This is a genomic window from Mucilaginibacter sp. (assembly GCF_965201005.1).
Lineage (GTDB): Bacteria > Bacteroidota > Bacteroidia > Sphingobacteriales > Sphingobacteriaceae > Mucilaginibacter_A.
In genome coordinates, this window is sequence record NZ_OZ241747.1 from 3,515,503 (window position 1) to 3,573,173 (window position 57,671).

A 57,671-nucleotide genomic window follows, 5' to 3' on the forward strand; every position below is an offset into this window, starting at 1 on the left:
GTTGAAATCATTTGCCGCAAAAATGAACATTAGCTTGTTATAAGCACTCTGATTACGGAAAGCAAAAAGCACCATCGTGGCATATTCTTTTTTAAGCTGATCCAACTGTGATTGTAAACTACGTACGTTGTTGCTGTTGGCAGAGATTTGATGATCCAGCAACTTAATTTCAGAATTCGCCGTTTTGATTTTATCTTCCCGCAAATCAATTTGCGCCTTCAGCAAACTCAACTGCTTCAGCGAAGTTCTTTTATCATGCGAAATTTTGGAATATTCATCGTTCAGCTTGTCCAGTTCTTCGGTAATCCGATCACGTCTGCGCTTCAGCTCGGCACTGCTTTGGGCAAATGCGTGTATTGAAAACCCTACAAAAAACAAAAACAGAAAAGCTTTTTTTACCATCATTTTTTTAGGCTGATTTTAATTTATCAGTGTATAACCTTTTGGTTCATTAAACGGCACGTCCAGTTGCTGATCAAATTCGGTTTTGATATAATGTAAATCCGCTTTGATACCGTTTTGCCCCGAAACCGAATTGATCCCGATTACCGAAGGCAAAATACGGCCTTCAGCCTGAATAAAACTACTGTTGTTTACATCCAGTTTTTGCGCAGCTTTTTGGTTGTAAAGTTTAAGGTTGATCACTTTTAAACCCGGACTCAGTGTGGTTTGATAATTCAACTCGTTCAAAATGCCTGATAAAATGGTATTTGTTCCGTTAAAAGTGAGGTTAGCTTCCGCAGAAATAAACTCCGGCACGGCATTTCCAACCACAATAGATTCTACCGTTTTATAATTTATCTGCCGGCCGGTATATTGGTAAACGTAGCTGAACGGTTTTTTCAGATAAACACTTTGCAGCTTGTTGATGATTTTGATGCTGTCCGGCGTAATCACCGCACGTGCCACTTCGATACCGGCAATTGCAGTGATGGAAACCCAAATTTGTTTGTTTTTCTGGATGCGGATGTTCATCATTACATCATATCCTTTGCCGTCAATTTCCAAATGTGTACGCGCTTTGCCAAAAAAGGTGTTGAAATTAATTTGCTGGGCTTGTATCAACTTAATCTTCTCCGTTTTACTATTGTCCGTTTTTGCAAATGAAGAATCTGCCGCAGCAGCAAGCGGTTTATTAACCGAAACCAACTGCTTTTTAGCCCTGCAGCCAACTATCAAAAGTAAGATCGAAACAGCAATTATTTTATTCTGAATACTTCTTTTCATTGATCTTTTTATCTAAAACAGCCGAATTACTGCCAAGCTTTTTAGCTGTTTTCCAGTATTTTACGGCGTTTTCAATATCGTTTAAAAAATATAAAACATCGCCGTAATGCTCATTCAGGCCCGCACTTTTTGCATTATGTTTGATGGCTTTTTCCATCCAGGTTTTGGCTTCGGCATATTTTTTTTGCCTGAACAAAACCCAGGCAAAAGTATCTTCAAAAGAAGCATTGTCTGGCTGAAGTTCATTGCTCCGGCGGGACATTTGCGCGGCCTGATCCAGTTTTTCTTCTCTTAACGACAAATAATACGCATAATTATTCAGCGTGTAAGCATTGTCGGGATTATTACTTAATGATTTATCGTAAGCCGCATCCGATTGCGCATTGTCTTTCTGCTGATGATAATTATCGCCCAGCGAAGCATAAATCTGGCTCAGCAATCCCTTATCTGATGACCCCAGCGAAGCAGCGTTTTTTAAATACGGCAATGCTTCTTTTATCATACTTTTTTGCGAATACGCCACACCAACCAGATAATTGGCCATGGCCTGATTTGGGAAAAGCGACAAAGCTTCCTGTCCGTCTTTTATAGCCTGATCAAACTGGTTCTGGCCCATTTCCAGCCGGACAATCTGCTCCCAAACCGCATAAGTCTGATCGTTCAAAGCCAAAGATTTTCGATAAACCGGAATTGCCTGCTGATAAGATTCGTTCTGCACCAGCATATCGCCATATAAATTTAAAGCGCGGGCATCATCTGTATGCGTTTCTGCAATAATTTTACTCAATTCCAAAGCACTTTTTTTTGCTTCCGGATCAGGGAATTTTGGAAAATAACCCGCAACAATCCGCAGCTTTTCATCAATTTTTAATGATGGATAAGCGAATGCTGTTTTTAGCTGGTCAAAACAGGCGGCATAATTTTTCTGATCGCGGTAAACATCGGCCAAAGCCAAATGGACCAGCGCATTGTCCGGAACATTTTTTTGTGCCGATTCCAGCGTTTTTAAAGCTTTGTCATTTTGATTGCTGGAAGTATACAACTCGCTCAGTTGCAGATATGAACGGATTTCCTGCGGGTTTTCCTGTATCAAATCCTGCAAATTTTTCACGGCCAAATCCGGTTTGCCTTGTTTCAGGTAGATTTTTTGCCGGTTAAAAGCAGTTGCTTCGTTTTTCCCGATCTTATCTTCCAGCTGATCGTAAACCGCCAAAGCCTCGTCATATTTTTTTTCGAGCACCAAAGCACGCGCCTGATCGGTGTAATAATCAGGTTTTTCGGGGTTAATGCGGATCAGTTCTTTAAACACATTTTCCAGCTTTGGGAGGTCATTGATCTTCTCATAATTTGCTGCCAAAGCACTCCAATACCACTCATTGTCCGGGTTTACGGTCACTGCTTTTTCCAGCAAAACCCGTGCATCGTCATCCTTTTTTTCACTGGTGCGTATTCTGGCCAGCTCATACATTCCCGCATCATTTGCCGGGTCAATTTCCAAAACCTGCGCAAAAAGTGTGGCCGCTGCAGCTGCGTTTTCCATCGTTTTTTCGCGAAGTGCCTGATAGAAAAGCTGGTTCATCACCACACTGTCGCGGCGGGAAAGCGGTTTGCCAACCACCATCACAATGCTGTTTTTATCGGTGTTTTTTTTGCTTTGTGCCGAAGAAATTATCGGCAGCAAAACAATCAACCCAAAAATGAAATGACTTCTTTTCATGCTGATTTATTGTACGCCGGTATGGCCGTAGCCGCCTGCACCCCGCAAAGTTTCACCCAAAACCTGCACTTGTTCCCAGTCAATTTTTTCGTGTTTGGCAATCACCATCTGCGCAATCCGGTCGCCGTGATTGATGTTAAAATCCACCTCCGAAAAATTAATCAGCAATACTTTGATTTCGCCCCGATAATCCGCATCAATTGTTCCCGGCGAATTGACAATGCCAATACCATGTTTAAAAGCTAAACCGCTTCTCGGCCTGACCTGTGCTTCAAAACCGACCGGCAACTCTATGTGAATACCCGTTGGGACGAGCAAACGCTGCATGGGTTTCAACACCAAAGCTTCCTCCAGATTGGCTTTCAAATCCATACCGGCAGCGTGTGCCGTTTCATAAGCAGGCAACGTGTTTTTTGAATGATTGATGATTTGAATGGTCATTTTTTAAGTAATAAACGAAGCTCTTTACGTTCGGTGTATAAAGCTACCGCCGTAAATAAAATTAAGAACAAGTTACCGATTATCAAATTGCGGTGGAAAACGGTGAACGATAAATAAACAATTACCACTGCTGCAACTAAATAAGCCACATTTTTTTTAAGCTGATACGGGATCGGATAATTTTTTTGTCCGAGGATATACGATAAAATCATCATCGTGGCATAAGCCAGCAGTGAAATCCAAGCGGAAGCCATATAACTGTATTTCGGGATAAAAAGCAGGTTCAAAATGATAGTTAAAATTGCGCCAACGCCGGAAATATATAAGCCGTATTTGGTTTGATCGGAAAGTTTGTACCAGATCGAAAGGTTCATATAGATGCCCAAACTTACGTATCCAAACAAAAGTATCGGCACAACTTGCAAACCCGACCAGTACAGTTTTTGTAATCCGGGTGTGCCGCCGCGGACGAAATATTTTAGCAATTCTACATTTGCAGTCAACGCAACGGCGATCAGCGATACTACAATTATAAAATAAGTCATGATCCTGGCGTAAGTTTCGCCTGCGTTTTTGTTTTTGGAATGACTGAAAAAAAAAGGTTCTGCACCGAGCCGGAAAGCCTGGACAAACAAACTTAAAAACAGTGCAATTTTGGCACAAGCACCATAAATCCCAACTTCTGTGGTGCTGATATTAGCGGGCAGAAGCTTGTCCAGCATAATCTTATCTAGGTTTTCATTAATGATGAATGATATATTAGCGATCAATATCGGCCAGCTGTACAGCAGCATTTCACCAAAAACGGTAAAATCAAACTTCAATTTCAGTTTTGATATTTCCGGCATCAATAAAAGCAACGTAAGCAAGCTGGCCATCAGATTTGCCAAAAAAACGTATCCGACCCAAAGATGCCTGTACCAGCCGGAAATCCATCCTGCACCAAAAAGATGATGCGCAATAATAAACGGGGCACCAAAAAGAAAGAAAATATTGAGACCAAAAACAAAAATGATGTTGATAAATTTTATGAGCGAGTAGCGCATCGGTTTCCCGTCTGCACGCACTTTTGCAAACGGAATAACGCAAAGCGCGTCCGTAACTAAGATAAAAATAAAGCATCGGACATAAAAAATATAATCGCCAGTATCTGTAGCGGCACTGCCTTTTAGCCAAACGGCAATGTCTTCAACAAAAAAAATAGTGGACAAAACAAACAGAAGAGCTATAAAAGCTACTGCAATAAAGGCGTTGTTGTAAATTTTTTCTTTATCGTTTTCGTGTTTGCTGAGGTAGCGGAAAAAAGTGGTCTCCATGCCAAAAGACAAGATCGCGCCGAGTAAAGAGGCCCAACTGTACAGCGTTGTAAAAATCCCGTAAACTTTTACCGATAATGCGTGGACTAATATTGGGGTGAGCAAAAAATACAGCGATCGGGAAAAGATCGTACTTAACCCGTAAACAGCCGTTTGGCCAGCAAATTTTTTTATCGTCGACAAGTTTTGAAGGTTGATTTACGCTGAACAGATTGTTACGAACCCGTTACAGCAAATTCTTTTTTACGGCTTCAAAATTACGATAGTTTTTCATTTGGCCTTCGCTGCTTTGCACGTGCTCTACGCGGGCGCGGTCTGGCCCTTCGCGGCACCAGTCCAAAAATTCGTTCAGTGCAAAATCATCGCCTTCTGCTTCTGCATAAACAGAACCGTCGTTTTCATTGCGGATAAAACCTTTAATACCCAACTGATCGGCCACGGCTTTGGTACTTTGGCGGTAAAAAACGCCCTGCACTTTGCCCGTAACTTTGATGTTGAAATGCTTTCTGACCATGCTTCTTTTATCGGTAAAAAATCAGTGCCTGTTTAAATTTTATCACAATTATTTCCCATGCTTCTTTTATCACCTAAAAACAGGGATTTTCATGATATTTTTTTCGATATGAATTTAAACATGCCCTCAGCCGCAAAGAAAAAATTTTTTGTTTAGATGAGCTTGCGGACTTTTGTTTCCGGAGTGATTTTTAATCTGTTTAAACCGGTAAGCAGGTTCAAACCCGGTGTTTTGCCAACTTCGATTGAACCTTTTTCATCTTCGATACCTAAAAACCTGGCCCCGTTTAGTGTTGCCCATTCCACCAAACATTCCAGCGAAATATCCGGAAAATGTTGTTGTAAAACCTGCATTTCTTTCAGGATAGATAGGCCTGTGTTAGAAGCCAGACTGTCCGTCCCTAACGTAATATTGAAGCCGTGATTTGTAAAAATATTCACTTTTGGCAATGCATTTTCGATGTACAGATTGGCTTCCGGGCAAAAACACCAGTTTATTTTTTTATCAAAACGACGCGTAAAATACACATCTTTCATGCTTGTAAATGTATTATGCACCATCAGCACGTTTTGGCGGTTGCTTAAAAGCGGAACGATGGACTGTAACGAATTGCGCGCCTGTGGTTTAAAAAAACCAATATCCAAACCCAATCCGTTGTAAAATTCCGGGAAATCGCCTTGTTTGTAACGGTATAACTTGTTTTCCTCGTCGGATTCCTGGTTGTGGATGGATAAAATTGAATTGTTTTTCTCGGCTTCTTTTATAATCAGCTTAAATAATTCTTTAGAAACCGAATACGGCGCGTGTGGCGTAATACTGGCGGCCATCGGTATAAACTGGTCCCGCACCAAAATTGCCTGGCTAAAAACAGCATCGGCATTTTTTGGGTCGAAGCCAAAAACCTCCACAAAATTGTGGTAATACAGTTTGCTTTTGATTTTAACGGAAGCCGTGACGGCACTGTTGGCAATATCGCCAACGGCCACAATGCCGTTTTGCCACATTTCCTCGTCGGCTTGTGCGGCTGCCTCCAGCACTTCGCCATCGTCTGCTTTGCGGTGTTGCTGCACGTTTTTGATAAAGGCAATCAAACCTTCGCCGACCGGGATTTTCCCCTTTAAATGAGAAAGTTCCAGATGACAGTGTGTGTTGATAAAGCCCGGACAAATAACGCCGCTCAGCTTTTCGGAAGCAAGATCATTAAAAGCATTTGCTTCTTTTAAAGGGGTTTTTTCCGGATCGATCACTTTTAGGATTTTCCCGTTGTTATCAACAACAATGCTCCCGTTTTTAATCGGTTCGGCCTGGGAAGTAAAGATGTAATCGGCTGTGAATTTTTTCATTTGGCAATTTTCGGCATGATAATCAATTGAAAGCCTGTTGCTTCGTTCCTTATTATTACGTAAAAAAACCAAAAAGCGAACAGTACTTCTTTTATAGTCGTATTTTTGTAAAGTGATAGCTACAGATGAAAAAATCGATATCCGGGGTTTAACGCTTGTGGGGCTTGAAAAATATTTTTCGGAAATAGGCGAAAAAAGTTTTCGTGCCAAACAGGTTTATTCCTGGCTGTGGGTGAAATCAGCAACCGATTTCGACCAAATGAGCAATCTTTCCAAAGATCTCCGTATCAAATTAAACGGGCTTTTCACTATAAATGCAGTAAAAGTACATACTTCGCAGTTTAGTAACGACAGAACGATAAAAAATTCTTTTAAGCTGTACGACAATCACTTAATTGAAGGCGTTTTGATCCCGGCCCCAGAACGGATGACGGCCTGCGTTTCTTCACAAGTTGGCTGCAGTTTGACCTGTAAATTTTGCGCCACAGGTTATATGGAGCGCAAAAGAAACCTTAATCCTGATGAAATTTATGACCAGGTAGTGCTGCTTGATCAGCAATCCAGACTCAATTACAATCACCCGCTCACCAACATTGTGTATATGGGCATGGGCGAACCGCTGCTGAATTACGCCAATGTAATGAAATCAATCGAGCGGATTACAGCCGAAGACGGTCTAAATATGGCAGCCAAACGGATTACGGTTTCTACCGCCGGCATCGCCAAAATGATCAAAAAACTGGGCGATGACAACGTAAAATTCAACTTGGCACTTTCGCTGCACGCTGCAAATGATGTGAAACGGAACGAAATTATGCCGATCAATGAGCAAAATTCCTTAAAAGCTTTGGCTGAGGCTTTGAAATATTATTATTCTAAAACCAAAAACCCGGTTACCTACGAATACATTTTGTTTGATAATTTTAATGATGAACTGGAAGATGCCGCCGAACTGGCCGCTTTTTGCAAACTTTTGCCTTGTAAAGTAAATATCATTGAATATAACCCGATTTCTTTTGCGGATTTTGTAAACACCAAAGAAGCGAAAACGGATGCTTTTGCATCATACTTAAAACGTCAGGGAATCAACGTAAATATCCGCAGAAGCAGAGGAAAAGATATTGATGCGGCTTGTGGCCAGCTGGCCGTTAAACAGCAATAATTTTTCTATTTTAGGGCGATAAAAACAGTATCGGGATGAATTTACGCCACACCTATTTTGCTGATTTTGTTGCGCTGGTTTTCCCGGAATTGTGCCAGGCCTGCACCAAAAGTTTGTACCGCAACGAAGAAGTTATTTGTACCGATTGCCTGTACAAGCTGCCTTTTACCAATTTTCACTTACAGGCTGATAACGTTGCGGCGCAAAGTTTTTGGGGGCGCGTGCCTTTGGAAGCTGTTTCGGCAATGTTGTATTTTAGCAAAGGCAGCCGTGTGCAAAACTTACTGCATCAGCTTAAATATAAAAACCGACCGGAAGTTGGCATTTATTTAGGTAAAATGGCCGCAAAAAGGTTGCTTGAAAATCCGGTTTTTGCTTCCGCGAACATGATTATTCCCGTTCCGCTGCATCCTCAAAAACAATTGAAAAGAGGTTATAATCAGAGTTTGTGTTTTGCAGAAGGATTAGCGCAAAAAATGCTGGTTCCGATAGAAAACCAAAACCTGCTTAAAATAACGAGTACCGAAAGCCAGACGAAAAAATCCAGGATTTCCCGTTATGAAAACATGAAAGAAGTTTTCTGGCTGAAAAATCCGGACCCACTCACCGGGAAACACATTTTGCTGGTGGATGATATCCTGACAACCGGCGCAACTTTGGAGGCTTGCTGTAATGTTTTACGGCAAGTTCCGGGCGTAAAAATCAGTATTGCAACCATTGCTGTAGCAGACTGATGCTGTTTTTATCGACCTAAATTTAGGTCGATAAAAACAGCATCAGTCAAACCAAATTACTAAGCTTCAGATTATTTATACAAAGGAAATTTCTTGGTAAGATGATGCACTTGATCGCGAACTTTATCAATATGCGCTTCATCATCAATATTAGTTAACACAGAATCAATCAGTTCCACAATTTTTTTCATCTGTTTTTCCTTCATGCCACGCGTAGTAACGGCAGCAGTTCCAACCCGGATTCCGGAAGTTACAAACGGCGATTTATCATCAAAAGGGACCATGTTTTTATTGGCGGTGATGCCTGCACGGTCCAGCGCGTTTTCGGCAGCTTTACCGGTTACGTTTTTGTTGCGTAAATCAATCAGCATCATGTGGTTATCGGTTCCGCCGGAAATGATGTTATAATCCAAATCCATTAAAGCTTCGGCCATTGCGGCTGCATTTTGCTTCACCTGAACGATGTATTTCATGTATTTATCGCTCAAAGCTTCACCAAAAGCGATGGCTTTGGCTGCTATAATGTGCTCCAGCGGGCCCCCTTGCGTTCCGGGGAAAACGGCCATATCTAAAACGGATGACATCATCCGGGTTTCACCTTTTGGCGTTTTCAGGCCGAACGGGTTTTCGAAATCTTTCCCCAGCAAAATCAAACCACCACGCGGGCCGCGCAAAGTTTTGTGCGTAGTAGTGGTTACAATATGGCAATGCGGAAGCGGATCCGTCAATAAACCCCTTGCGATCAGACCCGAAGGATGCGAAATATCGGCCAGCACCAGCGCCCCGATTTCATCAGCCACGCTACGGATAAAAGCATAATCCCAATCCCGCGAATAGGCCGATGCACCGCAGATAATCAGTTTGGGTTTTTCGCGGAGGGCAACTTCTTTCAGCAAATCATAATCAATCAGACCGGTTTCTTTTTTCACCCCGTAAAAAAACGGTTTATATAATTTGCCCGAAAAATTGACCGGCGAACCGTGCGTTAAATGTCCGCCATGAGAAAGATCAAAACCCAAGATTTTATCACCGGCCTGCAAACAAGCCAGCAAAACGGCTGCGTTGGCCTGCGCACCGGAATGCGGCTGCACGTTTGCCCATTCGGCATTAAACAATTGTTTAGCGCGTTCTATGGCGATCGTTTCAATCTCGTCAACTACCTCACAACCACCATAATAGCGTTTTCCGGGCAAGCCTTCTGCGTATTTATTGGTTGCTGCGGAGCCTGCCGCTTCCATCACCTGTTTGCTCACAAAGTTTTCGGAAGCAATCAGTTCGATGCCTTTTTCCTGCCGTTCCTGCTCTTCGTCTAATAATCTGAATATTAATTTATCTCTTTTCATGGTCTGCTTAATGGACGGCCGAATTTAGCCATATTTTTATCCGCAGCCTGATTTTTTTGCAAGAAGTGCGTTGCAGTTGATGCTTCTTTTATCGGCCTAAAATTGGCATGGTCAAAAAAATATAGTTTTATATTCTTTATCTTCCGAAGAAAATATAAACCAGTGCCAAACATAAAGCAGCCCTGCGCGTAGAATTTGATAATGGTTATTTAAGCAAATAATCTAATTTTGTATAGATAAAAACAGTACAGCGGCTACATGGACGTACAGGCGGGCAACCTTTTACAGCAAATTCATTCCCCTTCTGATTTAAAGAAATTTAATGAAGATGATCTTCCGGAAATTTCCCAGGAACTTAGGCAGTATATTATTGATATTGTTTCGGTTAATGGCGGCCATTTTGGGGCGAGTTTGGGCGTGGTGGAGCTAACGGTTGCACTGCATTATGTGCTAAACACGCCTTACGATCAGCTGGTTTGGGATGTTGGCCACCAAGCTTACGGACATAAAATACTGACTGGCCGCCGGGGCGTTTTTCATACCAACCGGTTGTACAAAGGCATTAGCGGTTTCCCAAAACGCACAGAAAGTGCTTATGATACATTTGGTGTGGGGCATTCTTCCACTTCCATTTCTGCGGCTTTGGGCATGGCCGTGGCTTCCAACCGGAAAGGAGAACATGATCGGCAGCATGTGGCCGTGATTGGTGATGGCGCGATGACCGGCGGAATGGCTTTTGAAGCGTTGAACCATGCCGGGATCGAGAACTCAAATTTGCTGGTTATTTTGAACGATAACTGCATGTCTATCGACCCAAATGTAGGTGCGCTGAAAGAGTATCTGACTAATATTTCTACTTCTAAATCTTACAATCGCTTTCGGGACGAGGTAAGCCATGTTTTGGCCAAAATTTCTGCTTTAGGGCCAGATGCTTTTCAAATCGCCAAAAAACTGGAAAAAAGCATTAAAGGGACGATCCTTAAAAACAGTAACCTTTTTGAGTCGCTGCAGTTCCGGTATTTTGGCCCTGTTGATGGACATGATGTAAAACGCTTAGTTAAAATTTTAAAAGATCTGCGTGATATTCCGGGCCCAAAATTGCTGCATTGCATCACCGTAAAAGGTAAAGGTTATGCTTTGGCCGAGAAAGACCAAACGGTATGGCATGCCCCGGGTTTGTTCGATAAAATTACAGGTGAAATAAAAAAACCTGTTTACGATAAGCCCAAACCGCCAAAATATCAGGATGTTTTTGGCCATACGATTATCGAACTGGCCGAAATCAACCCCCAAATTATGGGCATAACGCCAGCAATGCCTTCCGGTTCATCTTTAAATATGATGATGAAAGCCATGCCGGAACGCGCTTTTGATGTAGGCATTGCAGAACAACATGCGGTTACTTTTTCGGCCGGATTGGCTACGCAGGGCATGGTCCCGTTCTGTAATATTTATTCCAGTTTTATGCAGCGCGCTTATGACCAAGTGATCCATGATGTGGCGATACAGAAACTGAACGTCGTTTTTTGCCTGGATAGAGCCGGTTTGGCCGGGGCAGACGGACCAACGCATCACGGAGCTTATGATCTGGCTTATATGCGCTGCATTCCAAATATGGTGGTTTCTGCACCGATGAACGAGGAAGAACTGCGCAACCTGATGTTTACCGCTCAGCAGGATAATATGGGCCCGTTTTCTATCCGTTACCCGCGCGGAAACGGTGAAATGGTGAATTGGCAAAAACCGATGAAAGCCTTGCCGGTTGGCAAAGGCCGGATGATTTGCGACGGTGAAGAAGTAGCGATTTTAACCATCGGCACTATTGGAAACGAGGCGGTAAAAGCAGTAGAAAGTTTAAATTTGGAAGGAATTTATCCGGCACATTATGATTTACGTTTTGTAAAACCGCTGGACGAAGAAATGCTGCACCAGGTTTTCCAGAAATTTGATCGGGTAATTACAGTAGAAGACGGTTGTTTGCAAGGCGGAATGGGCAGTGCCGTAATTGAGTTTATGGCGGATCATGGCTATGCGGCAAAAGTAATCCGCTTGGGCATTCCGGACCGTTTTATAGAACACGGAGAGCAGCCGGAACTTTGGGCAGAATGCGGTTATAATGCAGCCTCAATTTCAACCCAAGTCAAAAAATTAGCGGTAAAAAGAGCAGCACAAACTATTGCTTCCTGATGCTTCTTTTATCGGTATAAAAACAGTGAAGCACTTTCTTCAACCTCAAAAATCATAATATAAATTGCGGAAACTGCTGCGCAGGCCAAAAGTGAACAGGGTAGTGTTATTGGTAAACAAATCGTTTGTTTCTTTGCGCAACACCGCACCTGCTTCAATCCGTAAATTATATTTTGGATTTAACATATAGGAAACCCTGCCTTCTCCATAATACAAATTGGTAGTCAGGCCCTGGCCGGTAAAAGTGCCTAAAGTTCTGGAGGCATCAGGATAGAGTTTAAAAATATCTTTTCCATAATTGGTGTTTATAAACGGATCTAAGCCATAATGCCCAAAATCTGCCTGCCCATAAAAGTTAAACCGCCCGATCGCGTAATTTAAAATGCCAACTACTTCACGAAAATTTGCACCAAACGGATGTGCAAGTGGTTCTGTATTATGCGCATAATTTATCAATGAATTTACTTCCGTGTAAGTATATGGTTTGGCGTTATTAATTTCCAGCAGATAATTAAGGTTTTTTATGTTGAACACATCGGCACCACGAACACCCAACTGCCAGGCATATTTATTACGATAGCTTCCGTTACTCGAAAAAAAATCTTTTGCCTGAAACTCGTCTAAAGCAAACTGACCATAAAATGCAGCTTTATCAACAAACTTATATTTTCCGGTAAAACCGATCAGGGCGTTATCACCGGAACCATTATTAGCTTCGAGCGGGCGCAGGAAAACAAACGGATTGATGTAATTATAATCAAAACCGCGCTTATTCCCCAGATCATCTTTATCACCCCAAATTACCGAATCAAAAAAACCGAGCGATACTTTATTGCTCACGCTCCAATCCAGGTAATGAAAAACAGCCCATTTGCGGCGGTAATCATCCTGGTAAGAAAACTTTGTGGCCAAAGGATCCTGCATGTAAGCCCACATTGCCATATACCGTACATTGCCCAAAGTAGCGGTTAGTTTGAAAAAGGGATAATTGGAAGCATAGTCAGACAGCAAAACCGACCGGTAGCCATCCCCGATGAAAGTTTTATCCTGACCTAAAGCAATATTAAGATATTTGTTCGGCGTATAAGAAAGTAACGCTGTGGAGTATGAATAATCGCTGGTTCGTTTGCCATAACTCCTGTCATAAGCCTGGCCGGGCACAAAAAATATTTGGCTGATAGCATTTTTATCAATATACCTGTTGATATAATCTGCAAATACAGCCTGGTTTTCATATCCGCTGGTGTAAAAATAAAACTTGCTGCCAATGGTGCCGCCAACCTGGTAGCCGCGTGTGTTTAACCAGGTTGTTTTATGGTTGCTGAAATCACGGCCAATGTTAAAATCCGGTAAAAAATCAACAAAAGCAGTAAAATCTTTCTCTTTAATATCAACCAAATGTTCCTGAAATAATTTGCGGTGCAGCCAGCTTCTTTTACCGATAGAATCTACACCGGCATTCATCAGGGTTTGATATTGCTGACTGATGAGCGGATCGTCCACCAAAAACGGCTTCATCGAACTGTGAAAACGGGATTGATTGGAATATACGCTCGAATCCAGCTTTTGGTAAAACTGATATGCGTAAGGCAGATAAACAGATTGTGCCCGTGCGGCTGAACCGATATAAAATATAGTTAGTAAAAGAAGTATTTTTTTATTCATGCCGATGGCGTTGTGATTATACTGAGCGGTTTTCAGACTGAATTTTATACGATAAAAACAGCATACTGTTTACCTGCCTTTATACGTTGCAAATATTAAAATTATAACAGTAAAGAAAATTATTTTTCGGATTGATTAAGGGCGGCAATCTGTTCTTCCAGTTCGCGATACCATATTGCACCGTATTTTCTGATCAGCGGATCTTTTAAAAACTGGTAAACGCTCACTTTTAGCTCATTACCGAAAGAACAGGCCGGACTGCAAATGCTCCATCGATCATAAAACAGCACATCAAACTCCGGGTATTTGGTGATGCGGATAGGATATAAATGGCAGGAAATCGGTTTTTTCCAAACAGTTGCACCGGCTTCGTATGCTTTTTCTATGGCACATTTTGTAATGCCGTTTTCCCAGGTTACGTATGCACATTCTTTGTTTCCATCCACGCAGGGCGTAGTATAATCGCCATCAAAATCAACTACCGAAGTACCCACCTGCTCAATGGTTTCAATGCCTTTGGCCGTCATATAAGGTTTTACTGCCGGATAAATTTCCGCCAAAACGTTCAGTTCATCCAGGTTTAGCGGTGCGCCAGAATCCCCTTCAACGCAACATGCACCTTTGCACCGGTTTAAATTACAAACAAAATTTTCATTGATTACATCCTCATGCACCAGAGTACCCTTAACTTCAATCATCATTTTTACTGGTTTAAAGGATATTTCAGCCCGCTTGCTTTTGTAATTTCCAGCGTAACGGTGCCTACCAAAATTTCTACCTGCGCTTTTACAGGTATGCGGTTGCCATCATTTGTAATCCACAGGTATAACTTACTATCTTTCCGAAAGATGCGGCCCGGTAAAATGGAAGGGCAAAATTTCAGACAGTTAAAAGTACCCAAATCGCAGGTAACATCTTCTTTTCCAACATAAGTAATGCCCAAAGTTTCAATTTTTTTTTCGGAAAAGTATTGTAATTTTAATTCATCTCCTGGTTTTATTTTTGTCAGGTCCAGGTTTCGGGCAAAATAGTAAGCAGAAGGAAGATCAAAAACTTGCCCTTTAAACGGAAAAGTACCGGTTTGTGCCGTAATCTTCTTGTTTTCATAATCAAAACTTACTTTATCACTACGCCGGTACTTGCCCTCACGGCGGTTTTCTGTATAGTAATAAGGCAGTGTAGTAATACGGTCTATAAACGATTCGTACCGATTTCTGACCTTAAAAAATATATCAAAACTACCAGACGTTTTTCCATCAATCACAATATGATAAGTGGGTTTTCCTTCAAACTTGATCCCGCTCTCTTCTATCTTTAAATTAGCTTCTGCGGCAGAGAAAATCCCGTATTTTAAGCGATAACTCAGCTGCTCACCGTCTTTAAAAGCTAAAGTACTTTTTCGGACTAAATCCTGGGCAAACACAAATTGGTGTGTTAAAAACAGCAATATTGATGCACTCCATAATGTTTTTAGCATAAGCAGCAGCCTGAAAAATTGATTTTTAAACGAGTTCTTTACGTTTGTAAACGGGAACGGTGGAGCAAGGTTCGCCGTATAAAATACTTTTTACAACGGATGTCAGGCGAAATGCCAGGCTTACATAAGCAGATTCGGGCACAGCAATATCGCCGCAACCTTTAATCACCATGCGCTGGTCCCGAAATTTTTCAATATCTATTTTGTTGATCGCTTCTTCAAACAAAACCGTTTCCAACGTATCCAAATCACCAAAAACTACCTTTTTAGCAATGCCGGAAAGTTTGTTGGCCAACAGCATATAAGCCCAGGTTGGTACAATTGCATCTGCAGAACAGGTTATGGCCACAAATTTATCCTGATATTGCTGCCAATCGTGTTGTTTGATAAATTCCCTGAAATCTTTTTCCCGCAGCATCAAACCCATAAACAGGTTGTCTTTTACGTCATACAAAACGCGTTCTCCTGCCGGATAAAGACTTGCCGGATCAAAAGTGACCAAACCACTTTGGGCAACTTTGTTAACAATGTTTTCCTGAATATCCATAGCCCAAAAATAAAAAATCCGGAAACCAATAACTGATTTCCGGATGTAAAATTACAATACGTTTAGCCTAAAAAAACTTGGCACGGTAATCTTTTACATTGGCTTTATCTTTCAACACATTAAAAACATCACCGTCCACACGCTGCAATGCTGCCTGGTCAAATTGCTGCCGGTTTTTTAAACCGTTGGCCATTGCCGGCGGATTGTTAAAACTATCAACCACAAAAACGTAAACGCCGCTTTGGCCTTCAACCGGTTTAGAAATTTTGTGCAGTGGCGAACCGAAAATAGAACCGATCACCTTGTTTTCCTGATCCAGGCCCGGGATAATCGGATTGGCAAAAACCACGTTTTGTACCGGCATAACTTTAGCACCAACGGCTGCAGCAATTTTATTTAAGTCTGATGCTTCTTTTACCGCATTAAATTTCTCTTCCAGTTTTTTAGCTTTCACCTGATTGCGGACAGCCGGTTCAATTTGTTTTTTAACCAAATCCAAAGCAAGCGTCCCTTTTGGTTTGATGGCTTCCAGTTGTGCCACCACGTATTGCGTGCCTAATTCAAAAACCTGATTGGAAACATCGCCGGTTTTGGCCCCGTAAGCCCATTTTACCACATCGCGGGCACTTTCCAAACCATTTAAGGTTGATGCGTTAGCGTTTACATCATCGGCCGTCATCTGTTTTAATTTTTCAGCCTTAACTGCCTGTGCAAAAGAACCGCCGGAAGCTTTGCTCAAAAATGCCTGTGCCTGTGCATAAGCGGCAGATTGTGTTTTGCTGCTTGGCGTTAAAGGTTTATCTACAACAGCTACTTTTACTACTTTGGATGAGCCTTTCTGCTCTTCGATTTCAATTAAATGTACACCAAACTGAGAAGTAACAATTTTTAAATCGCCTTTTTTGCCGGTAAAAACAGCATCTTCAAAAACCGGGACCATTGCGCCGCGGGCAAACGTGCCCAGCTCGCCGCCTTTGGCCGCAGAACCATCAACCGAATAAGTTTTGGCCAGTTCGGCAAAATCTTTTCCGCCCTGTATCAGTTTTTTCAAAGAATCTGCCTTGGCCAAAGCCTTGTCAACGCCACCAACAGCAGTCGGATTGATTAAAATATGGCGGGCTTTTACAGAATCCGGCCCAACTTCAACATTAACCAATTTTGCAATTTTGTAAGCACCGTTGGATAAATAAGGCCCGTAAACAAAGCCCGGTGCTGCATTGAACATTACAGAATCCAGTGCCGGGTCCAATTGTCCTTTTTTCTGATAAACCAGCGGAGCAGGCGTTGCTGCGTTTATCGCTACAAAAAGAGAATCATTTTTAGAGGTTTTTAAGCCATCCAAAAGTTTGTTGATCTGCTCTTTTGCAGCAGCCGTATCCGCTTTTGATGGCGCAGCGTTAAAAACAACGTAGTTTAAAGTCCGTAGTTCTTCCGGGTTTTTAAACTCGTTTTTATGCGCATTGTAATAAGTATTGTAATCGTCATCAGTCAGTTTAATTTGACTATCTGGGATAGAACTGTAATCCAGGGTAACATAGTTAAAGTTGACTGTTTTATTGCGTGCTTCGTAATCTTCTTTTGCTTCCAGAGAGTTTACATATAAACCGTTTTTGATCATTGAAAGGTATTTCTCTGATTTTTTGCCTTCAATAATCTGGTTTACAAAACCTGCCCACTGCGCTTTGGTTGCCGGATCTGCTTTGGAAGAATTGATGTTCTGCAAAAAACCCATTAACTGCTGGCGGTCAAACTGCCCGGTTTCGCGGTTAGTAAATGCCTGTACGATTTGTGGGCTCGGGCTGCTGCCCTGCACTAAAGATACACTTTCGTTATCGCCAACGGTCAAGCCCAATTTGGCAATTTGTTTTTGCAAAATGATCTGGCTGATTTGCTGGTTCCAGGTAGATTGCTGCACGTAGCTAACCATCTGCGGGTTCATGCTTTGCTGGCCGGATTGCTGCTTGAAATTTTGCATGTTCTGATCCAGTTTGGCGGCATATTCATCATAATTGATTTTATCACCGTTCACTTCGCCAATTGTGGTACGGTCGCCGTTCATAAAAGAACTCCCGTAGTGCACTACTTCACCAATAATAAACGCAAAAAGTGCCAAACCGATCACAACCACCAGGATTGTGCCCATCCGGTTCCGCAGAAAACTCATTATACCCATAAAAAAACTTAATATAAATACTTAAAAAAGAGGGCGCAAGATACAAATTTTATAAAAAACCGATACATGAAATTGCACTGTTTGTTTTTAAAAAATTTACGGCGCGATACCCTGGTTAACGTTTAATTTACCAGTAGCCTGAAGAAACTCAGGACTGCTTAAATCTTCATTACAGCGGAAAGTGCTGCCGCTGATAGTGTTACCGTCTGACCGGGTTAAAGTAGAAAACTGGTTGGAGTAAAAGCGTTTTGCATTCTGGTCCCAGATCAGTTCTTCAGATTTAAAAGTATCACCTTTATCATTTACTACCACTACATTGCGGTGCAGTTCAATCACTTTGTTCAGGTTTTTGGTGATGGCATATTCCGCAGTAACCGTACTGATTATTTTTTGATGCAGGTCAAAAAAATCAATGTGCACACCTTTGGGCATTTCGTAATACGGCTTTACTGTTTTTGTCTCGGTATAATTGAGCATAATCGGTGCCGTCATCCGGGCTTTTACCTTGGCCGAATCACTGTAGATCACATCTACGCCAATAGTGGTTTCTACCGGTTTGTTTACTTCTTTGCTGGATATTTGCTGCACTTTTTTCAGATCATTCTCACAAGCCGAAAAAAACACCGGTAAAAGAAGCATCAGCCATTTTAATGTTGTTTTTTCTAAAAAAAAAGGCCGCTGCATCAGTTTTTAATCAAACTTGTATTTCCTGAACCAGGTATCGTTCAGCAAAAAACTAAACCTGAAGTTTATAAAGTTTTCTTTCACCAAATTGTTGACCAGCGTACCGCGCTGCCCAAACTCTGCAGTAAAATTTACCTTGTAAAAAGCAGTACGGCTTTGCGAGCGGATGGGTAAGCCTAAGCCCAGCGTAAATACGTTTTCGTTTATGTCCGTTGCCGAAGTACGCACGTAAGTTTTATTATACTGATAGCCCAAACGGTAATCCATTACTGCAAAATAACTGTTTAAAGCGTTTATGTTTGGGGTGATCTGGCCGCCGATATGGTAAGATTCGGTATTGTTTAAACCCTGATTTACGCCATCGATCGTCATTTGCGACCAGTTGCCCCGGCTATAATCGGCACCAACCAGATAATGTCCTTCTTTTTGGTAAGAAACACCAAAATGCTGCACCAGTGGCAAAGCAATTTTAGTATTGGCACCCTGGCGGATGTAAGTAGTGTCCGAAGCAGTGGATTCTGTTGTCCCATCTGCTAAATACTGCGTAGAAACATACTTATTGGAAGAAGTAATGGTTGATTTTAACGTTCCGGAATAACCAAACACAAGTTTTGAAGTGGTTGATAAATCAAATTGATATTGCAAACCGTAATCATAGCTCAAACCTTTTACACTTTGGCTTTGCTCAATCCGTGTATTAAAAGAAGTAAGATAATAATTCGGGATTTCTACCGAACGCGTTTGGCGCAGGTTTCCAAAAATATAACTTACGTTAAAACCCAGGTTTAAATGCTTGAACAGGTTAAAACCATAGCCTAAATAAGCTTTTGACAAACCGCCTTCGCCACCGTAAACGCTGTTGACGGTATTGGTATCGATTTTGGTTACCTGCTTGAAATTGTAACCTAAATCACTATAAGGCAGCAACCCGAAACTTAAAGCCGATGTTCCGCGGGTAATCGGGATGCCAAAAGCAAGATGGTTCAGCCTGAAATCTGAACCGGTTTGCCGGGCAGAGCTGTTTTGCAAAGTATTGATGGTTGCATAAACCCCAACATCAATCGTGGTTAAGCCAATGGCCGAATAGGATGCCGGGTTGAGCAGATTAATGTTGCTGTAACCGCCAATGGTGCGCACGCCTGCTGCAATACCGCCCATGCCAATGTTTTGCGGCAAACTTTGCTGCTGCAAAAGCCCTAAGCCAAAGCGGGAATATGGCGAACTGGTGGTGGATTGTGCCGAAGCCGAAATGGCCGAAAATATAATTAAAAGTAAGAGTAAGCTTTTTGTACGATTGATCATTCTTGCTGATGTATAACTGCGTTTAATCCTTTTAAAACCAAGTAGGGTTCGGGTTTAACGTAAGCGGCAAAGATGCTGCTTTTTAAATGAGTATCAAAAAAATTAAGGTCGCCGCCGGTAAGCAAAATATTGGTTTCGGGCTGATGATTGATCTGCCTGTGCACAAAACCTTCTGCTTCAAAACACAAACCGTTTTGCACGCCGGATAAAATAGCTTCCTGTGTATTGCTGCCAAAATTGTGGTCAAAACCGGTTTCTGGGCCAACCAAAGGCAACTTTTTAGTAAAAAATTTTAAAGCTTTAAAACGCATTTTCAAGCCTGGCGATATGCTGCCGCCATAATAATTCCCACCGGCATCAACCGCATCATACGTTACGCAAGTTCCGGCATCGATGATCAGGTTGCTGTTTTTAGGGTATAAAAAATGTGCCCCAACAACGGCTGCCAATCTATCCAAACCTAATTTTTCGGGATTTTGATAATGGTTTTTTATTGATTTTGCCATCTGATACTGAAACCGAAACGTTTTCAACTGCTTTTCCAACAACGTTTCCCACAAAAAAATTTTGCTTTGTACAGAAGAAATAATGGCGTTTGCAGGGTTAAATCTATTCAGCATCCGGTTTAAAAGTGCTTCGGATATTTGCCGGTAACGCTGTGTCCACAACATATTTTCTGCTTCAAAAACAGCAACTTTTATAAAACTGTTGCCGATATCAAACACCAAACTGGCCATCAGGCGTTGGCAACCGATAAAATGGATTCAAAAATGGCCAGTCCGTCTTCGTTTGCCAGCAAACTATCTGCAGCACGTTCCGGATGCGGCATCAAACCAAAAACATTACGGCTTTTGTTGCAAACACCGGCAATATTTTCTACCGAACCATTGTAGTTGGCTTCGTCAGAGTAGTTGCCAGCCGCATCACAATAACGGAACAGGATCTGATCGTTCTGTTTTAACGCTTCAATGCTGTTTTTATCGGCATAAAAATTGCCTTCGCCATGCGCCACCGGAATTTTTAAAGCGCTGTTTAAATCGATTTGGGAAGTAATCAACGAGTTGTTGGTCTGCGCTTTAAGATAAGTATTATGGCAGATAAATTTTCGGTTTTTGTTATGCAGCAAAGCTCCGGGAACCAGTCCGGCTTCGGCCAGGATTTGAAAACCGTTGCAGATGCCGAGCACGTAACCGCCTTTATCGGCAAAACGGACTACCTCCTGCATGATGGGCGAAAAACGGGCAATTGCACCGGAGCGCAAATAATCCCCGAAGGAAAAACCGCCCGGCAAAACGATAAAATCCGCGCCTTCCAGATCATGGTTTTTGTGCCATAAACGAACTACCTGCTGCCCCATAATTTTTTCCAGCACGTAAATGATGTCTTCGTCACAATTGGAACCAGGGAAAATAACCACTCCGAATTTCATCCTACAAAACTAACAGAACGCTTTAAAAACCAACCTATAAATACGTTAAAAATTGTTAAACTGAAAGTACAGAATACCGATCAGTAACAACAGGTACAGGCTTTCGTAAATCCATTTTTTGTGGGCATATAAGAAATAATAGGCGGTAAAAACAGCAACCGGCATGGCCAGAAGCAGGAAATGGCTGAAGCTGAAATCGGTTTTGATGCAGCAAGCCAGCGCAACGATGAGCAGGATAAACAGCAGCGTTTGGAAGGTTTTGCGCACCACGACCATGCTTTTTAAAAAATTGCTTTGCAGGCGGAAAAGCGACAAAATAAAAATCAAAACCAGCGGAACGAGTACCAGAAAACGATATGGCCATGCTGTTTTTATCACCGGAAAATCAGCATCGAAAGCAAGAAAAAAGGTATGAAATGCCGCGGTATGATCTGTGCAGTAATAGTAAACCGACAGAAAGAAAAAGATGGTTAAAACGCCCATGATGGCCGAAACCCACTCGTGCCAGTTGAACGGGCGAAAGATGAGCAGCGCAATCCAGATAGCCAGGAACAGCACGATGAACGGGAAATAAATTAAAGTGCCGATGCCGACCAGCAGACCCAAATCGTAAGCGGTTGAAGTAGCTTCTTCGGTTTTGTACAAATCCAGGATTTTTTGCAGCATCCAGATGAGCAGGAAATTGCAGACCAGCGGCGCGCTTATCATCAAAAAAGAAGTAAACAAAGCCGTAACCGTTACATAAAGCAAGGCCGGCAGAAATGAGGGTTTGCCCAGCAAATTGTTTTCGTTGATGATGTAATTGAACCACAAAGCCTGCAACAAAACCAAAATCGCCGACCAGAAAAGGTTGCCCGTATCTGTAAAATTTCCTGCGGGAGGAACGATCAAAAGCCGCGAAAAAAGACCTGTAAAAGAAGCATCAGCATGTGCCGGGAAATGAATCAATCCGCCAAAACGCGTTAAAAAAAGCAGCACTGCCAGCCATAAAATATTCAGGGGGTTTGAGGATCGGAAAACCTGGATCATGCAATGCGCTTTGCCACAATATTAACAGAAAAACGGTACAAGCCGAAAATTAACGTTGTTTGCCGTATTTGGAAACCAAACCGGCCACAATCTGCGTGGTTTCATCGGGGAAATTGACGTTGATTTTTTCGGTAGAAGCAATCCAGTTTTTAACATTTTCAACAAAGCTTTCGTCGATTTTTTGCTGCACCGAAACGCCCAGTCCTGCAGCGGCAAGCGCGTTGCATTGCTGTTCGTACTGGCCTTTCATCGGGATCATCATCAGTTTTTTGCCCATAAACAAAGCTTCCGCCGGGCCTTCAAAACCGCCGCCGGTCAGCAAACCGGCAGCTGCCGCCAAACTTTTATTAAAAGCCTTATTATGAATAGGTTGCACCCAGATATTTCCTTGCCGGTATTCGGTTTTGGTATGTTTGGAAAAGATTTGCCACGATGCTTCTTTTATGGCACCAAAATACTTCAGCAAAAATTCATCCGCATAAGCCGGCAAATAAACGCTGTAATGGCCCAGGTTTTGGGTTTCCATGTTCCGGATTTCGCTGCGGATGACCGGCGTACGGATAAAATCATCATAACGCTCAAAATGAAAACCTACGTGATGCCTGGCGGGCGCGTAATACTTAAAAAGCCACTCGGCATAATTCCAGCTTTTTGGCCGGGGCGTTTTGGGGGAAATGAATGCGCACTGATGGCTTAACGAAACCGATTCCAGCTTTTGCAGTTTGCAGGCCCAGGCGGCAACCGGCTCAAAATCGTTGATGATCAAATCGTATTTTTTAAGTGGCAACGTGCGCACATCGCGCAGCAAAGCCCGCAAATTCATGGTTTTATAGGTTTTGATATAATCCACACCTCCCCGTTTCCCAAAAACAAAACTGAAACCATGTAATTGATATTTAAGTGGTTGCGAAAGGGAAACATCGGCTTGTGTACCGCTGATCAGCAAATCCAGCTTGCCGTATTGCTGCAGCAAAGGCACGATTTCGCGGGCGCGGCTGATGTGTCCGTTGCCGGTTCCCTGGATGGCGTACAAAATTTTCATGCGGTAAAAACAGCGTGCAAATTAGGAAAACGCTTTGGAAGATAGCTGTAAACCGCGACTAAAACTATTTCTACAAGCAGCTTTCAAAAAAAGTATTGGTAAAAACAGCTATTCGTCGTCCTCGTCTTCGTTCACGCTCAGTTCAAACGGGCTGAGGTAAAACAGGAACAACAGCAAAAACAGAACGCTCCAGGCAAGCAAATGAAAGTACTCAAAATCCATAACTATTTTATCAATTGCAAGTTCTGACTGCAAAATGAACTGAAAGTTACGCGAACGTTAAAAAAATAATTTAGTTGCTTTTTTAATTGCGATACTGTTTTTACCCCTATAAAAACAGCATCAGCTCGTTTAAATGTTGGATTTGTGCAGGCACATTTGCCGGTTTTTCGGCTTTGTTTGGGTTGAAATAAATGGCATCGATACCAAAATCCAACGCGCCATAAACATCGGCTTCCAAGCTATCGCCGATCATCAAACTTTGGTGTTTTTGTGCACCAGCGGTTTGCAAAGCATGTTCAAAAATTTTCGGATCGGGTTTGTTTACGCCGATCACTTCCGAAATAAAAATATGCTTGAAATACTGGCCCAGGTTGCAAAGCCTGATTTTCATCTCCGTAGATTCTTTAAATCCGTTGGAGATGACGTACAAAGAATACTTTCCGCTTAAATATTTTAAAACTTCGTGTGCTTCCGGGAAAAGGTTAAGTTTTTGGGGCGATAACTGCACGTAATCTTCCTCAAAACCTGTTGGGATTACAGCTTCATCCAGCCCAAGTTCTAAAAAAGTATGTTTAAAACGGGCTTCGCGCAACGCTTCTTTGCTAATTTTTCCCAAATGATATTCTGCCCAAAGCCGGTGGTTATTGCGCGTATAAGTTTCGATAAAAACATTCGGCGAAGCCAAACCCAAACCGGATAATTTATGCTGTAAAAACAGCTCGTGCAGGGTTTCTTCGGCGTTTTTGTCAAAATCCCAAATGGTATGGTCGAGATCGAAAAAGATGTGTTGGTAAGGCATTTTAAATAACAATTTTATATCGATAAAAACAGCATCAAACCTTTTCGCCAAAACTTAAATCGCCGGCATCGCCCAAACCCGGAATAATATACGAATAACTGTTCATTTCCTGATCAACAGAACCGACCCAAATATGCGCTCTGGGCAAGTTTTCCTGCACATGTTTTAAGCCTTCTGCGCTGGCAATTACGGCAGCGATATGTAGTTCTTTTAGCTGATATTTTTCCTGTAAACGCTTGCAAACCTGCACGATACTTTGTCCGCTGGCCAGCATCGTATCACATATAATCACGGTTTGGTTGGTTAAATCCGGACTCGAAATATGTTCCAGTTGGATGGTGAAATCATGATTTTCATCTGTTTTGCGGTAAGCCGTAATAAAAGCCGAAGCAGAACGGTCAAAAAAATTCAAAAAACCCTGATGAAATGGCAAACCAGCGCGCAAAATCGTAGCCAAAACAGGTTGTGTTTTGGTGAGGTTTACTTTGGCAATCCCGAGCGGCGTTTTTACTTCTGCTTCCTGATATTCCAGTTTTTTGCTGATCTCGTAAGCCAAAATCTCACCCAAACGAACCTGGTTGTTGCGGAAACGCTGCGGGTTTTGCTGCGTGTGGATGTTGCGCATTTCGGCAATAAAGCGGTTGGCCACCGAGTTGGTTTGATCAAGCTGAAAAATCATGCAGCGAAAATAATGCTTTTTTTATGGGATAAAATTTTGGGCGATAAAAGAAGTATGAGTTGTTCTTATCTCAAATGAAGAGAGAAATCTTTGTCAAATTTTGTTTTCTTGTGCGTTCTTTTTGCTTGATCAAAAAGAACCAAAAAATCAAGAATGCCGGATTGCTTCCGGGCGGCATTCAACCCTGCGCGCCTGGGTGGCTACCTTTCTGATTTTCTTTGCAGCGTGTTATAATAGGAAACATCGGCATAAACAATCCTGACAAAAAACAAACACCTAAAAGCTACACTTTTTAGCATTTAAGCCTATAAATCCCTACTTTTATCCTTCCAATGGATTTCAAATTAACCTCTCAATATAAACCTTCCGGCGATCAGCCCGAAGCGATCCGGCAGCTGGTGGACGGCGTAAATAACGGCGATAATTATCAGACTTTGCTTGGCGTTACCGGCTCTGGCAAAACGTTCAGCATTGCCAACGTGATCCAGCAAACGCAGAAACCAACGCTGGTTTTAAGTCATAACAAAACGTTGGCGGCGCAGCTTTACGGCGAGTTCAAGCAGTTTTTTCCGGAAAACGCGGTCAATTATTTTGTTTCCTACTACGATTATTACCAGCCGGAAGCGTTCATTCCTTCCTCCAACACGTATATCGAAAAGGATTTGCAGATCAACGAGGAAATCGAAAAATTGCGTTTGCGCACCACTTCTGCCCTGATGTCCGGCCGGCGCGATATTATTGTGGTTTCCTCCATTTCCTGCATTTATGGCATGGGGAACCCGGAAGATTTTTCTAACTCCGTTTTCCGGTTTGCGGTTGGAACGCGAATTACTAGAAATGCTTTTTTGCATCGTTTGGTGGAGATTTTATACGCACGGACGACAGCCGATTTTAAGCGCGGAACTTTCCGGGTAAAAGGTGATGTTGTCGAGATTTATCCGGCTTATCTGGATTACGCCTATCGCATCAATTTTTATGGTGATGACATTGAAGAGTTGAGCACGTTTGATGTTTCCAACGGAAAAACTTTGGATAAAATGGAAAACATGGTCGTTTTTCCTGCCAATCTTTATGTGGCGCCACGCGAACGTTTTCAGCAATCGGTTTGGGCAATTCAGGAAGAACTGGAAACGCGCAAAAAGCAATTTAACGAAGATGGCCGCTTTATTGAGGCCAAACGTTTGGAGGAAAGGGTAAATTACGATCTGGAAATGATCCGCGAACTGGGTTATTGCTCCGGAATTGAAAATTATTCCCGTTTTTTTGATGGCCGCCAACCGGGAATGCGCCCGTTTTGTCTGCTGGATTATTTTCCGCAGGATTATTTGATGGTGATTGACGAAAGCCATGTTACCGTTCCGCAAGTTCGTGCCATGTACGGCGGCGACCGTTCACGCAAAATCTCGCTGGTAGAATATGGTTTCCGTTTGCCTGCGGCGATGGACAACCGTCCGCTAAACTTTCAGGAGTTTGAAAGATTGGCACCGCAAACTATTTATGTAAGTGCCACGCCAGGCGATTTTGAACTGGAAAAATCGGAAGGTGTGGTAATTGAGCAGGTAATCCGGCCAACTGGTTTGCTGGATCCGGTGATCGAAATCCGCCCGGTGATCAATCAGGTTGATGATTTGCTGGAAGAAGTTGACCAGACCATTAAAAAAGGCGATCGGATTTTGGTGACCACATTGACCAAACGTATGGCCGAAGAACTGGCCAAATACATGGACCGACTTAACATCAAATGCCGTTATATCCATTCGGAAGTAAAAACTTTGGACCGCGTAGAAATTTTGCGTGGTTTGCGCTTGGGCGAATTTGATGTGTTGATCGGTATTAATCTCCTGCGGGAAGGTTTGGATTTACCGGAAGTTTCGCTCGTTGCGATTTTGGATGCCGATAAAGAAGGTTTTTTACGTTCTGAACGCTCTTTAATCCAAACTATTGGCCGCGCTGCGCGGAATGATCGTGGTAAAGTAATTATGTATGCCGATAAAATTACGGATTCGATGCAAATCACGATTGACGAAACCAACCGCCGCCGGGATAAGCAGATCCAGTATAATTTGGAACACGGTATCACCCCGAAAACCGTTGGTAAATCCCGTGAGGCGATCATCGAACAGACTTCGGTAATGGATTTTAAAGGCGGCGTGCAGCAGGCTTATGTAGAGCAGGATGTGGCAGATAATATTGCGGCCGATCCGATTGTGCAGTACATGAGCAAAGCCGAACTGAAAAAAGCCATTGACAATACCAAAAAAGAGATGCTAAAAGCAGCAAAAGACATGGACTTTTTGGGCGCGGCCAAACTACGTGATGAAATGTTTGCACTGGAAAAAATGATGACCGAGAAATTTTAGGTGATAAAAACAGCATCGTAGTTGATTTATCAACCCAAAAAAAAACAACAAACCAAATTTTTATTTTGATGCAAAAACCTAAAATTTCGCCGCGTATTTTCTGTTTGTTGCTGATGTGTGTTTTATCGGCTTGCACAAACACAAATCAAAAAGTCGTGCAAAACAATCATGATTCCATTGCGATAAAACCAAAGACAAGCCAAACTTTATGCTTCCGGGAAGCAAGCGGAACCCAGCAAAAAGATACTGTTTTTATCCACTTAAATATCGATCAGCAAAAAGTAAATGGCGAAATGAACGATGTAATTTTTGAAAAAGATGCGCGGAGAGGGAAATTAAACGGCGAAATACATGGTGATAAAATTGACGCGATCTGGACTTTTATGCAGGAAGGCACAACTGATACTTTAGCGTTACAATTTCAACTGAAAAACAACGAACTTTTACAACGGCCATTGAAGGTCAACGCAAAAACCGGTAGGCAACAAACTGATAAAACGGCAGAAAACTGGATTATTTTACCGCTAATTGATTGCAATTTGCGGCAATAATCACAAAAGTAAATTACGGCACAAGCAAGTTTTGAAACGACAAACTATCGCCTTTAAAAGCATCAAAATCTACTGCATGGTTAATGCCATTGATGTGTGCCTTGTCCGAATGCTGCCAAAACCACCAATTGGTTGTCGGGTTTACGTTTAAATGATCTTGGTAATAATGCGCAATCCAGAACGGATATTCATCAAAATAACCTTTTAAATAATCGTTGTAAAAACTTAAACCGGAATAGATTATCGGTTTTGCGTGTGTTTTTATCTCAACAGAAAGCAAAAAACCGGTAAGTTCCCGGCGCATTTTTTCGGGCGGCAAACCATCCAGCGTTTCAATATCCACAACCATCGGCAAATCGCCTTTTTCGAGGTTCACGTTTTGGAGGAAAAACCGCGCCTGCCATGTTCCGTTTTTCTTAGGCCGGAAATAATGATAAGCACCGCAAATAATGCCAACTTTTGCGGCTTCGCGCCAGTTGCGCTTAAAGTACGGATCAACGGTGAGCAAACCTTCAGTCGCTTTGATGAAGGCAAATCTGATACGCACATCATCGTCTTCCATTGCGCGCACTTTGTACCAGTCGATTTTACCTTGCGCATAAGAAACATCAATACCGTGGATGCTGTATTTGGTCGGGATCCGGATATCAAAACTGCGGTACGTACGGTAATTCGGGTTTTCGCCAATGTCTCGCACCCAGCGCCAGGCAGACGTAAAAGTTTTTACAATATAGCCGTAATAAAACGGTGAAAGCAAAATCAGCAGCAAAAAAACGGCGATTATTTTCCAGGGAAACTGCGGCTGCCGCGTTAAAGAAACTTTTTTTGAATTTGAAGGTTTTTTGCCTGAAACAGGTTTTTTGGCAACTGTTTTACGTTTTACCGGAGGCTTTGGCTTTAACGGAGATTGATGTTCGGGCGCGGTCACTTCCACCAAAATTAAAAAACTTATTGGCAATGCTTCTTTTAGCGGTATAAAATCATATTAAAACCTTTTTACCGTTAAACTTTTATATTTGTACATCCACAATTATATAAACATGTTGTTAATCCGCTTCTTAATCATCTTTATTTCTATTGTATATATGCTCCGGATGCTGGGCAGATTATTGCTTCCGGCTTTGTTTCGCGGGGTGATGAACAAGGCACAGGCGCAAAGCAGTTCTCAAAACAACACTTCGCAACGCCGGCCGAAAGAAGGGACGGTCAAGGTTGATTATATCCCGCCAAACGTTTACAAAAGTGCCGTGCCGCCAACAGAAGGTGAATTTGTAAAATATGAAGAAGTAAAATAATGGCAATCATCCCCGAAGATCTTTATAAACGCCGCCATTTTGGTACGCCGCAATCCGTTTCGCTGATCGTCACCAATTACATCATTGTGGTAATTGCGGTACAGGTTTTTGCCATGGCCAACCCGATTCACTGGTTATTTTGGGTGGTGATCGGTTTATTGGCTATTTACAATTTTTTTCAGATGCGTAAAAACCGGGAAGATTTAGACCGCAAAAACCTGATTGTTTACGCTGTTAGCATCGTGCTTCTTTTAGTGGTGTTTTTTCTGCTTCGTTTAAAAGTAACTTCTTAGAGCCTGTTTAAAATTTATTCAATTTATTTTCTATGCTTCTTTTATCGCCTAAAAAATAGTTAGTATCTGGTTTTTGATTGATTTAGATTGATGCACACACCAATTTTTATAGGGTAAAAGAAGCATTAGCATTTCTTCTGATATGAAATTTAAACAGGCTCTTAATATAACTTTTCCGAAGTTTTTCCTGCTTTAATTTAATCAACCTGAACAACAGGCTGCTTTAAATTAGATAGCCGTATCACAAATTTATACTTCAATTTTATAAAATTTAGTTAGGTTTGGAACTGATATAATTTTATTTTAATGAATAACTGGTTCAAGCAAAACGGCGTTCATTTTGCCGTTGCAGGTTTATTTTTTGTGATCTGTTTCCTTTATTTTACGCCTGCATTTCAAGGTAAAATGCTCATCCAAAGTGATGTAACACAGGCACAGGGAATGCAAAAAGAAATTATGGATGTGCGCGCCAAAACCGGCAAGGCACCTTTGTGGACCAACCAGGTTTTTGGCGGGATGCCAGCTTACCAGATATGGGCTTTTTACCCCGATAACATTACAACCTATGTAATTTCTGCCTTAAAAACAGTATTCCCCAACCCGATTGATACCGTTTTACTATCGCTTTTTGGTGCCTATTTGTTGTTTTGCGTATTGCGGATCAATCCCTGGCTGGCGGCGGCGGGTGCAGTGGCATTTACATTTTCGTCTTATAATTTTATTTTACTGCACGCAGGGCATTCCAATCAGGCTTATGCAATTACGTTTTTTGCACCGATTTTGGCCGGGATTATTTTGACTTTACGCGGAAAGTATTGGCTCGGTGCTGTTTTGACCGCCTTTTTTCTGGCGATGGAAATCCGTTCCAACCACATCCAGATGGCGTATTATTTAATGTTTTCGGTGTTGATTTTGGTTGGCATCGAGCTTTATCATGCCATCAAAAACAAAACCACTGTTCCGTTTTTTAAGTCGATTGCCTTTTTATCCGCAGCCACTTTAGTTGCCCTGATGATCAACGCTTCTATTTTATGGACAACTTACGAATACGGACAGGAATCCATCCGCGGAAAATCAAACTTAACCTCAAAAACGGCTGGCGGTGCAGGAACGGGTTTAGATAAAGAATACGCTTATGGCTGGAGCCAGGGCATTGGCGAATGTATAACTTTCTTGATCCCGAACGCTTACGGTGGTGGCACTGGCGGTGTTTTGAAAGCAGATTCTAAAGTTGCAAAAGCCCTGATCGCTAAAGGTGTTCCGGAAGAACAAGCCGCAAACTTTGCATCACAATTGCCAACTTATTGGGGCGGAAAACCATTTACCGAAGGCCCTTGGTATTTTGGCGCAGGCGTTTGTTTTCTGTTTGTTTTTGGGTTGATGATTGTTCAAAACCGCATCAAATGGTGGTTATTGGCAACGGTGATTTTGAGTATGCTGCTTTCTTTCGGCAAAAATTTTACGCTGATTTCTGATTTGTTTTTTAATTATTTTCCGCTGTACAATAAATTTCGCGCAGTAGAATCGATTTTGGTTTTAGCCGAATTTGCCGTTCCGCTCCTGGCTTTTTTAGCGATAAAAGAAGCATTGCTGGCCAAAGACAAAGCATTTATCCTGAAAAAATTATTTCTGGCCTTATACATTACCGGCGGTTTCGCGTTGCTGGTTGCCGTGCTGCCAACTTTGTTTTTCAGCTTTAAAAACAGTGCTGGCGATGATAATCTGATTGCACAATTAACGCAGGCTTTTCAGGGCGACAGTGCTTTTGCAACTTCTTTGGTAAACACATCATTAGTTCAGGACCGTGCTTCTTTGGCGCAGGCAGATGCTATCCGCTCCCTGATTTTTGTGCTGATTACTTTTGGGGTTTTATGGGCTTTCATCAAGCAAAAAATCAACCTGCAAATTGTTTCCGTCCTGATTTTGGCGGTTACACTGGTTGATTTATGGCAGATTGACAAACGTTATTTAAAAGACGACAGCTTCCAGCCTAAAGAAGATGCCATGCAAGTGCGTGTGCCACGCGAAGTTGACCAGTTTATCATGCGTGACCCTGATCCTGATTTCCGTGTGCTGGATTTAACGATTGATCCTTTTTCCAACGCTTCCACCTCTTATTTTCATAAAACTTTAGGCGGATATCATGCCGCAAAACTGAAACGCTTTCAGGAATTGATTGAAAATCAGTTTACTAAAAGCCTGAATCAGGATGCGCTGGATATGCTGAACACCAAATACATCATTTCCGCTGATCCGAAAACGCAGGCTGTAGGCATGAAAGCCAATCCAACCGCGTGCGGCCACGCCTGGTTTGTGCAGCAGGTGCGTTTTGCAGATAATGCCGATCAGGAGATGCAGGCCATCAGCAGTTTCGACCCAAAAAATGAAGCGATTGTGGATAAAAAATACCAATCTGCAATTGATACCAAACAAAATGCGGTTGACACAAAAGCAACGATTACCTTAACCAGTTATGCGCCCGAACATCTGGTTTATCAAACTGGTTCAACCAGTAATCAGGTTGCTGTTTTTTCTGAAATTTATTATGATAAAGGCTGGAAAATGCTGATTGATGGCGTAGAAAAACCTTATTTCCGGGCAGATTATTTACTGCGTGCAGCGCAAATCCCGGTAGGAAACCACAAGGTAGAATTTATCTTCCACCCAAATTCTTATTATACCGGCGAGGCAATTTCCTTAATTGGTTCAGTTTTATTGGTGCTGGCAATCCTGGCCTATATTTTTGTGGAGAACCGCAAGAAAAAAGTAGTGGTAAAAACAGTATAGCAAGAAAAAATTTACAAAAAAGCGAAATCAATATTGATTTCGCTTTTTTGCGTCAATCATTTGTCCTTCCAAACTTCAGCCAATACCAACCTAAATTAAACGCAATAATTACATGGTTAAAAACAGCAGGCAGCAAGCCGTAATGTTTCCGCATGATGGCAAAACGTTCCAGCAAACTCCGTAAATGCCGCTTTTTGGACTGGCCGCCAACCAGATATTTTGCCACATATTGATGTACGTTTACAATCGTTTTTGCTTTTTTTGCTGCAGATAAAATCCAGTCAATATCTGCACTTAACTGATATTTTAAATCATAATTCTCAACCAAATTTCTGCGGATAAAAATGGCCTGATGACTAATACTCATGCCATATTTAAAATCTTTCCAGGTAAAGTTTTTGGGAGAATTGTGCCGACGCTGACCTAAACTTTTCAAATTCTGACCGATCATTTCGGTTTCGCCATAATAAATATCGGCATCCGGCGCGCTGGCGAATACTGTTTTTACCGTATCTTTTTCATAAAATTCATCGCCCGAGTTCATGAAAATAACGTAATTGCCGTTTGCTTTTGCCAAACCTTTGTTCATGGCATCGTAAATTCCCTCGTCTTTTTCGGAGATAAAAACAGCTATTTTATTTTGGTGTTTTCGGATGATTTCCAGCGTTCCGTCGGTAGATTTTCCGTCAATGATCAAATATTCAATGCCCGGATAAGTTTGGTTTAGCACAGAAAGCATGGTCCGTTCAATGTCCCGTTCATTATTAAAAACAACCGTAATCACACTTAAAAGCGGCTTATCCATGCGAAATCAGGCTTTTATAAAGTTCCGAATGCTTTTGGGCGATCACTTTTTCGGAGAACTTTTGCATCACCGTTTCATGCGCGTTTTGGCGTAATGCTTCTTTTACGGGGTAATTTTTGATCCATTCCAAACCTTCACAAAAACTTTCCGAAGATTTGTAATCTGCCAAAAAACCATTGTGCAGATGCTGCACCATATCCGGGATGCCGCCGGTTGTAAACGCAATTACGGGCGTACCGCAGGCCAGGCTTTCCATCACCGTATAAGGCAAATTATCTTCCAGCGAAGGGATTAAAAACGCATCTGCGGCAGCGTAACAGGCGGCCAGTTTTTCATCATCTTTGATCGTGCCCAAAAAAGTGGTTTTAAACGGAAAAACCGGCATATCTTCCGTATTGCGGTTCCCAAAAACCACCAGTTCAATCTGGCTTGGGTCGATGCTGTTTTTAGCGACCAAAAGTTCGAGGCTTTCTAACAAATAGGCTGCGCCCTTGTGCGAATCTTTTTTGGAAGGCATAAATCCCGTCAGGAAAATAAATTTATCTTTTGGTAAATCTAATTTCTTTCTCGCTTCCTGCTGATTTTGAGGCTGAAAAATATTGGTTTCTAAAGTGTTTGGGATAATGTCAATTTGTTTCCCAACCATCAAACTGCTTCTTAAAACGGAAGCTTTCATCCAACTGCTTGGCGCAATAATCCGAAAATTTAGTTGCTGATAAGCTTCATTTTTCTGTTTCCAGATTTGGTGTGAAATATCATTTGGTTGAGCATCAGCCAAAACCGGACAATCGCCACAACTTCTTTCAAAATGATCACAAGTATAACGCACATGGCAGCCGCCGGTAAAGGCGTTGCTGTCGTGGAAAGTCCACACAATTGGTTTGTTCAGTTCCGCCAGTTCGGCCAGGTGCTTTGGGTTGAGAAAACTATGGTTAACCCAATGTAAATGAATAACATCCGCAGCTAAAACTTTCGGGTTTTTGATAATTGAAATACCAAACCAGGTAAACGAAAACGGGATTTTAACCGGCTTTAAATAACGTTTGGCCAGCAGGCGTTCTGTAATAATGGCTGCTGCTGCCCTGCCGCGTTTAAACCATGTATTGGTAAAAGTTTTGACCGCAGGGTTTTGGCCGAATTTATAAAAAACAACCACTTTAGAATCCACGTCACCAATTTCGTTTAAAGCCAAATTAAGCCTTAAACAAGCGCGGCCGGCACCGCCATTTCCATCATAAGTATTGATATGGACCACTTTCAGCATCGTCCAAAAATACACTAAAATTTATGCCCTAAAAGAAGCATTGTACTTTTGAAAAAACTGTTGGTGAATAATTGTTAAACTTTGCCGTTGCTTTATAAAAACGCCTGGATTTTTTCTTTACTTTGCAGCAAAATGGGCAACCAACTTACCGATCGCACCTTCTGGAAAAAGTATTGGGAATCGAAAAAAGACCTTGCGGTTGCCATTAAACCCAACTATACTTTTCATCGCGTCCTGCGGAAACTGATCAAAAAAAACAACCTTAAAACAGCAATTGAGCTGGGCGGTTTCCCGGGTTATTATGCCATTTATCTGCATAAATATGAAAACCTGGAAACTACGCTTTTTGATTTTTATGTGCACACCGGGATTTTGGTTGATGTGCTGGCCGCCAATAATTTAAGCGAAAAAAGTATTGGCGTGATTGAGGGCGATTTGTTTAAATACCGGGCATTAAAACAGTACGATCTGGTGCTTTCCTGCGGTTTGATCGAGCATTTTGAAGATACGAAAGACATCATTAAAAGGCACCTGAATTTTTTAAAACCCGGCGGAACTTTGTTTATCACTTTGCCCAATTTTTTGGGGGTGAACGGCTGGGTGCAGCGTAATTTTGACATAGAAAACTACAGCAAGCACAATGTAAAAAGTATGCAGCTGGGTTTCCTGGCAAAAATTTGTCACGAACTAAGTTTGCAGGAGATAGAACTGAGCCATTACGGCAGGTTTTCGGTCTGGCTGGAAAACAAGCAGCAAAAATCTGCAGCAGCAAAAATTTTGATAAACACAATTTGGCTGGCGGGCAAGGTTTTTACGCGGCTCGTTCCGGCAGAAACAAAAATGTTATCGCCTTATATCGTGCTTTCTGCCAAAAAACCGGCTTAAGCCATGCTTCTTTTACCGTACTTTTTTTAGGATAAACCGTTTAATCCGGGCAAATAAACTGCCTTTCCGGTTTTGCAGAAAATGTTTAATGGCCGCATAAGCTTCAGGGTTTTCTACAATTTCCAATGGGAAAAAATCAACCGCGTGGCGATCTATCTGCACCTGGTACATTTCTTCTTTGTTAGAATGCACGCCGCTGCCATCATGACCAATATTTTTAATCAAAGATTTGGCAGGATTAAGCGTTAAGCCGCCGTTTAAAAATATGGAAGCATACCAGCGGATTGCCCAGGAATCGTTTTTGCCCGACTTAAACCCCTTCATCTGCTGCCAGAAATTCATCGTTCCTTCAATCGAAAACCGGTTGATTTTTTCCTTGTCAAACTGTTTCATCAAACCGTTGATATCCGGGTTAAAGTTTTTCCAGGCGCGATTCCAGGTTGCCCAGCCCCAACTGGTTGCGGCACGATAAAAAAACGTTTGCGGCAGGTTTTTTTCTTCCAGCGGATACATGTAAGCACCAATGTGCATCACTTTTTCATCATTGGCGTAGCGGTCTAAAGCATCGTTAAGATAACGCAAAGTATAGGGCGACGACAGCAGATCATCCTCAAAAACAATCACTTTGCCATATTCTTTTACCAGCAGCGAAACGCCGTTGATGATAGACTCTGCCAGGCCATAATGGATCGGGCTTTCAATAATTTTAACCCATTTAAAACCCTCTGTTTGCTTGATCAAAGCACGCACTTCATCAATTTTTTGTCGGTCTTCGCCATAAATGGCATTATCAGCAAAAATGTACAACCGCGAATCTTCAGCCAGTAAATTTTTTTGTAAACAACTGATTGTCCGTCGTGTATGTTCCGGTCGGTTGTAAACAAAAAGTGCAATCGGTGCCAGGTTTTGCATAAATACTTCTTTTATCGATTAAAAATCTGTGTTTTTTCTTCCGAAAAACTGCATAAAACAGTGTAGGCACTGGCCAGTTTTTCCCGGGATTTTTTACCAAGTAAACGGTTTAAAATTGTTTTTAGCCGATATTCAACGGTAATTTTCAGGTTTTTTACCAAGCTTTTCTGCTTTTTTTGATTGATAAACGTATTGAAACGCGTTACTTCCGGCTGGATCATGGAAGTTTTATCAGTCAGGATTTTAAACCCTTCCGAGCGCAATAAATAACGCAGCGAACTTGGCGTGTAAACATTGATGTGGCCGTAAGCCAGAAAATGGCCGATGCGGTTGTCAACCCCAAAACGATAATCGCGCGGCACCTCGATCACCTGAAACCTGGCAACGCGTTTTAGTTCGCGCAGCAGCATCCGCTCATATTCTACGTGCTCTAAAACGTGTGCCAAAATCACCAGGTCAAATTCCTGATCAGCATAAGGAATGTGGTAACCATCAAACAACTGTACTTCTTTTATCGATCTTAAATTACGCCCTTTGATATGTTCAACCCCGCTTTCAGAAATCTCAATAGCAAATAACTCCGGTGCAAACTGCTGCTGATCAAGATGATACAAAATACTTCCGTCTCCGGCACCAACTTCTAAAACTTTGGCAAATTGCTTTCCGCGGCAAACATCTACAATATTCTGCGCCTTGTATTTGGCACCCAACATGCGCCAGGCCTCGTCGTGATTTTCGTAAAAACCACTGTACGCATCAATAATTTCGGAAGTTTGGTTTTGTGCCATGAGCCTGCTAAAATAGCTTTTTGTGCGCACACTATTTTTAGGTTGATAAAAACAGTATCAAAATTTTGCGGGATCGGCCTGGCCTAAGTTTCCGGCCAAACCATCATCAACAGCTTTTAACAGTTTTTTGTATTCGTTTTGTTTGTTGCTGAAGATAGAAATCAACTTTAATCCACTTAAAAACAGTGTTTTGTTGAGGTTGAAAAGCCAGCGGTTTTTAATGGTTACGGGCGAATAAAAATGCAAACGGTTGCGGATATGGTAATAAATCCGGAAATTCCATTGGTCCAGCAAAGGCGACGCGAATAGATTTTTCCGGTAATCAATGCCTTGCGACTGATCAATATCCACAACTTTACTTTCGGGAATTAACCAGATTGTGCCGCCATTCTGGGTGATGCGGTACGAATATTCAGAATCGTCAACGTATAAAAAAAATGCTTCGTTTGGGTAACCGATTTTGGCAATCATTTCCTGGTGCAGCAGCAAACCGCCATAAGGCACATACGGAATTTTAACTCGATTTTTGAATGGTTTTTCGCCTGCAAAACGATCTTTCAGCTTTAAAAACCGATTGTAAAAAATGCGTTTTATGCTGAAACCTAAAAAATTATCAGGCACTAAATAATAACGGTCCGGGTTTTCGCCTCGCGCTATCCGGATATGCGGTTTTCGGTCCGTACGCAGGCAAAACAACGCTTTTTCAGTATTTCCTTCGGGGATTTTTTGCCAGTTCTCCAGCAAAATTTCTAACGCGTTTTCATCCGGCAGGTTATCATCGTCCAACAGCCAAACCAAATCCGCGGCAACGTGCCGGTGCGCATATTTTAAAGCCTGATCGTAACCGCCGGCCGAACCTTTGTTTTCCGCATTCACCAGAACCTTGATCCGGTCATCGTTTAAGGCCGATGCTTCTTTTAGCACCGAAATTTCGCTGGCATTATCTACCACAACCACCTGCGCAACTTCTGCAAAACTTAAAACGCGCTGCAAAACCTGCTGCAAAAAACGCCAGCGATTTCCGTAAGTTACCGTAAGCACGCAGACTTTATATTTTATATTTGCCATCCGATCGGTTCCAAAAATAGCATATAAAAACAGCATCGGCCAGGCAAATTAATGGGGATTATCCAGCAGCAAACCATCAAGGGCACCTTTTATTCTTACCTCGGCGTGGTGATTGGTGCGGTAACCGTTTACTATTTCCAGCCACACGCCATCAGCGAAGAAAAAGTTGGTTTGCTCACTTTGCTGAACAATTTTTCGCTGCTTTTTGCCCAGTTTGCCATTTTAGGTTTTAACGGGACCGGCCGCTATTTTCCGTACTTCCGGAGCAGCGAAAAAAACCATCACGGATATTTAGGATTGGCTTGCCTCGTTTCTTTAGCTGGCTTTATACTTTTCACGTTGTTGGCTTATACATTTAAAGATCAGCTAATTAGCAAAAATTCGCAAAAAAGCAATCTGTTTGATACCTATTTCTGGTACTTAGTACCGCTTACATTTTTTACACTGTTTTTTAATGTGTTTGATTTGTATGCACGGATGCTTTACGACACCATCAGCGGGCGGGTTTTGCGCGAATTTACCAAGCGGTTTTTGATTCTGCTGGCAATTATTCTGATCTTTTATAAATGGGTCAGCTTTCCCACTTTTATGGTTTTGTGGCTGATCGCCAATATTGTCCCTACATTTTTAATGATAAAAAGACTTAGTGGGCAAGGTAATTTTTCTTTAAAAACCGATTTCGGCTTTATCAATAAAGATATTGCCCGTAAACTTATCAGCATCTGCTTTTTTGCCATCCTAACAGGTTCTGCGCCCATCATTATCAGCAGTTTGGACACGTACATGGTCAACGAAAAATTAGGTTTGGCCAAAACCGGTGTTTACGGAATCGCCATGTATTTCGGGACCGTAATTACACTGCCCGCACGTTCGCTTTACAGCATTGCCTACACCATAATTTCAGAATCCTGGAAGAGTAATGATTTAGAGAACATCAAAAATATTTACCGTAAAAGCTGCATCAATCAACTGGTTGCCGCGCTGTTTATTTTCCTGCTGGTTTGGGTTAATGTAGATAACATTTTTAAGGTTTTGCCGCCTGCTTATGCCGCCGGGAAATACGTGATTTTCTTCATCGGTTTGGGTTATGTCATTGATTCGGCAACTGGCGTAAACGGCGTAATTTTAACCACTTCCCGACATTTTAAGTACGATTCCTTTTTTAATTTAGGGTTGATCGGCGTAACCATCGGCCTTAATTTATTGCTTATTCCGGTTTACGGCATTACCGGTGCAGCCATTTCGGCTGCTGCTACCTTGTTGATTTTCAATTTGTTCCGATATCTGTTCATTCTGATCGTTTACAAAATGCAGCCTTTCAGCATCAAATCTTTGTATGCGGTTTTACTTGCGGTTTTGAGTTATTTTGTGTGCTGGAAGCTTATTCCATCACAACAAAATTTTATTTTTGATACCGCGGTCCGTACTGTTTTTATCACTGTTTTTTTCGGGTTGAGTGTTTATTTTTTAAAACTTTCTTCGGATATCAACTTGTTTATCCAGGATTATTTAAAGAAATTCAGCAACAAATAACCAGCGTGATTACTGTTTTTACCCAACAAAATTACCGGCAGCTTTGCGATGAACTGGCTGTGCGCGATGCTTCTTTTATCGATATAATTTCGGTGTACGGTTATCCGCCGTTCTGGTCTCGGCCCAATACCTTTGAATCTTTGGTGCACATTATTTTAGAGCAGCAGGTTTCGGTGGCTTCCGGTTTGGCGGCTTTGCTTAAACTGAAAGACAAGCTTGAAATCATCTCCGCAGAAAACCTTTTGTTATTGAGCGATGAGGAACTGAAAGCCTGTTATTTTAGTCGGCAGAAAACCGTTTATGCACGAGATTTGGCGCAAAATATTTTAAACGGAAATTTGATTTTGGAAGAAATGGAACTTTTGCCGGACGATGAAATCCGCGAAAAATTAACGGCCGTAAAAGGCATCGGCAACTGGACAACCGATATTTACCTGATGTTTATTTTGCACCGCACCGATATTTTTCCCTCGGGGGATTTGGCCGCTGTAAATGCGTTGAAAAAGTTGAAAAACTTACCAAAAGATACGTCAAAAGAAAGGCTCCTGCAATTTGCAGAAGCCTGGAAACCTCACCGAACCATTGCAACCATGCTTTTATGGCACGAATATTTAAGCCGCATTAAATAGCTATGCCTGCCCGTTCCTGTTCCTGAAATTTGTGTACCACATCAATGGCGTTATCTACCACATCGCTCAAAGCCACGATAAACGCACCGGGTTTTGCCATGCGGATGGCATGTTGAAACACATCCGTTTTGCTGTCGGCAATTTCGTAGGTTTTATTTAACCCGGCGGATAAAAAACCTTCTTCCATCAGCCTTAACAATTCTTCCCGGGTACGGCCGCGCAGGTGGTTTTCCTGACGGAGAATCACGTGATCAAACATTTCGGCGGCAATTTTGCCAATTTCGCGGATATCATCATCGCGGCGGTCACCCGTTCCGGCAATCAAACCGATTTTCTGCGGAGAATCAATCGCTTTTAAAAACTCTTTTACACCATTAAACCCGGCCGGATTATGGGCGAAATCAACCATGATCTTAAACTCTTTAAAATCAAAAACATTCATCCGCCCGGGCGTTTGCGCAACTGAAGGAATAAAGGTTTCCAGCGAAGTTTTGATGTCTTCCGTGCGCAAACCCCACACATAAGTTGCTAACGTTGCCGCCAGCACATTCTGGATCATAAAACTAACCGATCCGCCAAAAGTCAGCGGGATTTGTGCCGCTTTTTGCACCCTTATTTTCCAATCGCCTTTTTTGATGGTGATGTAACCGTTTTCGTAAACACAGGAAATATTACCATCGGCACTATGTTTAACGATGATCGGATTGTTTTCGTCCATGCTGAAATAAACCACTTTACAGCTTGCATTTTTGGCAATTTTCATGCAGTATTCATTGTCGGCATTGATTACTGCCCAACCGGTTTTTTTTACCGAATTGATCACTACTTCTTTTACCCTGGTTAAATCATCCAGCGTGTGGATATCGTTCAAACCCAAATGATCTTCCTGAATGTTGGTTACCACGCCAATATCGCACTGACCAAAACCCAAACCCGAACGTAAAATGCCGCCACGGGCCGTTTCCAGCACGGCAAAGTCAACAGTTGGGTCTTTCAAAATAAATTCTGCACTGTATGGGCCGGTGGTATCGCCTTTCACCATCAGCGTGTTTTGCACATAAATGCCATCCGAAGTGGTAAAACCAACACGGTAGCCGTGATTTTTAACGATATGGGCGATCAAACGCGTCGTTGTTGTTTTTCCGTTGGTCCCGGTGATGGCAATAATCGGGATCCGTGCTGATTTGCCATACGGGTACAACATATCGATTACCGAAGCGGCCACATTTCTGGGCAAACCTTCACTTGGGGCCAGGTGCATCCGGAAGCCGGGAGCCGCGTTCACTTCCAAAACCACACCGCCGTTTTCTGTTAAAGGTTCAGTGAGGTTTTGTGCCATGATATCAATCCCGCAGATATCCAAACCAATGATTCTCGAAATCCGTTCACAAAAAAACACGTTCTGCGGATGCACCATATCGGTTACATCAACCGAAGTTCCGCCGGTGCTGAGGTTTGCGGTAGATTTCAGGAAAACCTGTTCGCCCGCCGCCGGAACACTTTCCAGCGTATAGCTTCTTTTATGCAGTAAATCTAAGAGGTCACGGTCGATGATGATTTCCGTCAGCACTTTTTCATGGCCATAGCCACGCCGCGGATCGCTGTTGGTTTGATCGATCAGCTGGTTAATGTTCAATACGCCATCACCCGTTACATTGGCAGGTACGCGTAAAGCTGCAGCAACCATTTTATGATCTACCACTAAAATCCGAAAATCAAAACCGGAGATAAATTTCTCCGCAATTACGCGGCGCGAAACCAAAGCCGCATGTTCAAAAGCATCAATCGCTTCCTGCTCTGTTTTTACATTGATGGTTGCGCCACGGCCATGATTTCCGTCTAAAGGTTTAAAAACCAGCGGGAAACCAACTTTGCGAATAGCTTCATGTACACCATCCACTGAGGTAATGGTGATGCCTTTTGCAACAGGAATAGCCTGTTCATCAAGCAAACGTTTGGTTTCTTCTTTGTTGCCGGCCAAATCTACTGCAATGCTGCTGGTGCGCTCGGTCATGGTAGCACGGATGCGCATTTGGTTTTTACCGTAACCTAATTGTACCAACGATTGATTGTTTAAGCGTATCCAGGGAATATCGCGCGCAATTGCTTCTTCTACCAGCGAACCGGTACTTGGGCCCAAACGTGTTTGTTCCCGTATTTTTTTAAGCTGACGGATGTCTTCCTCCAGATCATAAGGCAAACTATTGATCAGGGTTTCGGCAATTTTTACGGCAGCTTCCGCAGCAAAAATGCCTACTTTTTCTTCTTCATAATTAAAAACAACGTTGTAAATGCCTTTTTCTTTGGTTTCACGCGTTCGGCCATAACCGGTGTTCATGCCTGCCAGTGTTTGGATTTCCAGCGCAATATGTTCAATTACGTGGCCCATCCAGGTGCCTTCTTTTACCCGCATAAAAAAACCGCCCGGTATGCCCGGCGAACATCGGTGCGTTTGCAAACTTGGCATCAGCCGCTCTAAACGTTCGTAAAAACCATTAACTGTATTGGTTGGCCGCTGCTCCATTTCCTCCAGGTTCAGGCGCATCTGGATCAGCTTTTTCCGGTAAGTGCTCCAAATATTTGGCCCCTTCAGTACTTGTATCTTTTCAATTTTCATATCGTATATTTTGCAATGCTTCTTTTACGGGGTATTTTTTTGTCGGATTTTCAACTTAAATTCTTGCAATTAAATAAGTTTTTGAATAAAAAATGCAAATAACCGTTAATTTAATACCTGTTGGGCTTTATCTTTGGAAAAATACCTTAAATTTTTGATTGATGATCATACCAAAAGGGAAATTAATAATAATAGGTGGTGCCGTTGACCTGGGTACGAACATCAGCGATATGGAAGGGCTGAAAAAACCTGACCGTTTGCAGTTTTTTGAGCGCGGGATTTTAAGACGGATCATTACAGAAGCTGATTCGGAAAACCCGGTGGTAGAAGTAGTTACCACAGCTTCACAAATCCCGGAACTGGTTGGCGATGAATATGTTAAAGCCTTTAATCAGTTAGAAGTAGAAAATGTAAATGTGCTGGATATCCGAAGCAGGGAAGAAGCCATCCGCCCGGAATATCTTGAACGCATAAAAAACGCCGATGTGGTGATGTTTACCGGCGGAGACCAACTTCGTTTAAGTGCTATTTTTGGCGGAACGGAGTTTCTGTCGATTTTAAAAGACCGTTATCTGCATGAAAATTTTGTGGTTGCCGGAACGTCTGCCGGTGCGGCGGCCGCTTCTGCCAACATGATTTACCGCGGCCAAAGCAACGAGGCCATGATTAAAGGTGAAGTGCAGATTACCGCCGGTTTGGGTTTTATCGATTCTGTGATTATTGATACGCATTTTGTACAGCGCGGCCGCATCGGCAGGTTGTTTTACGCGGTGGCCAGCAATCCGGGCATTTTAGGGATTGGTTTGGGCGAAGATGCCGGATTACTCATCACCGAAGCAAAAACGATGGAGGCCATCGGTTCGGGCTTAACCATTGTGGTTGACGGCCGCAACATCATCGAAACAAATATTTACAATGTAGAGTTGGGTATGCCGGTTTCTGTGGAAAATTTGAAGGTGCATGTAATGTCTATTTATGATAAATTTGATCTGCGGCAGCATAAACTTTATATCAACCATGCGGTAAAAGCTGTTCCGGCACTTCCGGATAACGATCAATAAATATGAAACTTATCATTCACGGCGGGTTTTTTAGTGAATCCGGAACCAATCAGGAAATTAAAAAAGCTAAACAGGAAGCTTTGGTTACCATTGCCGAAGCCGCTTATACTTTTTTAAAAACGCACACGGCTTTGCAAACTGCTGTTTTTGCCGTGTCTTTATTGGAAGATTGCGATTTGTTTAATGCCGGTTTGGGCTCGCAAATTCAGAGCGACGGTAAAATACGTTTAAGTGCGGCTTTGATGGATGGAAAAACGGAGCGTTTTGCTGGGGTGATCAATATTGAAGAGGTTAAAAACCCAATCCAGGTTGCCGAAAAACTACTGCCGCTGCAAGACCGGGTTTTGAGCGGGTCCGGTGCCAAAGATTTTGCCCGCGAGCACGATTTCCCGTATTTTAACCCGCAAACGCCACAGCGTAAAACGGAATATGAGCAGAAACTGCAAAACTCTATCCGCCTGGGCACCGTTGGCTGCGTGGCTTTGGATGATTACGGAAATCTGGCCGCGGCAACTTCCACCGGCGGAAAAGGTTTTGAAATACCGTCCCGCGTAAGTGATTCGGCCACTACAGCCGGAAATTATGCCAACCAGTTTGCCGGTGTTTCCTGCACGGGCGTTGGCGAAGATATTACGAGCGGTGCAGTAGCCGCCAAAATTGTAACCCGTGTAACCGATGGTTTTATGCTAAGCGATGCCTGCGAAAAAACTTTATCGGAAATGGCTGCGTATGATGGTTTTGCAGGTGTTATCGCGATTAAAGCAAACGGCGAGATTTATCATGCAGACACACATCCGTACATGGTTTGGGCCAGTTATGATGATGGTTTGAAAGTTTTTAGTTAATATATTTGCGCTATCCAAAGCAAAAATGAAAATCCTATATACTGTTTTTATCACCCTTTTTTCATTAAATGCTTCGGCACAGTTTTTTACCAGGTTGTTTTCGCACAAAAAACCGCCTCCGTTACCTGCTGCATTTTTTATCGCCCCAAAACAGGGCTCGCCTGCATTAATTTACAGTGCTTCTTTTAATACCTTCAGCCATGATTTAGGCAGAAGCCGGTACAGTATTTACGCAGAAGAAGCTTTTATCATGCATGATCTGAAGCAATCTGCGCGTTATGGCCAAACGGCCATGCGCATAGCATTTGATAATCTGGCCGATTTTTACCTCCGCCAAAACCGGTTTTCGGAAGCCAAATGGTATTTATTGCGCAGTAATGCCATCTCCAGAAACCAAAAAAGTTATGAGCATATTATTGGTTCGTTGTTGGTTTTGGCAGAGATCAAGGCTGATTTAGGGGATTATAAACAAGCCGATGAAGATTTGGCAGAAGCCAGGGCCATTGCAGTTTTACACACGTCAACGCCTGGTTTACAGTTAATTGAACAGCGCGTCAATCAAATTAAATTACAAAAAGAAACTGGTTTAAAAATCCAGAACCAATATTCTGATTTGTTGTAGCCTGATTATTTTTTACGGCAGATGCAGGGATACTTCTTTTATCACCTAAAATTTAGGACTCGTTTAAATTTGTTCCTCAAAAAATACTGATGCTTCTTTTATACCGATAAATTTTGCTTTTGCAGTTGTTGCCGATAGAAAAACCCGCCAAATTTTAGATGGTAAAAGAAGCATGGAAAAATTTTTAAATCAGATTTAAGCAGGCTTTTAAAGTATTAACTATAACGGTCAGCATCAATCCGCATAAACAAGATTTGGCTTTTGCAGAAACGGTTGAAAAATAAAATTTTGTATTTACCTTAGAAATTAATATTTCATATATAAACAAATCGTATTTTTACGAGTTATTGTAAAACAATTATCAAAAATCTAAATCATGGCAAAAGCTAAAAAAGAAGAAACAGAAGGTGGTATCACCGCTTATTCTGTAAAAACAAAAACCAAAAATGTTCCAATGGTTAACCCTGTAATCAATTGCAAATCTGGCAGATATATTGCGGTAGGAAAAGATGCTGACGGAAACAATATGGCCGCCATTTTAGGAAAAGCTAAAGCAGAAGAACACATTAAAAGCGGACATGCCAAAAAAGGCGAAGGCTGGGAAAAATAAATACTGTTTTTACACGGTAAATTTGTCCGGCTTTTGTTTTAACTGACATTTTTCAGTTTTAAAACCATTGCATTATAATGCCAGGTAACTCTTGTTATCTGGCAATTTTTTTTGCTCAAAAATTCAGGATAACCGCTTTGTTGGATTTTATATTTCCTCCTAAATTATCCAACCTACAACCTTAAATAATCAATAATTATTTATAGCATTTGGCTTTGCGGAAAATATAATATTTACTGATAATAAATTTTTGCCGATAAAAGAAGCATGATATCTCTGAACCTTATCCATCACAATTAAACAAATGATAATTAGCATATGCTTATTCTTATTAAAATTAATTCTAAATAAATTTTGTTGAATCTAAAAAACGCCTATATTTGTCAGCGTAGAATTAATCTAAATAAGAATAAAGACGCGCTGATTTATGTACCAAAAACTTTTACCCTTTATATTATTTGTTTTCATCACTTCGAATACCAACGCCCAACTACTTTCCGGGAAAATAGCAGGAAAAATCAAAACTAAAGATGGAAAGCCGAAATCCGGTGTATCTATAATAATAAAAGAACTTGACCGGACAACAACCAGTAGAGAAGATGGCAGTTACCTATTTAGCAATTTAAAACCAGGGACTTATACGGTAAAGGTTACTTGTATAGGTTGTGTAAGCAAAGAAACAATAATCCGAAGCGAGGCAGGCAAAACGGTTGTTGCAGATTTTTATCTGTTGGAAAACTCTTCACAATTAGCAGAAGTAAGCATTAATGCCCGTAAAAACAGCAACAACACTACGCTAACGCTTGGCAAAGCAAACATTAGTCCGCTTGATTTGCCTCAAAGCACGGGCGTGGTAAGCAGCCAAATGATTAAAGACCAGCAAGTAAACCAATTAGGCGATGCGCTAAAAAACGTTAGCGGTGTTTCGTTGACACAAACACGTGGCGGCGTTTCAGAATCCTTTTCGGCACGTGGTTATACAATTGGTATTGCCGGTGCATCCGGGAGTATTTTTAGGAATGGTGTACTAACCAATACAGCCGGTTTCCCGGATGCAAGCACGTTAGAAGCTATCGAAGTTTTGAAAGGAAGCTCGGCATTGCTATATGGTAATACTTCTGGTGGTTTGGTGATTAATTTAGTGACCAAAAAGCCAAAATTTGATTTCGGCGGCGAAGTAGCCATGCGCTACGGAAGCTACAACAGTTATAAACCGATAGTGGACGTTTATGGGCCAATTAGTAAAAACATAGCTTTCCGAATGATCGGAACGTATGAAAATGCCGATAGTTACCGTGATCAGGTCAAAACAAAAATCACCAATTTAAGCCCTTCTTTGCTATTTAACCTGAGCAAAAAAAGCACTTTATTACTTGAAGGAAATTACCTGAAATCAGATTTAACGCCGGACAATGGCGTCGGGACCCTAAGTAATGGCCGCTACATTCCTGATGTTCCCCGTTCACAATACATCAATACCAACTGGGCTTACAGTAATTTAAAGCAAGGCACCGGTTCTGCCACTTTTAACCATCAATTTAATGAGTTCTGGAAATTAACGGCAATCGGATCGATCCAGGGAACAAACGTTAATTCTTTCGGATCAAGTTTGCCAAATAACGTTGGTGCAGACGGAACATGGAACAGAGGTTTAGCGCGCGCTAAAACTTATGAAGGCGATTATACAGGCCAGGTTAATCTGAACGGTAAATTTAAAACAGGCTTTTTAAGCCATCAATTGCTGTTGGGAACAGATTTTACCGAGGTTTACAACATCACCAATACATTTAACATCTCCGGGTTAACAGGAGGGAATATTTACGACAAGATCAACATCATCAACACGGATGAATTTACGCCGCGTACAGACGTACCTAATACAAAAACCACTTTGCTTACCAGATCACCATCCTATCGTTATGGTTATTATGCACAGGATTTAATCAGTTTAAGTGATCAGTTTAAAGTGCTTGCGGGCTTGCGTTACACCATTCAAAAAACACAGCAACCGCGCATTAATAATTTTGCCCGGCAAAAAGACAGTACAGGTGCTGCCACACGATTTGATAAAGCTTTTTCACCAAAAATAGCATTGGTTTATCAGCCTGCCAAAACAACTTCGGTTTATGCCAGCTACGCTAATAACTTTATAGTTAACAGTGGTACAGATATTTACGGGGCAAATTTAAAACCTTCCACAGTTGATCAGTATGAAGCAGGTATCAAAAATGATCTGTTTAATGGTAAACTCACGGCTAATTTAAGCATTTACCAAATCATCAACAGTGATTTAGCTGTACAGGCACAGTTTGACCGTAGCGGAAACCCTAATTCTGTATCAACAGTCCGGGAATTTAGCGGACAAACAAAAAGCGATGGTTTTGACGTGGATATCAACGGAAACATTTCTAAAAACTTTTATTTTGTTACCGGTTATAGCCATAACTACATCCGCTATACAAAAACCACCGGCACAACAGGTTCTTATACGTTGGGCGAGCGTTTGGTAAACAGTCCGGCAAATACGTTTAACGGAAGCTTGTTCTACACCTTTGATCTCCAGGCTTTGCGCGGGTTAAAAGTTGGTGTTTCTGCATTTTATACCGGTTCCCGTTTTGGCGGATATAACAATACCGTTAATCAAACACAGAAATACAGCCGTTTGATCCCGTTATCAGGTTTTACAACTGTTGATTTTTCTGCCGGTTATACTTACAAAAAAATCTCTTTGCTGGCCAAAGTTTCCAACATTGGCAATACTATGAATTATCTCGTCCACGATAATTACAGTATCACGCCGATTTCGCCGCGGCAGTTTTTAACCACTTTAGCTTATAAATTTTAATTCAAAAAAACTATAAAGCAAATGCCGGTAACGGTGCTTGCTTTTTTTGGCAGATAAAAACAGCATTATGAAAACAGTATTCCGCAATATCCACCTGTACTTGAGCCTTGCGGCCGGGATTGTAATATTTTGCTCCTGCCTTACCGGCACAATTTTGGTTTTTGAAGAAGAAATTGAACATGCGCTGCACCACAGCCGCTATTTTGCAGAGCCGGCTGTAGCTCGTTTGCCCGTTTCGCAATTGGTTTTTAGGGCGATAAAAGAAGTACCAAAAGCCAAACCGGCAAGTGTAAAGGTTTATGCCGAAGCAAACAGAACAGTAGAAATTGGTTTGATTACGCCCGAAAAAAAAGAAGAAGACCAGAAACAAGAAAAACCACATAACGTTGAAAGTGAACAACATATCAAAGGGCCAGATCATCAAAACCAAAAAAATGTCGATAAAAACAGTATTGAAATGCACAACAAGAAATCAGAAAAAGGCGGCGCCAGGCCAAACCTTACCGTTTTTGTTGATCCATACACCGGAAAAGTAACCGGCCAGTTTAACCGCCGCAAATCTTTTTTCAATACAGTTGAAATGCTGCACCGCTTTTTATTAGGCGGTAAAAACAGCATCGGCAAATTAATAGTTGCTTTTTCTACCTTGTTTTTTTTATTTATCCTGATAAGCGGCGTAGTGCTTTGGTGGCCGAAAAATAAGAAGATCATGCGCCAGCGTTTACGCTACAAATGGACGGGCGGCTGGAAACGCCTCACGCATGACCTGCATATTGTAACCGGCTTTTATACTTCTTTTTTTTTGCTGGTGATTGTGTTTACGGGTTTAATCATGACTTTTCCGTGGGCAAATAAATTGCTGTTTGCCCTAACTGGTTCCAAGCCAGGATCAGGGCAATTTAAACCACCGGTATCTGCTTACCGGCCGGGTTTGAAACCGCTGTCAATTGATCAGGTATTGGCAAATAATCCTGTAGAAATTAAAGCCGCAGCTTCTTATTCTATCCGTTCACCACAAAATTTAATCGGAACATTTTCCTTAAACGTGTTGCCAAAAGGAGCCATAGAAACTACCGGCGACACTTATTTTATCGATCAGTTTTCAGGCAAAATCCTTAGTATTCAAAAATTTAGTGATAAAAACAGCGGCCAGCGCGCACGTGCTTATGTTAAACCGATCCACATGGGTTCTGTTTATGGCTTACCCACCAAAATTATCAGTTTTATGGTTTGTTTGCTGTCGCTGATTTTTCCGGTAACGGGCGTGATAATGTGGCTGAACCGGATTAAAAAAAAGACCAATAAAAGAAGTATTAGTAAATATTCATTTAGTTGATTTTAGTCAATTTTTATCAAATCACCTAAACCAATTTCACCTCCGTTTAATATCCGCGCCGTAATGCCGCCATGACCCCGGACCGCATTGTAACCGCCCGCGCCCAGCGTTTCTTCCATGCGCGAACAAGGATGGCATTCGCCGGTATATTCCAGCAAAACCTCTCCTGCCCAAAACTTTTTATCTTTTAAGGCGAGTAAATTAATACCGCTGACCACAATATTGCGCCGCAGCATTTCGGGCGATACTGTTTTTATGCCCATAAAAGAAGCAATGGCCGCAAGGTGCTCCTGCTGGATTAAAGTAACCTGCCGTTTGCTGCCTGCCGAACCGGAAAAGTGATCGCCAGCAAGTCCTTTTTGAGTGATGGTTTCCACCTTTTCTACCGGTATCATTGGCTTTTTTCTGTCCGGCCTTGTTCCGATCCAGCAGATTTTTCCATGCTGCGGCAATGTGTCAAGCAATAGTTGAAGCGGAGATGTTGCGGATAATTTCATGCTGTTTTTAGCAGGTATTTTTCAGGCAGATGGATTGAACAGAACAAAACCTGCAAATCAATATTTAGAAATAAATGTATGCAGATCAATATAAACGCTATCTTTAATTAACAATTCTAACTAAAATCAAAACGCCATGAGTAAGGACAAAGGAAGCAGCGAAAAGAAAAAAGAGAAGAGTACCGAATCAAAAAAGGCACCTTCGGATTATCAATCAGGCAAAAAATCAGCTTCAAGTTCTGATCTGCCTAAAAAGAAGTAATGAATCAAATTCAACAAAAAACCCGCTTAAAACAATAGTTCTAAGCGGGTTTTGTATTGAATTGTATTTTTATTGATTGACAAACTTCTTGGCATTGTTCCTGCGTTCGCCTTCGTTTAAAAATATTTTACGTAAACGGATGCTTTGCGGCGTTACTTCAATGTATTCATCAGCCTGAATGTACTCCATCGATTCTTCCAAAGAAAACTTGATGGCTGGTGCAATACGCACGTTGGTGTCACTTCCGGAAGCACGCATGTTGGTCAGCTGTTTGCCTTTTGTTAAATTGATGACCAAATCGTTATCACGGATGTGTTCGCCCAAAACCTGTCCTTCATAAATATCAACACCCGGATCAATGTGGAAACGGCCGCGGTCTTGTAATTTATCTATTGCAAAAGCAGTGGTTTTACCGGTGTCCATCGAAACCAAAACACCGTTCAAACGTCCCGGGATTTGGCCTCTCCACGGCTCGTAAGCTTTAAAACGATGCGCCATAATGGCTTCGCCAGCGGTTGCGGTCAGCACATTGTTACGCAAACCGATGATCCCGCGGGAAGGGATTTCAAACTCAATATGCTGCAAATCGCCTTTTGGCTCCATGATCAGCAAATCTCCTTTGCGCTGTGTTACCAACTCAATCACTTTACCGGCAACTTCTCCCGGAACATCAACGATCAGGGTTTCGATCGGCTCGCATTTTTGTCCGTCAATTTCTTTCACAATTACCTGGGGCTGACCAACTTGCAGTTCGTAACCTTCACGACGCATGGTTTCGATCAAAACCGATAAATGCAAAATACCACGGCCATAAACCAGGTAAGAATCCGGAGATTCGGTTTCGATCACCTTTAAGGCCAGGTTTTTTTCCATCTCTTTGTACAAACGGTCACGCAGGTGGCGGGAAGTTACAAACTTGCCTTCTTTACCAAAAAACGGAGAGTTGTTGATGGTGAAAAGCATGTTCATTGTTGGCTCATCGATATGAATGACTTCCAATGCTTCCGGGTTTTCAAAATCAGCAATGGTATCGCCAATATCAAAACCATCAATACCAACTACGGCGCAGATATCGCCCGAGCTAACTTCTGTTGCCTTGATTTTGCCCAAGCCTTCAAAAGTATATAGTTCTTTTACACGTGATTTTTGAATAGTCCCATCACGTTTTACCAAAGAAACAGGTTGATTTTCTTTAATTGTTCCGCGCGCAACACGGCCAATTGCAATACGGCCAACAAAAGAAGAATAATCCAGGGAAGTGATCTGCATCTGCAAAGTACCTTCCTGAATTGGTGCCGGCGGAATGTTTTCCAGGATCGCGTCCATCAGCGGGAAAATATTGTCTGTCGGTTTTTTCCAATCGGTACTCATCCAGCCTTGTTTGGACGAACCATAAATTACCGGGAAATTCAACTGGTCTTCTGTAGCGTCCAAGTTGAAAAACAATTCAAAAATCTGCTCGTAAACTTCTTCCGGGCGACAGTTTTCTTTGTCCACTTTATTTACAACCACAATTGGTTTTAACCCTAAAGCCAAAGCTTTTTGTGTAACAAAACGGGTTTGCGGCATGGCACCTTCAAAAGCATCGCATAAAAGAAGCACGCCGTCTGCCATTTTCAACACACGCTCCACTTCGCCGCCGAAATCGGCGTGGCCAGGTGTATCGATGATGTTGATTTTTACATCTTTATATCTAACAGAAACGTTTTTGGCAACGATGGTAATGCCTCGTTCACGTTCCAGGTCATTATTGTCTAAAATCAGTTCGCCGGTTTCCTGGTTGTCCCGGAAAACTGCACAACTGTGCAAAATTTTGTCAACCAGCGTCGTTTTGCCGTGGTCAACGTGTGCGATAATCGCAATGTTTCTGATTTTCTGCATGTAAATGCGTTCCTTAAATTTGCCGCAAAGATAAGCTTAATATATTAGATTCTAAAGAGATAGCAAAGAAGGAATCACTTTTAATAAAATTTTTATTAAAGCAAGTTTACAGTATATGCTTGAAAGTGCTGATCAACAGAAATTAAAGTAAGATTTTCTGCAATTGCTTGTGCAATAAGTAGACGATCAAAAGGATCTTTATGATAAAGAGGTAAAGTAGAAAGTGTATCGAGATGTTTGACTTCAATATGAAGTAAATTGATATCATTACTAACTAAAAAGAAGTTTATTTCCTTCCAAGTATGCTTAAATTCTGTTTTTTTAAACTTGGGTTAATTACAATTTCCGACAAGGAAACTATGCTTACGAAACGTTGATTATCTAAATCTTCTATAACTGATTTTGTTGAATCAGATAACTTATCAATTCCTTCTGCAAACCAAATTAGGATATGGGTATCAAGTAGAATTTTCATTCTACATATATTCTTTCATTTCATCTAAAGGCGTGTCAAAGTCATCAGCAATTTTACCGAACAAACCTTTTCCACTTCCGAAAACCGGTTTAGGCTTTAACTTTTTAGCTTTTGATGAATTTTCGATATACTGATGGGTAGTATCTGCTTCTTCAACAGAAAAAATATTGCTTTTCTCATTTTTCTTATAAATCAAAAAATCCATGAAATCCTCTACTTCTTTTTTTAAAGGTGCGGGAAGCTGTTCTATTTTTTTTAATAACGCGCTTGTTTCCATAGTACTAACTTACAAAAATTTACTTACAAAACGCCCAGCACAAAAATTTAGGCATTGCTTTGGCCCAGGTTTCTACGTTGTGTTTGCCGTTGATGATTTCTACATAACGAATATCAGCCGGGCGGCTATAACCTTTATTTTCAAGCGTTTTGATCAAATCCACGGTATCATCCATAGAATCAATAATGTGGTTTTTGTTCCGGTCGGCGGTTTCGTCTTTGGTACCGGTCTGGAACCAGAATTTCAGTTCGGGCCGATGCTGTTTTTGCCGTATAATTTTATGCACAATCCGGTCATTTTCATCACAATACCCTTCTCCTAAATCCCTGCTTCTCCACCAAAAAGAACCTGAAAACGCGCCTACTTTATCAAACAAATCCGGATTGTTCCAAGCAATGTCCAATGCAGACAATCCGCCTAATGAAAACCCGGCAAAAGCAATTGTTTCAAAAGTTTTCATACCAATCAGTTCCTGCAATTTCGGCAGCAATTCTTGGGTGATAAAAGAAGCATAAGCTGCGGATTTGCTGCCGCGGCCTTTAAAATCCAGAATCCCAACTGTCCCATATTCCTGGATACGCTCGCCGGCATGTATGGCTGCAACCAAAACTGGCCTGATCTGCTGTTTTTCGTACAGGGTTGCCAAACTTGTTTTAAGCTGCAGGTTTTCAATTTCTTGTCCGTCATTTAGCAGAAGCAAGTTCATCCTGTCCAGATTTTCAAATCCGTCAGGCACAATCAGCGTACAAATAACTTTTCGTTTTAAATAAACGGAACTCAACTCCAAAATTTCTTCTGTAACAATCATTTCCTGCATTAATACGGCTCTATAAACGCAATGTTCAAGCCTTGCAAATATAGAACTTACAATTTTGAGGTAACAAAAGCAGTACCATCGGCCTTTTGGTTTGATTTTAATTACAAAGCAACTATATTACAAACTTTTAAAAACGAAAAAATGAAAGAGGAACACCGAAAATGGTATTCGTATAATCTGGGCTTTGATGTAGATATGCTTGTTTTTGGTGAGCGCGGTCGGCCGGTAATCTTGTTTCCAACATCCAACGGAAGATATTATCAAAATAAAGACCACGGATTAATTGATGCCATATCGTGGTTTATTGATGAAGGTTTGGTGCGTGTTTATTGTCCGGATTCTTATGATTGGCTGTGCTGGTACAACAAAGGCGTACATCCGGCAGAACGTGCCCGCAATTATAATCAATACGATAAAATGCTGCTGGAAGAACTGGTTCCGTGGGCAACCTTGGAAACCGGAAACAGTAAAGCCATCATGGCGGGCTGCAGTTTTGGCGGTTATCATGCGGCAAATTTTGCTTTTAAACATCCGGAAAAGGTTAGCCATGTGTTCCCGATGAGCGGGATTTTTGATATCCGAAGACAAACAGACGGTTTTTATAACGATGACATTTACTATAACAATCCGGTTGATTTTTTGCCGGGCAGCAACCAGCCGGATTTATGGCAGATGGGCATTGCTTTAGGAACAGCCGAATTTGATATCTGCCTGCAGTCCAACGAAATATTATCAACTATTTTGCGCAACAAAAATATTAACCACTGGTTAGACATTAGAGCAGGCGAAACGCATGACTGGCCGGTTTGGAAGGCGCAGTTTCCGCATTATCTGTCAACAATTTAATCAATTATTCAACTGGTTTTGGTTGATGCTGATCTGATCCTGAAAAAGTATCGATAAAAACAGCATCCAACCATCACCGCAAAAACTAAACCGATGAAAAAAATAGGCATTTTATTTGGCAAGGAAAACACATTTCCGCAAGCTTTTGTAGATCGTATCAACAGTAAAAACGAACAAGACATTACCGCTGAATTTGTAAAAGTAGATAAGGTTTTTCAGGGCGAAGCGTTGGATTATGCCGTGATTGTTGACCGGATTTCGCAGGATGTGCCGTTTTACCGTTCAATGCTGAAAAATGCGGCCATTTCCGGAACGGCCGTTATCAACAACCCGTTTTGGTGGAGTGCAGACGAAAAGTTTTTCAACAACGCGCTGGCTTTAAAGATTGGCGTGCCGGTGCCAAAAACAGTTTTGCTGCCTTCCAAAGAGCATCCGGACGATACTTCGGAAGAATCTTTCCGTAACCTTTCTTATCCGTTAAACTGGCCGGCCATTTTTAAATATGTTGGTTTTCCGGCATACATGAAACCGTTTGACGGCGGCGGCTGGAAAGAGGTTTACAAAATGCACAGTTCTGAAGATTTTTTTAACAAATACAACGGCACCAAGCAGTACGTAATGATGCTGCAGGAGGAAATTATCTTTACAGAATATTTCCGTTGCTATTGCATTGGCGGGAAATATGTAAAAATTATGCAGTACGAACCGCGCAACGCTTTCCACGAACGTTATGTAATTGAAGGTGCTTCTACCGATCAAAAACTGCTGGACACCATTAAAAAATACACCATTTTATTAAACCAGTATTTGGGTTACGATTTTAACACGGTTGAATTTGCGGTGCACGATGGCATTCCTTATGCGATAGATTTTTGCAACCCGGCACCGGATGCGGACATCAACAGCGTTGGTGCAGAAAACTTTGAGTGGGTGGTAGAAAACGCCGCAAATTACGCTATTGAACGGGCAAAAGCGCAAAAAGAAGGTGCGGATAATTTAACCTGGGGCGAGTATGTAAAATCATCTGCAACGGGTTCGCCACTGGTTGTGGCCGCACCGAAAACCAAGGCAAAATCAGCAAAAACCAAATCCGCAGAAAAAGTAAAACCCGCTGCTGCCAACGTTGAAAATTAGGCGATAAAAGAAGCATCGGTATAAATCCTTCCGCAGAGAACAAAATTTAGGCGATAAAAACAGCACGGTCAATTCATTTTTAGATAAAGCACGATGAACAAATTCACTTTAGGTGTTGAAGAAGAATTTATGGTGATTGACCCGGTTAGCCGGGAGTTAATTTCGCACGATCAGAAAATTGTAGAAGGCGCGCAAAAAATCCACGAAGATCAGGTAAAAGCAGAAATGCACCAGGCCGTTGTTGAAGTTGGCACGCATATTTGCAACAATACCGACGAAGCGCGCCAGGAAGTGACCAAATTACGCTTGACTGTGGCGCAACTGGCCGGGGATTTGGGTATGCGCATTGGGGCTGCAGGCACGCACCCGTTTTCGCACTGGCAAAACCAATTGATCACCGAGCATCCGCGCTACAACGAAATTGTGAACGAGCTGCAGCAGGCCGCGCGCTCCAACCTGATTTTTGGCCTGCATGTGCATGTGGGCATTCAATCGCGCGAGCTGGCCATCCATATTGCCAATCAGGTCCGCTATTTTTTACCGCATGTTTACGCGCTTTCCACCAATTCGCCGTTTTGGGTGGGAAGGAATACGGGTTATAAATCCTATCGGACTAAAGTTTTTGACAAGTTTCCGCGGACAGGCATCCCGGATTATTTTAACAACATTGAGGAGTACGACAATTACATCAAAATGCTGGTAAAAACCAATTGTATTGATAATGCCAAAAAGATTTGGTGGGATATCCGCGTACATCCTTTTTTTGAAACAATCGAGTTCAGGATTTGTGATTGCCCGATGCTGGTAGATGAAACCATGGCTTTTACGGCACTTTTTCAGGCTTTGTGTGCCAAATTGTATAAGCTTCGGCAGCATAACATGAAGTTTATTACTTACACACGTGCGCTGATCAATGAAAACAAATGGCGGGCAGCACGTTACGGCATCGATGGTAAAATGATTGATTTTGGCAAAGAAATGGAAGTAAATACCCGTGCTTTGATCCTGGAATTATTGGATTTTGTGGATGATGTGGTTGATGAATTAGGCTGCCGTCAGGATTTGCAATACATTCATACAATACTGGAAAATGGCACCGGTGCTGATCGTCAGCTGGCCGTTTACGCGCAAAAAAACAGTTTTGAAGATGTGGTGGATTACATCACAGCGCAAACTTTAGTTGGAATTTAAGGGTATAAAAACAGCATGACAAGCACAGAAAAAACACCGATAAAAGTAGCAATCATCGATTTGTACAACGGCCACCCAAACCAGGGAATGCGCTGTTTTCAGGATATTTTAGATAAATACCGGACACAAAACCAGCTTGATTTAAGTTACCAG

General features: G+C 41.9%; 55 protein-coding genes (2 of these 55 only partly in view). 22 read left to right on the forward strand and 33 right to left on the reverse strand.

Translation table 11 applies throughout. The features are described 5' to 3' along the window. The 7 genes from ACOFKR_RS15985 to ACOFKR_RS16015 all read right to left on the reverse strand — a co-directional run. Nucleotides 1–405: the 5' end (the start) of a murein hydrolase activator EnvC family protein gene (locus tag ACOFKR_RS15985; protein WP_419801800.1), read on the reverse strand. Its footprint begins 873 nt before the window's first position; the window shows 405 of its 1,278 coding nt (coding positions 1–405); its start codon is at nt 403–405; its stop codon lies off the left edge, out of view. 15 nt (nt 406–420) lie between these two features. Next, entirely contained in the window at nt 421–1,227 is an 807-nt protein-coding gene (locus ACOFKR_RS15990) for a DUF4292 domain-containing protein (RefSeq protein ID WP_419801801.1), read from the reverse strand. Beyond that, complete coding sequence (locus ACOFKR_RS15995) at nt 1,205–2,944, reverse strand: tetratricopeptide repeat protein (RefSeq protein ID WP_419801802.1); 1,740 nt, start codon at nt 2,942–2,944, stop codon at nt 1,205–1,207. The genes ACOFKR_RS15990 and ACOFKR_RS15995 overlap by 23 nt, the downstream gene beginning before the upstream one ends. A gap of 6 nt (nt 2,945–2,950) precedes the next feature. Next, nucleotides 2,951–3,385, reverse strand: coding sequence for a dUTP diphosphatase (dut, locus tag ACOFKR_RS16000; RefSeq protein WP_419801803.1), 435 nt, complete (start codon nt 3,383–3,385; stop codon nt 2,951–2,953). Further along, a complete protein-coding gene (locus tag ACOFKR_RS16005; protein ID WP_419801804.1) occupies nt 3,382–4,884 on the reverse strand; it encodes a lipopolysaccharide biosynthesis protein in 1,503 nt (500 codons plus the stop codon). The genes dut and ACOFKR_RS16005 overlap by 4 nt, the downstream gene beginning before the upstream one ends. Before the next feature lie 43 nt (nt 4,885–4,927). Continuing rightward, nucleotides 4,928–5,215: an acylphosphatase gene (locus tag ACOFKR_RS16010; protein WP_419801805.1), complete on the reverse strand. Its 288-nt coding sequence runs from the start codon at nt 5,213–5,215 to the stop codon at nt 4,928–4,930. 152 nt (nt 5,216–5,367) lie between these two features. Beyond that, nucleotides 5,368–6,558, reverse strand: coding sequence for an amidohydrolase family protein (locus ACOFKR_RS16015; protein WP_419801806.1), 1,191 nt, complete (start codon nt 6,556–6,558; stop codon nt 5,368–5,370). A 115-nt stretch (nt 6,559–6,673) separates the two neighbouring features. Between ACOFKR_RS16015 and rlmN the strand changes: the two genes are divergently transcribed. Both rlmN and ACOFKR_RS16025 read left to right on the forward strand, forming a co-directional pair. Beyond that, the gene (gene rlmN / locus ACOFKR_RS16020) at nt 6,674–7,720 is read left to right on the forward strand and encodes a 23S rRNA (adenine(2503)-C(2))-methyltransferase RlmN (protein ID WP_419803654.1); all 1,047 of its coding nucleotides are present in this window, start codon (nt 6,674–6,676) and stop codon (nt 7,718–7,720) included. Nucleotides 7,721–7,755: 35 nt separating this feature from the next. After that, on the forward strand, nt 7,756–8,454 hold the full coding sequence (locus tag ACOFKR_RS16025; protein WP_419801807.1) for a ComF family protein: 699 nt from the start codon (nt 7,756–7,758) through the stop codon (nt 8,452–8,454). Between the two features lie 71 nt (nt 8,455–8,525). Here ACOFKR_RS16025 and glyA read toward each other — a convergent pair whose 3' ends face one another. Beyond that, nucleotides 8,526–9,797, reverse strand: coding sequence for a serine hydroxymethyltransferase (glyA, locus tag ACOFKR_RS16030; protein ID WP_419801808.1), 1,272 nt, complete (start codon nt 9,795–9,797; stop codon nt 8,526–8,528). Nucleotides 9,798–10,055: 258 nt separating this feature from the next. Here glyA and dxs point away from each other — a divergent pair, with 258 nt between their 5' ends. Beyond that, a complete protein-coding gene (gene dxs / locus ACOFKR_RS16035; protein WP_419801809.1) occupies nt 10,056–11,984 on the forward strand; it encodes a 1-deoxy-D-xylulose-5-phosphate synthase in 1,929 nt (642 codons plus the stop codon). Between the two features lie 45 nt (nt 11,985–12,029). Here the strand turns inward: dxs and ACOFKR_RS16040 are convergent, their stop codons facing one another. The 13 genes from ACOFKR_RS16040 to upp form a co-directional block, all read right to left on the reverse strand. Further along, the gene (locus ACOFKR_RS16040; protein ID WP_419801810.1) at nt 12,030–13,649 is read right to left on the reverse strand and encodes a gliding motility protein RemB; all 1,620 of its coding nucleotides are present in this window, start codon (nt 13,647–13,649) and stop codon (nt 12,030–12,032) included. A gap of 119 nt (nt 13,650–13,768) precedes the next feature. Further along, nucleotides 13,769–14,347: a DUF3109 family protein gene (locus tag ACOFKR_RS16045; RefSeq protein ID WP_419803655.1), complete on the reverse strand. Its 579-nt coding sequence runs from the start codon at nt 14,345–14,347 to the stop codon at nt 13,769–13,771. A gap of 5 nt (nt 14,348–14,352) precedes the next feature. Then, nucleotides 14,353–15,126 carry a DUF3108 domain-containing protein gene (locus ACOFKR_RS16050; RefSeq protein ID WP_419801811.1) on the reverse strand — a complete coding sequence of 258 codons (774 nt, stop codon included), beginning with the start codon at nt 15,124–15,126 and terminating at the stop codon, nt 14,353–14,355. Nucleotides 15,127–15,151: 25 nt separating this feature from the next. Next, complete coding sequence (locus ACOFKR_RS16055; protein WP_419801812.1) at nt 15,152–15,673, reverse strand: DUF2480 family protein; 522 nt, start codon at nt 15,671–15,673, stop codon at nt 15,152–15,154. A gap of 67 nt (nt 15,674–15,740) precedes the next feature. Next, nucleotides 15,741–17,846 (reverse strand): peptidylprolyl isomerase, encoded by a 2,106-nt coding sequence (locus ACOFKR_RS16060; protein ID WP_419801813.1) that lies wholly within the window; start codon nt 17,844–17,846, stop codon nt 15,741–15,743. A 96-nt stretch (nt 17,847–17,942) separates the two neighbouring features. Then, nucleotides 17,943–18,530, reverse strand: coding sequence for an LPS export ABC transporter periplasmic protein LptC (lptC, locus tag ACOFKR_RS16065; protein WP_419801814.1), 588 nt, complete (start codon nt 18,528–18,530; stop codon nt 17,943–17,945). A gap of 6 nt (nt 18,531–18,536) precedes the next feature. Beyond that, nucleotides 18,537–19,832: a hypothetical protein gene (locus ACOFKR_RS16070; RefSeq protein WP_419801815.1), complete on the reverse strand. Its 1,296-nt coding sequence runs from the start codon at nt 19,830–19,832 to the stop codon at nt 18,537–18,539. Next, nucleotides 19,829–20,569 carry a type III pantothenate kinase gene (locus tag ACOFKR_RS16075; RefSeq protein ID WP_419801816.1) on the reverse strand — a complete coding sequence of 247 codons (741 nt, stop codon included), beginning with the start codon at nt 20,567–20,569 and terminating at the stop codon, nt 19,829–19,831. Before ACOFKR_RS16075 ends, ACOFKR_RS16070 begins: the two co-directional genes overlap by 4 nt. Then, nucleotides 20,569–21,261: a phosphoribosylformylglycinamidine synthase subunit PurQ gene (purQ, locus tag ACOFKR_RS16080; protein ID WP_419801817.1), complete on the reverse strand. Its 693-nt coding sequence runs from the start codon at nt 21,259–21,261 to the stop codon at nt 20,569–20,571. Before purQ ends, ACOFKR_RS16075 begins: the two co-directional genes overlap by 1 nt. A 45-nt stretch (nt 21,262–21,306) precedes the next feature. Continuing rightward, the gene (locus tag ACOFKR_RS16085; RefSeq protein ID WP_419801818.1) at nt 21,307–22,290 is read right to left on the reverse strand and encodes a DUF6427 family protein; all 984 of its coding nucleotides are present in this window, start codon (nt 22,288–22,290) and stop codon (nt 21,307–21,309) included. A 49-nt stretch (nt 22,291–22,339) separates the two neighbouring features. Beyond that, a complete protein-coding gene (locus ACOFKR_RS16090; protein WP_419801819.1) occupies nt 22,340–23,332 on the reverse strand; it encodes a glycosyltransferase family protein in 993 nt (330 codons plus the stop codon). 328 nt (nt 23,333–23,660) lie between these two features. Beyond that, nucleotides 23,661–24,353, reverse strand: a complete 693-nt coding sequence (locus ACOFKR_RS16095; protein WP_419801820.1) for a YjjG family noncanonical pyrimidine nucleotidase — start codon at nt 24,351–24,353, stop codon at nt 23,661–23,663. A gap of 34 nt (nt 24,354–24,387) precedes the next feature. Further along, nucleotides 24,388–25,032, reverse strand: a complete 645-nt coding sequence (gene upp, locus ACOFKR_RS16100; protein ID WP_419801821.1) for a uracil phosphoribosyltransferase — start codon at nt 25,030–25,032, stop codon at nt 24,388–24,390. Nucleotides 25,033–25,364: 332 nt separating this feature from the next. Between upp and uvrB the strand changes: the two genes are divergently transcribed. Both uvrB and ACOFKR_RS16110 read left to right on the forward strand, forming a co-directional pair. Continuing rightward, nucleotides 25,365–27,392 carry an excinuclease ABC subunit UvrB gene (uvrB, locus tag ACOFKR_RS16105; protein ID WP_419801822.1) on the forward strand — a complete coding sequence of 676 codons (2,028 nt, stop codon included), beginning with the start codon at nt 25,365–25,367 and terminating at the stop codon, nt 27,390–27,392. A 68-nt stretch (nt 27,393–27,460) separates the two neighbouring features. Next, nucleotides 27,461–27,943: a hypothetical protein gene (locus ACOFKR_RS16110; RefSeq protein WP_419801823.1), complete on the forward strand. Its 483-nt coding sequence runs from the start codon at nt 27,461–27,463 to the stop codon at nt 27,941–27,943. Between the two features lie 13 nt (nt 27,944–27,956). On the opposite strand, the gene ACOFKR_RS16115 is transcribed toward ACOFKR_RS16110, so the two are convergent. Beyond that, complete coding sequence (locus ACOFKR_RS16115; RefSeq protein WP_419801824.1) at nt 27,957–28,901, reverse strand: glycoside hydrolase family 25 protein; 945 nt, start codon at nt 28,899–28,901, stop codon at nt 27,957–27,959. 127 nt (nt 28,902–29,028) lie between these two features. Between ACOFKR_RS16115 and ACOFKR_RS16120 the strand changes: the two genes are divergently transcribed. From ACOFKR_RS16120 to ACOFKR_RS16130, 3 genes are all read left to right on the forward strand, one after another. Continuing rightward, on the forward strand, nt 29,029–29,238 hold the full coding sequence (locus ACOFKR_RS16120; RefSeq protein WP_419801825.1) for a hypothetical protein: 210 nt from the start codon (nt 29,029–29,031) through the stop codon (nt 29,236–29,238). Next, nucleotides 29,238–29,531: a hypothetical protein gene (locus tag ACOFKR_RS16125; RefSeq protein WP_419801826.1), complete on the forward strand. Its 294-nt coding sequence runs from the start codon at nt 29,238–29,240 to the stop codon at nt 29,529–29,531. The genes ACOFKR_RS16120 and ACOFKR_RS16125 overlap by 1 nt, the downstream gene beginning before the upstream one ends. Before the next feature lie 306 nt (nt 29,532–29,837). Continuing rightward, a complete protein-coding gene (locus ACOFKR_RS16130) occupies nt 29,838–32,318 on the forward strand; it encodes a YfhO family protein (protein WP_419801827.1) in 2,481 nt (826 codons plus the stop codon). Between the two features lie 52 nt (nt 32,319–32,370). On the opposite strand, the gene ACOFKR_RS16135 is transcribed toward ACOFKR_RS16130, so the two are convergent. Together ACOFKR_RS16135 and ACOFKR_RS16140 are read right to left on the reverse strand one after the other, a co-directional pair. After that, complete coding sequence (locus ACOFKR_RS16135; protein WP_419801828.1) at nt 32,371–33,123, reverse strand: glycosyltransferase family 2 protein; 753 nt, start codon at nt 33,121–33,123, stop codon at nt 32,371–32,373. Continuing rightward, entirely contained in the window at nt 33,116–34,387 is a 1,272-nt protein-coding gene (locus ACOFKR_RS16140) for a glycosyltransferase (RefSeq protein WP_419801829.1), read from the reverse strand. Before ACOFKR_RS16140 ends, ACOFKR_RS16135 begins: the two co-directional genes overlap by 8 nt. Nucleotides 34,388–34,519: 132 nt before the next feature. On the opposite strand from ACOFKR_RS16140, the gene ACOFKR_RS16145 reads away from it, so the two are divergent. Further along, complete coding sequence (locus tag ACOFKR_RS16145; protein WP_419801830.1) at nt 34,520–35,272, forward strand: class I SAM-dependent methyltransferase; 753 nt, start codon at nt 34,520–34,522, stop codon at nt 35,270–35,272. Between the two features lie 12 nt (nt 35,273–35,284). Here the strand turns inward: ACOFKR_RS16145 and ACOFKR_RS16150 are convergent, their stop codons facing one another. From ACOFKR_RS16150 to ACOFKR_RS16160, 3 genes are read right to left on the reverse strand one after another with little or no spacing between them, the layout of a single operon-like run. Continuing rightward, complete coding sequence (locus ACOFKR_RS16150) at nt 35,285–36,184, reverse strand: sugar transferase (protein WP_419801831.1); 900 nt, start codon at nt 36,182–36,184, stop codon at nt 35,285–35,287. An 11-nt stretch (nt 36,185–36,195) separates the two neighbouring features. Beyond that, on the reverse strand, nt 36,196–36,972 hold the full coding sequence (locus tag ACOFKR_RS16155; RefSeq protein WP_419801832.1) for a class I SAM-dependent methyltransferase: 777 nt from the start codon (nt 36,970–36,972) through the stop codon (nt 36,196–36,198). 57 nt (nt 36,973–37,029) lie between these two features. After that, entirely contained in the window at nt 37,030–38,040 is a 1,011-nt protein-coding gene (locus ACOFKR_RS16160; protein ID WP_419801833.1) for a glycosyltransferase, read from the reverse strand. A 51-nt stretch (nt 38,041–38,091) separates the two neighbouring features. Here ACOFKR_RS16160 and ACOFKR_RS16165 point away from each other — a divergent pair, with 51 nt between their 5' ends. Beyond that, the gene (locus tag ACOFKR_RS16165) at nt 38,092–39,573 is read left to right on the forward strand and encodes a polysaccharide biosynthesis C-terminal domain-containing protein (protein ID WP_419801834.1); all 1,482 of its coding nucleotides are present in this window, start codon (nt 38,092–38,094) and stop codon (nt 39,571–39,573) included. 5 nt (nt 39,574–39,578) lie between these two features. After that, nucleotides 39,579–40,202: a DNA-3-methyladenine glycosylase family protein gene (locus ACOFKR_RS16170; RefSeq protein WP_419801835.1), complete on the forward strand. Its 624-nt coding sequence runs from the start codon at nt 39,579–39,581 to the stop codon at nt 40,200–40,202. Here the strand turns inward: ACOFKR_RS16170 and cphA are convergent. Continuing rightward, entirely contained in the window at nt 40,195–42,819 is a 2,625-nt protein-coding gene (cphA, locus tag ACOFKR_RS16175; protein ID WP_419801836.1) for a cyanophycin synthetase, read from the reverse strand. The genes ACOFKR_RS16170 and cphA overlap by 8 nt on opposite strands. 161 nt (nt 42,820–42,980) lie before the next feature. On the opposite strand from cphA, the gene ACOFKR_RS16180 reads away from it, so the two are divergent. From ACOFKR_RS16180 to ACOFKR_RS16205, 6 genes are all read left to right on the forward strand, one after another. Next, nucleotides 42,981–43,880 carry a cyanophycinase gene (locus ACOFKR_RS16180; protein ID WP_419801837.1) on the forward strand — a complete coding sequence of 300 codons (900 nt, stop codon included), beginning with the start codon at nt 42,981–42,983 and terminating at the stop codon, nt 43,878–43,880. 2 nt (nt 43,881–43,882) lie between these two features. Next, complete coding sequence (locus ACOFKR_RS16185; protein WP_419801838.1) at nt 43,883–44,725, forward strand: isoaspartyl peptidase/L-asparaginase; 843 nt, start codon at nt 43,883–43,885, stop codon at nt 44,723–44,725. 25 nt (nt 44,726–44,750) lie between these two features. Beyond that, nucleotides 44,751–45,347 (forward strand): hypothetical protein, encoded by a 597-nt coding sequence (locus tag ACOFKR_RS16190; RefSeq protein WP_419801839.1) that lies wholly within the window; start codon nt 44,751–44,753, stop codon nt 45,345–45,347. A gap of 376 nt (nt 45,348–45,723) precedes the next feature. Beyond that, nucleotides 45,724–45,957 carry a hypothetical protein gene (locus ACOFKR_RS16195; protein WP_419801840.1) on the forward strand — a complete coding sequence of 78 codons (234 nt, stop codon included), beginning with the start codon at nt 45,724–45,726 and terminating at the stop codon, nt 45,955–45,957. Nucleotides 45,958–46,384: 427 nt separating this feature from the next. Then, nucleotides 46,385–48,802, forward strand: coding sequence for a TonB-dependent siderophore receptor (locus ACOFKR_RS16200; RefSeq protein ID WP_419801841.1), 2,418 nt, complete (start codon nt 46,385–46,387; stop codon nt 48,800–48,802). Between the two features lie 67 nt (nt 48,803–48,869). Then, nucleotides 48,870–50,138, forward strand: coding sequence for a PepSY-associated TM helix domain-containing protein (locus tag ACOFKR_RS16205; RefSeq protein ID WP_419801842.1), 1,269 nt, complete (start codon nt 48,870–48,872; stop codon nt 50,136–50,138). Nucleotides 50,139–50,140: 2 nt separating this feature from the next. On the opposite strand, the gene ACOFKR_RS16210 is transcribed toward ACOFKR_RS16205, so the two are convergent. Then, the gene (locus ACOFKR_RS16210) at nt 50,141–50,635 is read right to left on the reverse strand and encodes an MOSC domain-containing protein (RefSeq protein ID WP_419801843.1); all 495 of its coding nucleotides are present in this window, start codon (nt 50,633–50,635) and stop codon (nt 50,141–50,143) included. Nucleotides 50,636–50,771: 136 nt separating this feature from the next. On the opposite strand from ACOFKR_RS16210, the gene ACOFKR_RS16215 reads away from it, so the two are divergent. After that, complete coding sequence (locus ACOFKR_RS16215; RefSeq protein WP_419801844.1) at nt 50,772–50,897, forward strand: hypothetical protein; 126 nt, start codon at nt 50,772–50,774, stop codon at nt 50,895–50,897. A 69-nt stretch (nt 50,898–50,966) separates the two neighbouring features. Here the strand turns inward: ACOFKR_RS16215 and typA are convergent, their stop codons facing one another. From typA to ACOFKR_RS16235, 4 genes are all read right to left on the reverse strand, one after another. Then, on the reverse strand, nt 50,967–52,778 hold the full coding sequence (gene typA / locus ACOFKR_RS16220; protein ID WP_419801845.1) for a translational GTPase TypA: 1,812 nt from the start codon (nt 52,776–52,778) through the stop codon (nt 50,967–50,969). A 95-nt stretch (nt 52,779–52,873) separates the two neighbouring features. Next, complete coding sequence (locus ACOFKR_RS16225) at nt 52,874–53,068, reverse strand: type II toxin-antitoxin system VapC family toxin (protein ID WP_419803656.1); 195 nt, start codon at nt 53,066–53,068, stop codon at nt 52,874–52,876. A gap of 186 nt (nt 53,069–53,254) precedes the next feature. Beyond that, nucleotides 53,255–53,530, reverse strand: coding sequence for a DUF2281 domain-containing protein (locus ACOFKR_RS16230; protein WP_419801846.1), 276 nt, complete (start codon nt 53,528–53,530; stop codon nt 53,255–53,257). 19 nt (nt 53,531–53,549) lie between these two features. Further along, a complete protein-coding gene (locus ACOFKR_RS16235; protein WP_419801847.1) occupies nt 53,550–54,338 on the reverse strand; it encodes an alpha/beta hydrolase in 789 nt (262 codons plus the stop codon). A 150-nt stretch (nt 54,339–54,488) separates the two neighbouring features. On the opposite strand from ACOFKR_RS16235, the gene ACOFKR_RS16240 reads away from it, so the two are divergent. The 4 genes from ACOFKR_RS16240 to ACOFKR_RS16255 form a co-directional block, all read left to right on the forward strand. Then, on the forward strand, nt 54,489–55,193 hold the full coding sequence (locus ACOFKR_RS16240) for an esterase family protein (RefSeq protein WP_419801848.1): 705 nt from the start codon (nt 54,489–54,491) through the stop codon (nt 55,191–55,193). 93 nt (nt 55,194–55,286) lie between these two features. After that, a complete protein-coding gene (locus ACOFKR_RS16245; protein ID WP_419801849.1) occupies nt 55,287–56,327 on the forward strand; it encodes an ATP-grasp domain-containing protein in 1,041 nt (346 codons plus the stop codon). Between the two features lie 93 nt (nt 56,328–56,420). Then, on the forward strand, nt 56,421–57,518 hold the full coding sequence (locus tag ACOFKR_RS16250; protein ID WP_419801850.1) for a carboxylate-amine ligase: 1,098 nt from the start codon (nt 56,421–56,423) through the stop codon (nt 57,516–57,518). 15 nt (nt 57,519–57,533) lie between these two features. Continuing rightward, nucleotides 57,534–57,671 carry the beginning of a type 1 glutamine amidotransferase gene (locus tag ACOFKR_RS16255; RefSeq protein WP_419801851.1) on the forward strand. 699 nt of this gene lie beyond the right edge of the window, so 138 of the gene's 837 nt are visible here — the first part of the coding sequence; it begins with the start codon at nt 57,534–57,536; its stop codon lies off the right edge, out of view.

Bases quoted from the DNA above. Each gene is read 5' to 3' on its own strand.
- ACOFKR_RS15990 (WP_419801801.1), bottom strand. From the start codon at position 1,227: ATGAAAAGAAGTATTCAGAATAAAATAATTGCTGTTTCGATCTTACTT.
- ACOFKR_RS15995 (WP_419801802.1), bottom strand. From the start codon at position 2,944: ATGAAAAGAAGTCATTTCATTTTTGGGTTGATTGTTTTGCTGCCGATA.
- dut (WP_419801803.1), bottom strand. From the start codon at position 3,385: ATGACCATTCAAATCATCAATCATTCAAAAAACACGTTGCCTGCTTAT.
- ACOFKR_RS16010 (WP_419801805.1), bottom strand. From the start codon at position 5,215: ATGGTCAGAAAGCATTTCAACATCAAAGTTACGGGCAAAGTGCAGGGC.
- ACOFKR_RS16015 (WP_419801806.1), bottom strand. From the start codon at position 6,558: ATGAAAAAATTCACAGCCGATTACATCTTTACTTCCCAGGCCGAACCG.
- ACOFKR_RS16025 (WP_419801807.1), top strand. From the start codon at position 7,756: ATGAATTTACGCCACACCTATTTTGCTGATTTTGTTGCGCTGGTTTTC.
- glyA (WP_419801808.1), bottom strand. From the start codon at position 9,797: ATGAAAAGAGATAAATTAATATTCAGATTATTAGACGAAGAGCAGGAA.
- dxs (WP_419801809.1), top strand. From the start codon at position 10,056: ATGGACGTACAGGCGGGCAACCTTTTACAGCAAATTCATTCCCCTTCT.
- ACOFKR_RS16040 (WP_419801810.1), bottom strand. From the start codon at position 13,649: ATGAATAAAAAAATACTTCTTTTACTAACTATATTTTATATCGGTTCA.
- ACOFKR_RS16045 (WP_419803655.1), bottom strand. From the start codon at position 14,347: ATGATTGAAGTTAAGGGTACTCTGGTGCATGAGGATGTAATCAATGAA.
- ACOFKR_RS16050 (WP_419801811.1), bottom strand. From the start codon at position 15,126: ATGCTAAAAACATTATGGAGTGCATCAATATTGCTGTTTTTAACACAC.
- ACOFKR_RS16055 (WP_419801812.1), bottom strand. From the start codon at position 15,673: ATGGATATTCAGGAAAACATTGTTAACAAAGTTGCCCAAAGTGGTTTG.
- ACOFKR_RS16060 (WP_419801813.1), bottom strand. From the start codon at position 17,846: ATGGGTATAATGAGTTTTCTGCGGAACCGGATGGGCACAATCCTGGTG.
- lptC (WP_419801814.1), bottom strand. From the start codon at position 18,530: ATGCAGCGGCCTTTTTTTTTAGAAAAAACAACATTAAAATGGCTGATG.
- ACOFKR_RS16070 (WP_419801815.1), bottom strand. From the start codon at position 19,832: ATGATCAATCGTACAAAAAGCTTACTCTTACTTTTAATTATATTTTCG.
- ACOFKR_RS16075 (WP_419801816.1), bottom strand. From the start codon at position 20,569: ATGGCCAGTTTGGTGTTTGATATCGGCAACAGTTTTATAAAAGTTGCT.
- purQ (WP_419801817.1), bottom strand. From the start codon at position 21,261: ATGAAATTCGGAGTGGTTATTTTCCCTGGTTCCAATTGTGACGAAGAC.
- ACOFKR_RS16085 (WP_419801818.1), bottom strand. From the start codon at position 22,290: ATGATCCAGGTTTTCCGATCCTCAAACCCCCTGAATATTTTATGGCTG.
- ACOFKR_RS16090 (WP_419801819.1), bottom strand. From the start codon at position 23,332: ATGAAAATTTTGTACGCCATCCAGGGAACCGGCAACGGACACATCAGC.
- ACOFKR_RS16095 (WP_419801820.1), bottom strand. From the start codon at position 24,353: ATGCCTTACCAACACATCTTTTTCGATCTCGACCATACCATTTGGGAT.
- upp (WP_419801821.1), bottom strand. From the start codon at position 25,032: ATGATTTTTCAGCTTGATCAAACCAACTCGGTGGCCAACCGCTTTATT.
- uvrB (WP_419801822.1), top strand. From the start codon at position 25,365: ATGGATTTCAAATTAACCTCTCAATATAAACCTTCCGGCGATCAGCCC.
- ACOFKR_RS16110 (WP_419801823.1), top strand. From the start codon at position 27,461: ATGCAAAAACCTAAAATTTCGCCGCGTATTTTCTGTTTGTTGCTGATG.
- ACOFKR_RS16120 (WP_419801825.1), top strand. From the start codon at position 29,029: ATGCTCCGGATGCTGGGCAGATTATTGCTTCCGGCTTTGTTTCGCGGG.
- ACOFKR_RS16125 (WP_419801826.1), top strand. From the start codon at position 29,238: ATGGCAATCATCCCCGAAGATCTTTATAAACGCCGCCATTTTGGTACG.
- ACOFKR_RS16130 (WP_419801827.1), top strand. From the start codon at position 29,838: ATGAATAACTGGTTCAAGCAAAACGGCGTTCATTTTGCCGTTGCAGGT.
- ACOFKR_RS16135 (WP_419801828.1), bottom strand. From the start codon at position 33,123: ATGGATAAGCCGCTTTTAAGTGTGATTACGGTTGTTTTTAATAATGAA.
- ACOFKR_RS16140 (WP_419801829.1), bottom strand. From the start codon at position 34,387: ATGCTGAAAGTGGTCCATATCAATACTTATGATGGAAATGGCGGTGCC.
- ACOFKR_RS16145 (WP_419801830.1), top strand. From the start codon at position 34,520: ATGGGCAACCAACTTACCGATCGCACCTTCTGGAAAAAGTATTGGGAA.
- ACOFKR_RS16150 (WP_419801831.1), bottom strand. From the start codon at position 36,184: ATGCAAAACCTGGCACCGATTGCACTTTTTGTTTACAACCGACCGGAA.
- ACOFKR_RS16155 (WP_419801832.1), bottom strand. From the start codon at position 36,972: ATGGCACAAAACCAAACTTCCGAAATTATTGATGCGTACAGTGGTTTT.
- ACOFKR_RS16160 (WP_419801833.1), bottom strand. From the start codon at position 38,040: ATGGCAAATATAAAATATAAAGTCTGCGTGCTTACGGTAACTTACGGA.
- ACOFKR_RS16165 (WP_419801834.1), top strand. From the start codon at position 38,092: ATGGGGATTATCCAGCAGCAAACCATCAAGGGCACCTTTTATTCTTAC.
- cphA (WP_419801836.1), bottom strand. From the start codon at position 42,819: ATGAAAATTGAAAAGATACAAGTACTGAAGGGGCCAAATATTTGGAGC.
- ACOFKR_RS16180 (WP_419801837.1), top strand. From the start codon at position 42,981: ATGATCATACCAAAAGGGAAATTAATAATAATAGGTGGTGCCGTTGAC.
- ACOFKR_RS16185 (WP_419801838.1), top strand. From the start codon at position 43,883: ATGAAACTTATCATTCACGGCGGGTTTTTTAGTGAATCCGGAACCAAT.
- ACOFKR_RS16190 (WP_419801839.1), top strand. From the start codon at position 44,751: ATGAAAATCCTATATACTGTTTTTATCACCCTTTTTTCATTAAATGCT.
- ACOFKR_RS16195 (WP_419801840.1), top strand. From the start codon at position 45,724: ATGGCAAAAGCTAAAAAAGAAGAAACAGAAGGTGGTATCACCGCTTAT.
- ACOFKR_RS16200 (WP_419801841.1), top strand. From the start codon at position 46,385: ATGTACCAAAAACTTTTACCCTTTATATTATTTGTTTTCATCACTTCG.
- ACOFKR_RS16205 (WP_419801842.1), top strand. From the start codon at position 48,870: ATGAAAACAGTATTCCGCAATATCCACCTGTACTTGAGCCTTGCGGCC.
- ACOFKR_RS16210 (WP_419801843.1), bottom strand. From the start codon at position 50,635: ATGAAATTATCCGCAACATCTCCGCTTCAACTATTGCTTGACACATTG.
- ACOFKR_RS16215 (WP_419801844.1), top strand. From the start codon at position 50,772: ATGAGTAAGGACAAAGGAAGCAGCGAAAAGAAAAAAGAGAAGAGTACC.
- typA (WP_419801845.1), bottom strand. From the start codon at position 52,778: ATGCAGAAAATCAGAAACATTGCGATTATCGCACACGTTGACCACGGC.
- ACOFKR_RS16230 (WP_419801846.1), bottom strand. From the start codon at position 53,530: ATGGAAACAAGCGCGTTATTAAAAAAAATAGAACAGCTTCCCGCACCT.
- ACOFKR_RS16235 (WP_419801847.1), bottom strand. From the start codon at position 54,338: ATGATTGTTACAGAAGAAATTTTGGAGTTGAGTTCCGTTTATTTAAAA.
- ACOFKR_RS16240 (WP_419801848.1), top strand. From the start codon at position 54,489: ATGAAAGAGGAACACCGAAAATGGTATTCGTATAATCTGGGCTTTGAT.
- ACOFKR_RS16245 (WP_419801849.1), top strand. From the start codon at position 55,287: ATGAAAAAAATAGGCATTTTATTTGGCAAGGAAAACACATTTCCGCAA.
- ACOFKR_RS16250 (WP_419801850.1), top strand. From the start codon at position 56,421: ATGAACAAATTCACTTTAGGTGTTGAAGAAGAATTTATGGTGATTGAC.